The sequence below is a fragment of the Kitasatospora sp. NPDC056651 genome, assembly GCF_042792155.1.
Lineage (GTDB): Bacteria > Actinomycetota > Actinomycetes > Streptomycetales > Streptomycetaceae > Kitasatospora.
The window spans coordinates 12,926-69,822 of the sequence record NZ_JBHTWX010000009.1; the positions used below are offsets into that span (position 1 = coordinate 12,926).

General features: G+C 73.6%; 47 protein-coding genes, 1 tRNA gene, 1 other RNA gene, 1 pseudogene and 1 riboswitch (1 of these 51 cut by a window edge). Of the genes and pseudogenes, 37 read left to right on the forward strand and 13 right to left on the reverse strand.

Annotated elements, in window-relative coordinates:
• Positions 1-58 precede the first annotated feature (58 nt).
• Positions 59-256, forward strand: a pseudogene (locus ACFRAR_RS06125) (hypothetical protein); the annotation flags it as partial.
• Between the two features lie 51 nt (positions 257-307).
• Here the strand turns inward: ACFRAR_RS06125 and hemC are convergent.
• Together hemC and ACFRAR_RS06135 are read right to left on the reverse strand one after the other, a co-directional pair.
• A complete protein-coding gene (gene hemC, locus ACFRAR_RS06130; RefSeq protein WP_380695292.1) occupies positions 308-1,234 on the reverse strand; it encodes a hydroxymethylbilane synthase in 927 nt (308 codons plus the stop codon).
• 206 nt (positions 1,235-1,440) lie between these two features.
• Positions 1,441-4,296, reverse strand: a complete 2,856-nt coding sequence (locus ACFRAR_RS06135) for an FHA domain-containing protein (RefSeq protein WP_380695294.1) — start codon at positions 4,294-4,296, stop codon at positions 1,441-1,443.
• A gap of 427 nt (positions 4,297-4,723) precedes the next feature.
• On the opposite strand from ACFRAR_RS06135, the gene ACFRAR_RS06140 reads away from it, so the two are divergent.
• The 3 genes from ACFRAR_RS06140 (at position 4,724) to prfB (ending at position 9,303) form a co-directional block, all read left to right on the forward strand.
• A complete protein-coding gene (locus ACFRAR_RS06140) occupies positions 4,724-6,619 on the forward strand; it encodes a protein kinase (RefSeq protein ID WP_380695296.1) in 1,896 nt (631 codons plus the stop codon).
• A gap of 247 nt (positions 6,620-6,866) precedes the next feature.
• Entirely contained in the window at positions 6,867-8,120 is a 1,254-nt protein-coding gene (locus ACFRAR_RS06145; protein ID WP_380695298.1) for a serine/threonine-protein kinase, read from the forward strand.
• A gap of 70 nt (positions 8,121-8,190) precedes the next feature.
• Positions 8,191-9,303, forward strand: a complete 1,113-nt coding sequence (prfB, locus tag ACFRAR_RS06150; RefSeq protein ID WP_380695300.1) for a peptide chain release factor 2 — start codon at positions 8,191-8,193, stop codon at positions 9,301-9,303.
• Between the two features lie 134 nt (positions 9,304-9,437).
• Here the strand turns inward: prfB and ACFRAR_RS06155 are convergent, their stop codons facing one another.
• A complete protein-coding gene (locus ACFRAR_RS06155; RefSeq protein WP_380695302.1) occupies positions 9,438-9,632 on the reverse strand; it encodes a hypothetical protein in 195 nt (64 codons plus the stop codon).
• Between the two features lie 349 nt (positions 9,633-9,981).
• Between ACFRAR_RS06155 and ftsE the strand changes: the two genes are divergently transcribed.
• The 8 genes from ftsE to ACFRAR_RS06195 all read left to right on the forward strand — a co-directional run bounded on the left by ftsE (position 9,982) and on the right by ACFRAR_RS06195 (position 18,992).
• A complete protein-coding gene (gene ftsE, locus ACFRAR_RS06160; protein ID WP_030059730.1) occupies positions 9,982-10,671 on the forward strand; it encodes a cell division ATP-binding protein FtsE in 690 nt (229 codons plus the stop codon).
• A gap of 97 nt (positions 10,672-10,768) precedes the next feature.
• Positions 10,769-11,680 (forward strand): permease-like cell division protein FtsX, encoded by a 912-nt coding sequence (ftsX, locus tag ACFRAR_RS06165; RefSeq protein WP_380695304.1) that lies wholly within the window; start codon positions 10,769-10,771, stop codon positions 11,678-11,680.
• Positions 11,681-11,793: 113 nt separating this feature from the next.
• Positions 11,794-12,933 carry a S41 family peptidase gene (locus ACFRAR_RS06170; RefSeq protein ID WP_380695306.1) on the forward strand — a complete coding sequence of 380 codons (1,140 nt, stop codon included), beginning with the start codon at positions 11,794-11,796 and terminating at the stop codon, positions 12,931-12,933.
• 44 nt (positions 12,934-12,977) lie between these two features.
• Positions 12,978-13,454, forward strand: coding sequence for an SsrA-binding protein SmpB (smpB, locus tag ACFRAR_RS06175; RefSeq protein WP_045695776.1), 477 nt, complete (start codon positions 12,978-12,980; stop codon positions 13,452-13,454).
• A gap of 86 nt (positions 13,455-13,540) precedes the next feature.
• Positions 13,541-13,922: a transfer-messenger RNA gene (gene ssrA, locus ACFRAR_RS06180) on the forward strand.
• A 151-nt stretch (positions 13,923-14,073) separates the two neighbouring features.
• Entirely contained in the window at positions 14,074-16,377 is a 2,304-nt protein-coding gene (locus tag ACFRAR_RS06185) for a HelD family protein (RefSeq protein ID WP_380695308.1), read from the forward strand.
• A gap of 349 nt (positions 16,378-16,726) precedes the next feature.
• The gene (locus ACFRAR_RS06190) at positions 16,727-18,199 is read left to right on the forward strand and encodes an NAD-dependent malic enzyme (RefSeq protein WP_380695310.1); all 1,473 of its coding nucleotides are present in this window, start codon (positions 16,727-16,729) and stop codon (positions 18,197-18,199) included.
• Positions 18,200-18,707: 508 nt separating this feature from the next.
• On the forward strand, positions 18,708-18,992 hold the full coding sequence (locus tag ACFRAR_RS06195) for an HU family DNA-binding protein (RefSeq protein ID WP_030242980.1): 285 nt from the start codon (positions 18,708-18,710) through the stop codon (positions 18,990-18,992).
• Between the two features lie 73 nt (positions 18,993-19,065).
• Here ACFRAR_RS06195 and murA read toward each other — a convergent pair whose 3' ends face one another.
• Positions 19,066-20,406, reverse strand: a complete 1,341-nt coding sequence (gene murA / locus ACFRAR_RS06200) for a UDP-N-acetylglucosamine 1-carboxyvinyltransferase (RefSeq protein ID WP_380695312.1) — start codon at positions 20,404-20,406, stop codon at positions 19,066-19,068.
• A 303-nt stretch (positions 20,407-20,709) separates the two neighbouring features.
• Between murA and ACFRAR_RS06205 the strand changes: the two genes are divergently transcribed.
• From ACFRAR_RS06205 to ACFRAR_RS06230, 6 genes are all read left to right on the forward strand, one after another.
• The gene (locus ACFRAR_RS06205) at positions 20,710-21,294 is read left to right on the forward strand and encodes a YqgE/AlgH family protein (protein WP_380695314.1); all 585 of its coding nucleotides are present in this window, start codon (positions 20,710-20,712) and stop codon (positions 21,292-21,294) included.
• Between the two features lie 62 nt (positions 21,295-21,356).
• On the forward strand, positions 21,357-21,635 hold the full coding sequence (locus tag ACFRAR_RS06210) for a DUF3039 domain-containing protein (RefSeq protein ID WP_316528933.1): 279 nt from the start codon (positions 21,357-21,359) through the stop codon (positions 21,633-21,635).
• 85 nt (positions 21,636-21,720) lie between these two features.
• Positions 21,721-23,331: a beta-N-acetylhexosaminidase gene (locus ACFRAR_RS06215; protein WP_380695316.1), complete on the forward strand. Its 1,611-nt coding sequence runs from the start codon at positions 21,721-21,723 to the stop codon at positions 23,329-23,331.
• A 315-nt stretch (positions 23,332-23,646) separates the two neighbouring features.
• Entirely contained in the window at positions 23,647-24,513 is an 867-nt protein-coding gene (locus ACFRAR_RS06220) for an FAD binding domain-containing protein (protein WP_380695468.1), read from the forward strand.
• Complete coding sequence (locus ACFRAR_RS06225) at positions 24,510-25,790, forward strand: 2Fe-2S iron-sulfur cluster-binding protein (RefSeq protein ID WP_380695318.1); 1,281 nt, start codon at positions 24,510-24,512, stop codon at positions 25,788-25,790. Before ACFRAR_RS06220 ends, ACFRAR_RS06225 begins: the two co-directional genes overlap by 4 nt.
• Entirely contained in the window at positions 25,787-28,114 is a 2,328-nt protein-coding gene (locus ACFRAR_RS06230; protein ID WP_380695320.1) for a xanthine dehydrogenase family protein molybdopterin-binding subunit, read from the forward strand. Before ACFRAR_RS06225 ends, ACFRAR_RS06230 begins: the two co-directional genes overlap by 4 nt.
• A gap of 77 nt (positions 28,115-28,191) precedes the next feature.
• On the opposite strand, the gene ACFRAR_RS06235 is transcribed toward ACFRAR_RS06230, so the two are convergent.
• Positions 28,192-28,263 (reverse strand) — tRNA-Cys (locus ACFRAR_RS06235).
• An 84-nt stretch (positions 28,264-28,347) separates the two neighbouring features.
• A riboswitch (guanidine-III (ykkC-III) riboswitch) is annotated at positions 28,348-28,414 on the forward strand.
• A 44-nt stretch (positions 28,415-28,458) separates the two neighbouring features.
• Here ACFRAR_RS06235 and ACFRAR_RS06240 point away from each other — a divergent pair.
• Together ACFRAR_RS06240 and ACFRAR_RS06245 are read left to right on the forward strand one after the other, a co-directional pair.
• Positions 28,459-28,773 (forward strand): DMT family transporter, encoded by a 315-nt coding sequence (locus tag ACFRAR_RS06240; RefSeq protein WP_380695322.1) that lies wholly within the window; start codon positions 28,459-28,461, stop codon positions 28,771-28,773.
• Positions 28,774-28,900: 127 nt separating this feature from the next.
• The gene (locus tag ACFRAR_RS06245; RefSeq protein ID WP_380695324.1) at positions 28,901-30,340 is read left to right on the forward strand and encodes an MFS transporter; all 1,440 of its coding nucleotides are present in this window, start codon (positions 28,901-28,903) and stop codon (positions 30,338-30,340) included.
• A gap of 3 nt (positions 30,341-30,343) precedes the next feature.
• On the opposite strand, the gene ACFRAR_RS06250 is transcribed toward ACFRAR_RS06245, so the two are convergent.
• Complete coding sequence (locus tag ACFRAR_RS06250; protein WP_380695326.1) at positions 30,344-31,639, reverse strand: hypothetical protein; 1,296 nt, start codon at positions 31,637-31,639, stop codon at positions 30,344-30,346.
• Positions 31,640-32,150: 511 nt separating this feature from the next.
• On the opposite strand from ACFRAR_RS06250, the gene ACFRAR_RS06255 reads away from it, so the two are divergent.
• From ACFRAR_RS06255 to ACFRAR_RS06265, 3 genes are read left to right on the forward strand one after another with little or no spacing between them, the layout of a single operon-like run.
• Positions 32,151-32,792, forward strand: coding sequence for a class F sortase (locus ACFRAR_RS06255; RefSeq protein ID WP_380695328.1), 642 nt, complete (start codon positions 32,151-32,153; stop codon positions 32,790-32,792).
• Positions 32,789-34,114, forward strand: a complete 1,326-nt coding sequence (locus tag ACFRAR_RS06260) for an alpha/beta hydrolase (RefSeq protein WP_380695330.1) — start codon at positions 32,789-32,791, stop codon at positions 34,112-34,114. Before ACFRAR_RS06255 ends, ACFRAR_RS06260 begins: the two co-directional genes overlap by 4 nt.
• The gene (locus ACFRAR_RS06265; RefSeq protein WP_380695332.1) at positions 34,111-36,684 is read left to right on the forward strand and encodes a bifunctional lysylphosphatidylglycerol flippase/synthetase MprF; all 2,574 of its coding nucleotides are present in this window, start codon (positions 34,111-34,113) and stop codon (positions 36,682-36,684) included. The genes ACFRAR_RS06260 and ACFRAR_RS06265 overlap by 4 nt, the downstream gene beginning before the upstream one ends.
• Positions 36,685-36,801: 117 nt before the next feature.
• Here the strand turns inward: ACFRAR_RS06265 and ACFRAR_RS06270 are convergent, their stop codons facing one another.
• Positions 36,802-37,227: an SsgA family sporulation/cell division regulator gene (locus ACFRAR_RS06270; RefSeq protein ID WP_380695334.1), complete on the reverse strand. Its 426-nt coding sequence runs from the start codon at positions 37,225-37,227 to the stop codon at positions 36,802-36,804.
• A gap of 308 nt (positions 37,228-37,535) precedes the next feature.
• On the opposite strand from ACFRAR_RS06270, the gene ACFRAR_RS06275 reads away from it, so the two are divergent.
• The 3 genes from ACFRAR_RS06275 (at position 37,536) to ACFRAR_RS06285 (ending at position 41,244) form a co-directional block, all read left to right on the forward strand.
• Complete coding sequence (locus ACFRAR_RS06275) at positions 37,536-39,368, forward strand: DEAD/DEAH box helicase (RefSeq protein WP_380695470.1); 1,833 nt, start codon at positions 37,536-37,538, stop codon at positions 39,366-39,368.
• A gap of 380 nt (positions 39,369-39,748) precedes the next feature.
• Complete coding sequence (locus tag ACFRAR_RS06280) at positions 39,749-40,399, forward strand: IclR family transcriptional regulator (protein WP_380695336.1); 651 nt, start codon at positions 39,749-39,751, stop codon at positions 40,397-40,399.
• A gap of 38 nt (positions 40,400-40,437) precedes the next feature.
• On the forward strand, positions 40,438-41,244 hold the full coding sequence (locus ACFRAR_RS06285; protein WP_380695338.1) for a S16 family serine protease: 807 nt from the start codon (positions 40,438-40,440) through the stop codon (positions 41,242-41,244).
• Positions 41,245-41,341: 97 nt separating this feature from the next.
• Here ACFRAR_RS06285 and ACFRAR_RS06290 read toward each other — a convergent pair whose 3' ends face one another.
• Complete coding sequence (locus ACFRAR_RS06290; protein WP_380695340.1) at positions 41,342-42,112, reverse strand: IclR family transcriptional regulator; 771 nt, start codon at positions 42,110-42,112, stop codon at positions 41,342-41,344.
• A gap of 152 nt (positions 42,113-42,264) precedes the next feature.
• Entirely contained in the window at positions 42,265-42,822 is a 558-nt protein-coding gene (locus tag ACFRAR_RS06295) for an Lrp/AsnC family transcriptional regulator (protein ID WP_380695342.1), read from the reverse strand.
• 204 nt (positions 42,823-43,026) lie between these two features.
• Here ACFRAR_RS06295 and ACFRAR_RS06300 point away from each other — a divergent pair, with 204 nt between their 5' ends.
• Positions 43,027-43,569 carry a VOC family protein gene (locus ACFRAR_RS06300; protein ID WP_380695344.1) on the forward strand — a complete coding sequence of 181 codons (543 nt, stop codon included), beginning with the start codon at positions 43,027-43,029 and terminating at the stop codon, positions 43,567-43,569.
• An 18-nt stretch (positions 43,570-43,587) separates the two neighbouring features.
• Here ACFRAR_RS06300 and ACFRAR_RS06305 read toward each other — a convergent pair whose 3' ends face one another.
• Entirely contained in the window at positions 43,588-44,100 is a 513-nt protein-coding gene (locus tag ACFRAR_RS06305) for a hypothetical protein (RefSeq protein WP_380695346.1), read from the reverse strand.
• Positions 44,101-44,288: 188 nt separating this feature from the next.
• Here ACFRAR_RS06305 and ACFRAR_RS06310 point away from each other — a divergent pair, with 188 nt between their 5' ends.
• From ACFRAR_RS06310 to ACFRAR_RS06325, 4 genes are all read left to right on the forward strand, one after another.
• Positions 44,289-44,993: a response regulator transcription factor gene (locus ACFRAR_RS06310; protein ID WP_380695348.1), complete on the forward strand. Its 705-nt coding sequence runs from the start codon at positions 44,289-44,291 to the stop codon at positions 44,991-44,993.
• Complete coding sequence (locus ACFRAR_RS06315; RefSeq protein ID WP_380695350.1) at positions 44,990-46,483, forward strand: ATP-binding protein; 1,494 nt, start codon at positions 44,990-44,992, stop codon at positions 46,481-46,483. Before ACFRAR_RS06310 ends, ACFRAR_RS06315 begins: the two co-directional genes overlap by 4 nt.
• 252 nt (positions 46,484-46,735) lie before the next feature.
• Positions 46,736-47,188, forward strand: coding sequence for a hypothetical protein (locus ACFRAR_RS06320; protein ID WP_380695352.1), 453 nt, complete (start codon positions 46,736-46,738; stop codon positions 47,186-47,188).
• A 173-nt stretch (positions 47,189-47,361) separates the two neighbouring features.
• Complete coding sequence (locus ACFRAR_RS06325) at positions 47,362-48,753, forward strand: glycosyltransferase 87 family protein (protein ID WP_380695354.1); 1,392 nt, start codon at positions 47,362-47,364, stop codon at positions 48,751-48,753.
• A 158-nt stretch (positions 48,754-48,911) separates the two neighbouring features.
• Here ACFRAR_RS06325 and ACFRAR_RS06330 read toward each other — a convergent pair whose 3' ends face one another.
• On the reverse strand, positions 48,912-49,328 hold the full coding sequence (locus tag ACFRAR_RS06330; protein ID WP_380695356.1) for an SsgA family sporulation/cell division regulator: 417 nt from the start codon (positions 49,326-49,328) through the stop codon (positions 48,912-48,914).
• 415 nt (positions 49,329-49,743) lie between these two features.
• Here ACFRAR_RS06330 and ACFRAR_RS06335 point away from each other — a divergent pair, with 415 nt between their 5' ends.
• Both ACFRAR_RS06335 and ACFRAR_RS06340 read left to right on the forward strand, forming a co-directional pair.
• Positions 49,744-51,360, forward strand: coding sequence for an RDD family protein (locus ACFRAR_RS06335; RefSeq protein ID WP_380695358.1), 1,617 nt, complete (start codon positions 49,744-49,746; stop codon positions 51,358-51,360).
• Positions 51,361-51,446: 86 nt separating this feature from the next.
• Complete coding sequence (locus tag ACFRAR_RS06340) at positions 51,447-52,205, forward strand: RDD family protein (RefSeq protein ID WP_380695360.1); 759 nt, start codon at positions 51,447-51,449, stop codon at positions 52,203-52,205.
• Between the two features lie 36 nt (positions 52,206-52,241).
• On the opposite strand, the gene ACFRAR_RS06345 is transcribed toward ACFRAR_RS06340, so the two are convergent.
• Positions 52,242-52,517 carry a hypothetical protein gene (locus tag ACFRAR_RS06345; RefSeq protein WP_380695362.1) on the reverse strand — a complete coding sequence of 92 codons (276 nt, stop codon included), beginning with the start codon at positions 52,515-52,517 and terminating at the stop codon, positions 52,242-52,244.
• Between the two features lie 219 nt (positions 52,518-52,736).
• Between ACFRAR_RS06345 and ACFRAR_RS06350 the strand changes: the two genes are divergently transcribed.
• The 4 genes from ACFRAR_RS06350 (at position 52,737) to mycP (ending at position 56,840) form a co-directional block, all read left to right on the forward strand.
• Entirely contained in the window at positions 52,737-53,453 is a 717-nt protein-coding gene (locus ACFRAR_RS06350; protein WP_380695364.1) for an endonuclease V, read from the forward strand.
• A gap of 98 nt (positions 53,454-53,551) precedes the next feature.
• Complete coding sequence (locus tag ACFRAR_RS06355) at positions 53,552-54,001, forward strand: hypothetical protein (protein WP_380695366.1); 450 nt, start codon at positions 53,552-53,554, stop codon at positions 53,999-54,001.
• 38 nt (positions 54,002-54,039) lie between these two features.
• Positions 54,040-55,470, forward strand: a complete 1,431-nt coding sequence (locus tag ACFRAR_RS06360) for a hypothetical protein (RefSeq protein WP_380695368.1) — start codon at positions 54,040-54,042, stop codon at positions 55,468-55,470.
• Between the two features lie 161 nt (positions 55,471-55,631).
• The gene (mycP, locus tag ACFRAR_RS06365) at positions 55,632-56,840 is read left to right on the forward strand and encodes a type VII secretion-associated serine protease mycosin (protein ID WP_380695370.1); all 1,209 of its coding nucleotides are present in this window, start codon (positions 55,632-55,634) and stop codon (positions 56,838-56,840) included.
• Here mycP and ACFRAR_RS06370 read toward each other — a convergent pair.
• Positions 56,834-56,897, reverse strand: partial view of a GNAT family N-acetyltransferase gene (locus tag ACFRAR_RS06370; protein WP_380695372.1) — the 3' portion only. The gene runs 530 nt beyond the window's last position; the window shows 64 of its 594 coding nt (coding positions 531-594); its start codon lies off the right edge, out of view; the stop codon is at positions 56,834-56,836. The two genes, mycP and ACFRAR_RS06370, sit on opposite strands and share 7 nt — an antisense overlap.

Here is a 56,897-nt window from a genome sequence, read left to right on the forward strand (position 1 = left end):
TGGCCTGTGTGTGTTGGGCCGCCGCTTGGCAAGGCCCCACCGGGCGCCGAATGGTGCGGTGAAGCGCTGCTCGGCTGCCGGTGCCATCGCGTCGGACATCTTGATGGTGCGGGCTATCCATGCCGTCAAGGACACCGAGCCCGGCATGGCTGTGATGACCGAGAACTGCCCGTGCGGCCACGCCGACAACGGTGAGTGCCACCTGACCCTCGGCGCCCGGATCGACCTGGACGCGACGGCCTCGCTGATCGCCGCCCAGGCGCCATCCAGGCACCTGCGCGGCCCTGGACCTGGCCCGCCGGCAGGCCTAAGCGGCCAGCCGGACCTCCGCCAGGATGCCCTCCGCGCCCTGGTCCAGCAGGAGGCCCGCCACCAGCACTCCCAGCTTCTCCGGCTCGCACAGCGGGCCGGAGAGTCGGGCCTCCACCTGCCGCCTGCCGTCCACGGAGGTGACCTGCCCGTGCAGGGTCAGCACGTCGCCGTCGGCCTTGCCGAACGCGCCGACGGGCACCGAGCATCCGCCGTGGAGCTCCGCCAGCATCGTCCGCTCGGCCCGCACCTCCGCGTCGGTCACCGGGTCACCGGAACCGGCCAGGATCTCGTGGGCCCATTCGTTGTCCTCCCGGATCTGGATGCCCAGCGCGCCCTGCCCGGGCGACGGGGGAAACAGCCCGACCGGCAGGATCTCGCTGATCTCCCCGGTGCGACCGAGCCGTTTGATCCCGGCGGCCGCCAGGGCCACGGCGTCCAGTTGCTGCGTCCTGAGCTTGCCGAGCCTGGTCGGGACGTTCCCCCGGATCTCCACCGGTACCAGGTCCGGGCGGACGTGCAACAGTTGGGCGATCCGGCGCGACGCTGAGGTGCCGATTCTGCCGCCGTGCGGGAGGTCGGCCAGAGTGCTGCCGCACAGCGCGTCGTGAACGTCCGCGCGGGTGGGCGGGGGCAGGAGGATCAGGCCGGGCGGGTTCGCGGTCGGCAGGTCCTTGAGCGAGTGCACGATTACATCGACCTCACCGGACACCAGGGCGTTCACCTGGTTGACCGAGAACGCCGAGCCGCCGCCGCGCTCCGAGACGTCCCTCAGGGCCGACCTGCGGTCCTGATCGCCTGCCTCCGTGATGACCCGCTGGCGGAAGACCACCTCGGGAAAGCGCTCCCGCAGTGGAGCCAGGAACTCCCTGACCTGGGCCCGTGCCAGGTGACTGGCCCGCGACCCCACCACCAGTGTGCTCATAAGCCAACTCCCAGCATCAGATGAGGTGTTGGCCGCATGTTATTCGCATCGAAGGCGCCCGGTTTCCGACGTTATGTCGGAAACCGGGAAGTGCTCCATGGGGGTCCTCCTGAGTCTCCGTGAGAACTCCGGAGAAGGCTCTGGGCCGTGCTGCGCAGGAAGTCGGCTCGGCCGACTTCCTACGCAGCCAGTGGCGTCCGGAGGGGTCAGCGGGAGGCGGCGCGTTGGAGGGCGCTGGCGAGGAGGGCGAGGTCGGTGGGGCCGTTGCCGAGTTCGCGGACCGGGCGGCGGGCCGGCGGGGCGCCGAGCTGGAGGGGGTCTATGGCGACCACGGTGGGGCGCAGGGTGGCGGTGCGCGGGATGCGACCGCTGATCCGGGCGGTCTGGAAGGCGCTGACGCCGCCGTCGGGCAGCCGGAGGTAGCCGCGGCCGGGGGTGTCCTCGGGGAGGGCGGCCGCGTCGCCGAGGTGGATCAGCAGGTCGGAGTCGGCCGGGTCGTCGGTGCGCAGCGCGATGCGGAGCAGCGCGGCCTCGTCGACCTCGGTGCCGGCGCTCTCCTCCGGTCGGCCGGTGGCGACGGCGAGGTGGATGCCGAGCGGTCCGCCGCGGCGGGCGACGGCGGCCAGCGCGCGGACGAGCGGCCGGCCGGCCGGGGAGGTGGGGGAGAGCAGCGCGTCGTAGTCGTCGACGACGACGACCAGCCGGGCGGGGGGAGGGGTGGGCGCGCCGCCGGGCCGGGGGGCCCCGGCGCTGCGCGGCGGGATGACCCGGGGGGCCGGGATCGGCGGCGCGGCGCCCACGGTGGCGGGCACCGGCACGGCGCCCACGCCCCGGCTGTCCAGGGCCCGCTCGTCCAGGCGGTGTCCGTCGAAGCCCTGCTCGTCCAGGCCCTGCCCGTCCAGGATGCGCGCGGCGTGCCAGGAGGCGAAGTCCAGGCCGTCGAACAGCCGCTCCCGCAGGGCGAGTTCGTCCTCCAGGGCCTCGGCCGCGAGCAGCGCGGCGCGCGGTTCGGCGGCGGCGTTGACCCGGCCGGTGACGTGCGGCAGCTCGGTGCAGCCGTCCAGGCCGTCCTCGGTGGCCCGGCCCTCGACGATCGTGACGGCCAGCCGCTCGGGCCGCTCGGAGACGGCGAGCGAGGCGACCAGGGTGCGCAGCAGCTCGGTCTTGCCGGAGCCGCGGGCGCCGCCGATCAGCAGGTGCGGGCCGCCGGGGTCGGGGGAGGGGAGGGTGAGCTCGGGGTCGGCCAGGTCGAGCGTGCAGAGTTCGTCCCGGGTGGTGCCGAGCAGCGCGGTGGCGGCGCCGATGCCGCCGGCGTGGGCCTCCCAGCGGGCGGACAGCTTGGCCGGGGTGACGGTGTCGAGCTGGAGCAGGTCGAGCAGTCGCAGCGCGTCGGGCAGCGGGCCGCGGGCGGCCGGGGCGGCTTCGCGCAGCGGGGCGAGGACGCGGGCCAGCCGTTCGGCCCAGGCGTCCGAGACGGCGTCCAGCGAGACCTCGTGCAGGGTCTCGCGGCCGCGGGCGACCGGGCGGTTCAGCGAGAGCTGGGTGCCCACCTCGCCGGTGATCAGGGCGGTGGCGCCGAGGCCCCGGGGGAGCAGCTCGGGCTGTTCGGCGAGGCAGATCGGGAAGATGCCGACCGCCGGGCCCTGACGCAGCAGCAGGTCGAGCGCCTGCCGGGCGGCTTCGGTGGCCGGGCGGCCGTCCACCACGACCACGGTGGCGGGGTGGCCGGTGAGGCCGCTCGGGCCGCTGAGCCGGGCGGTGAGCTCGGTCAGCCGGGCGGTGGCCTGCTCGTCGTCGAGGCCGATCAGCAGCCGGCAGTCCTGGCCGTCGACCGGGCGCAGGTGGGGCAGCCACAGGGCCCAGGCCCAGGTGTCGACGCGGTCCTCGACGGCGCGGGCCGGGTCGGCGTCGACCACGACCAGGCTCAGCCCGGTCGGCGGGTGCAGCGCGGCGAGCTGGGCGACGACGGCGCGGGTGAGCGCGTCCAGGCGTTCGCGGGGGCCGCTGAGGCCGAGGCTGCCGGCGGTCTGGAGGTCGAGGGTGACCGGGACGGAGGGCAGCATGGTGCCGGGCGTGGTGCCGGGGCCGCCGGGGCGGTCGGCGGTGCCGAGCCGCAGGGTGAGCGCGTCGGGGTGGCCGGGGCCGCGCTCCCAGAGCCGGGGGCCGGGGCCGACGGCGTTGAGCAGCAGGGTGGCGAGGTCGGGCCAGCGTTCGCGCTGGTTGGAGGTCTGGCGCAGCCGTACGGCGGTGTGGTGGCGCTCGGCGCTCTCCTGGCCGACCGGTTCGGCGGCGCGGCCGGGCAGCAGGGAGAACAGGCCGCGGCCGCGGCCTGGCGCGGGTTCGGGGGCGGCGGGCGGCTCGACCACGGGCGGCGCGGGCCGGGCCGGGCCGGGGGCGGCGAGCTGGAGGTGGCCGTGGCCGTCGGGCAGGGCGGCGCGGGGCGGCTCCGCGACCGGTTCGAAGAGCTGCACGGCGGATTCGCCGATCCGCAGTACGGCGCCGGGCTCCAGCGGGACGGCGGCCTCCGGCGGGCAGGGCGGGACGAGCCGGCCGTCCAGGGTGGTGCCGTTGGTGGAGCCGAGGTCGCGGACGGTGACCCGGCCGTCCTCGGCGAGGTGCAGGGAGAGGTGCAGCCGGGAGACGTCCGGGTCGTCGAGCGGGACGTCGGCCTCGGCGGAGCGGCCGACCCGGATCTCCCGGCCGTGCAGCCGGTGCACGCCGCCGGCGTCGGGGCCGCCGACCACGCGCAGTTCGGCGGCGGCGGGGGCGTCGTCGGGGTCGTCGGCGGTCGGGTCGGGCTCGTTCAGGCTGAGGACGGCGCCGTCGAGCAGCGGGGGGTGGCCGATCAGGGTGTGCTCGTCGACCCGGTGCGCCCCGGCGTACAGGTGCACATGGGTGGCGGCCCGTGGGCCGCGCACGCCCACGGCGCCGGCGAGCGCGCCCGCGATGGCGCCGAGCGCGGTGCCGACGGGCGCGGTGACCAGCACGTCCACGTAGGGAATGGCGGAGCCGGCGGCGGACGGGCCGCTGCGCGGTCGGAGGACGGTCAGCCGGATCTGCATCTCGCCCGCGGGTCCCTTCTGCTGATGTGAAGCCTGGTGCCGCTGCCCGGTGCCGGGGCACCGTTGGGCCACACGAGTGGCGAGTGTCCATCCTGCCATCCGTCACGGACGGTCCGCGCACCGTACCGGATTTGACGATCTTGCGATCATCGCCATGTTGGAGGCGACGGGGGGTCAGGTCAACCGTCCCTCCACCGGCCCGTGAACCGGCCGGTGGACCGGCTCGTGAACCGGCCGGTCGACCGGCCCGGCGACCGGCTCCCGGCGCTCCCCTAGGGGATGTCCCCCAACCCTGCTCGGATGGCCCGCCAGTCCCCCGAAAACCCGAACGGACACCGTTAGAGTGGCCGCAGACACGGGCCCGGCAGGCTCACCGCACCGGCGGAGGAGCGCCCCGCGCGGGCGGCACGGCGAGGAGATGCGACAGGTGCGGCCAGTCGGCAGCAAGTATCTGCTGGATGAGACCCTCGGGCGGGGTGCGACCGGCACCGTCTGGCGCGGTGTGGTGCGCGAGGACGTCCGGGTGCCGGGCTTCGAGCCCGGGCAGCGGGTGGCGATCAAGGTGCTGCGCGAAGAACTGGCCGTCGACCCCGACGTGGTGATGCGCTTCCTGCGCGAGCGCTCGCTGCTGCTGCGGCTGTCCCACCCCAACATCGTCCGGGTCCGCGACCTGGTCGTCGAGGGCGAGCTGCTGGCCCTGGTGATGGACCTGGTGGACGGCCCCGACCTGGCCCGCTACCTGCGCGCCAACGGCCCGTTCAGCCCGATCGCGGGTTCCCTGCTGATGGCCCAGGTCGCGGACGCGCTGGCGGCCAGCCACGCGGACGGGATCGTCCACCGCGACCTCAAGCCGGCCAACGTGATGCTCGCCTCCACCGTGGTGGACGGCACCGAGCGGATGCACCCGCTGCTGACCGACTTCGGCATCGCCCGGCTCGCCGACTCCCCGGGCGTCACCCGCACCCACGAGTTCGTCGGCACCCCCGCCTACGTCGCGCCGGAGTCCGCCGAGGGCCGCCCGCAGACCTCCGCGGTGGACGTGTACGGCGCCGGGATCATGCTGTACGAGCTGGTCACCGGCCGCCAGCCGTTCGAGGGCGACAGCGCGATCGCCCTCCTCCACGCGCACCTGGCGCAGGAGCCGCAGCGGCCCAGCACCATGCCCGAGCCGCTCTGGACGGTGATCGAGCGCTGCCTGCGCAAGGACCCGTCGCAGCGGCCGAGCGCCACCTCGCTGGCCCGCGCCCTGCGGGTGGTCGCGGCCGGGGTCGGGGTGCACGCCTCCCCGGCGGCGGTGGACGAGGCGCTGGCGGTCGCCGCCCTGCTGCTGCCGGACCCGCAGCCGACCGCCGTCCCCGCCCCCGTCCCCGCCCCCGTGCCGCCGCCGCCCGCGGCGGCCCCGGGCACCGAGGACCGCACCCAGCTGCTGCCGCCGACCCCGGGCGGGCCGCAGTACGACCCGGCCGCGGCGACCCGGGTGATGGGCACCCAGCAGCCGCCCGCGTCCCCGCCGGGCGGTGCGGACCGCACCCGGGTGATGCCGCCCGCCGCCGTGCCGCCGCCCCCGCCCGCCGGACCGCCCGCGCCGCAGGAGGAGTCGCCGCACCCGTGGCAGACCCAGCTGCGCGCGTCGCGGGACCGCAACCAGCAGACCCAGGTCGGCTACTTCGGCCCGGAGGACTACGCGGACCACCCGGAGCCGAAGGTCGCCCCGCCGCCGTTCCAGGCCGGCCAGGGCCGCGGCCCCGGCGGCCAGCACGGCCAGCACGGCCAGGGCGCCCCGGCCGGTCGGCCCGGGCCGCAGCAGCCGCCCGGCGGCTACCGCCAGTCCCCGCCCCCGCCCGGCTACGCCCAGCGCCCGCCGGTGGCCCCGCCGCCGTACCAGGCCGGCCAGGGCCGTGGCCAGGGCGGGCAGCGGGGCCAGGGCGGCGCCCGCCCGCAGCCGCCCGGCGGCTACCGGCAGGCCCCGGCCGAGTACGGCCGGCCTCAGGGCGGCTACCCGCCGCCGCCCGCGCCCACCCCGGTGCCGCGCCGGTCCGAGCCGCCCGCGCCGCAGTACCGGGAGGCCCCGCCGCAGCGCCGCGAGGAGCCGCCGGCCCCGGCCCGCCGCGAGCCCGCCCCGGCCCGCGAGCCGCGCCCGCGCAGCCGCAACCGGATGTACATCCCGGGCCTGGGCTGCCTCAAGGGCTGCCTGATGGTGCTGCTGGTGCTGACCCTGGCCGGGGTGGCGCTGTGGAACTTCACGTCGCTGCCGCAGTACTGGGACGACGCCGTGGGCTGGTTCGACACGGCGCGCGACTGGGTGAACGGCCTCCTCGGCTAGGCCCTGTCCGACACGCCCCGACACGCCCCGGCGCGCCCGCCGGGGCCGTCGGGCCGGGGCCGCCCGCCAGGGACGGCCATATTGACGCTATGTCGACAATTCAGCGGATTTCTCGGCCGAGACTCCCGCTCCGGGCCCCTCAGGCGGCTCCCGGAGGGCCTCCGGACGCGTAGGTTGGTCGCTGTTGTCCCGCCCCACCGAGCGCGCCGGACCCCCGGAGCGCTCCCGCGCCGCCCACGGAGCAGCATTGGCACGCAAGATCGGCAGCCGGTACACCGTCCACCAGGTGATCGGCCGGGGTTCGGCCGGGACGGTCTGGCTGGGCGAGGGGCCCGACGGCCCGGTGGCGGTCAAGCTGCTGCGCGAGGACCTCGCCGCCGACCAGGTGCTGGTCGGCCGCTTCGTCCAGGAGCGCACCGCGCTGACCAGCCTCGACCACCCCCGGGTGGTCGGCGTGCGCGACATGGTGGTGGACGGCAGCGACCTCGCCCTGGTGATGGAGCTGGTCCAGGGCACCGACCTGCGCTCCCGGCTGGAGCGGGACGGCGCGCTGCCGCCGCAGACCGCCGCCTCGGTCATCGCCGACGTCGCCGACGGCCTGGCCGCCGCGCACGCGGCCGGGATCGTCCACCGCGACGTCAAGCCGGAGAACGTCCTGCTCGACCTCGCCGCCGCCCCCGGCCCCGGCGGCGCCCCGCGCGCCAAGCTCACCGACTTCGGCGTGGCCCGCCTGGTCGACGCCCCGCGCCGCACCCGGGCCACCCGGATCATCGGCACCCCCGACTACCTGGCCCCCGAGATCATCGAGGGCCTGGAGCCGCGCGCCGCCGTCGACATCTACGCCCTCGCCACCGTGCTGTACGAGCTGCTGGCCGGCTCCACCCCGTTCGGCGGCGGCCACACCGGCGCGGTGCTGCGCCGGCACGTCACCGAGCAGGTGCCGCCGATCCCCGGCCTGCCGGACGGGCTGTGGCGGGTCATCTCCGAGTGCCTGGCCAAGGCCCCGGCCTCCCGGCTGCGCGCCGCCGAGCTGGCCGCCCGGCTGCGCGAGCAGCTGCCCTCGCTGGCCGGGCTGCCGGTGCTGGCCGTGCCCGACCAGGGCCGCGCCCCGGCCGAGGAGCAGCTGACCCCCGGCGAGGCCGTCTACGCCGAGATCGACGCCGGACCGGGCGCCCACAAGCGCCGCCGCGGCCCGGCCGTCCCGCTGGTGCCCGGCGCCGCCCCGGACTCCACCCGGGACACCCACACCAGCCTGCGCCGCCCGTCCGCCGACGAGCTGGCCGCGTACGCGGTCGAGTCCCGGGCCCAGCGCGTCACCCCGGGCCACCGCCGGGACCGGCAGGCGCTGCTGCGCCGCCGCCGGCTGCTGGCCGTGCTGATCGCCACCGTCCTGCTGCTGGCGGGCGCCGCCGCGGCCTGGACGGCCTTCGCGGCCACCGCCCCGGACGGCGGCCACCCGAGCCGTCCGGCGGTGACGGGCACGGCCCCGCGGGCGCCCTGACCCCCGCCCGGGGGCCCGGGGAGTCGGGGGTGTCGTCATGACCATCCCCGGAACCATTACCCTGGGGGGCGTGGCAGCCGTCGATCCTTCCGAAGAGCTCAAGAACCTCGATACGACCATGGGGTCGATCGAGGCCGTCCTCGACCTGGACAAGATCCGGGCCGACATCGCGGTCCTGGAGGAGGAGGCAGCCGCCCCCACCCTGTGGGACGACGTCGCGAACGCGCAGAAGGTGACCAGCCGGCTCTCCTTCCTCCAGGGCGAACTGCGCCGGGTCGAGAACCTGCGCAGCCGCATCGACGACCTGGGCGTGCTGTTCGAGCTCGCCGAGGCCGAGGACGACGCGGACACCCGCACCGAGGCCGAGGCCGAACTCGTCTCCCTCCAGAAGGCGGTCGAGGAGCTGGAGGTCCGCACCCTCCTGTCCGGCGAGTACGACGCCCGCGAGGCGCTGATCAACATCCGTGCCGAGGCCGGTGGCGTGGACGCCGCCGACTTCGCCGAGCAGCTCATGCGCATGTACCTGCGCTGGGCCGAGCGGCACGGGTACCCCACCGAGGTGTACGACACCTCGTACGCCGAAGAGGCCGGCATCAAGTCCGCGACCTTCACCGTGAAGGCGCCGTACGCCTACGGCACCCTCTCCGTCGAGCAGGGCACCCACCGCCTGGTGCGCATCTCGCCGTTCGACAACCAGGGCCGCCGGCAGACCTCCTTCGCCGGCGTCGAGGTCCTCCCGGTCGTCGAGCAGTCCGACCACGTCGACATCGACGAGGGCGAGCTGCGGGTGGACGTCTACCGCGCCTCCGGCCCCGGCGGCCAGGGCGTCAACACCACCGACTCGGCGGTGCGCATCACGCACCTCCCGACCGGCATCGTGGTCTCCTGCCAGAACGAGCGCTCGCAGATCCAGAACAAGGCGTCCGCGATGAACGTCCTCCAGGCCAAGCTGCTGGAGCGGCGCCGCCAGGAGGAGAAGGCGGCGATGGACGCGCTCAAGGACAGCGGCAGCTCCTGGGGCAACCAGATGCGCTCCTACGTGCTGCACCCGTACCAGATGGTCAAGGACGTCCGCACCGCGTACGAGGCGGGCAACCCGCAGGCCGTGCTGGACGGCGACATCGACGGCTTCATCGAGGCCGGCATCCGCTGGCGCAAGCAGCGCGAGACCAGCGCCGAGTAAGCACCCGGACACCGCCGAGTAGGCACCCGGACACCGCCGAGTAGGCACCCGGACACCGCCGAGTAGGCACCCGGACACACAGAAGGCCCCCGACCGCAGCGGTCGGGGGCCTTCGTCGTACGTCTCGTGGGTCGTCAGGCCAGTGCCTGCCGGCAGATCAGCGCCACCGCGAGCAGCCCGGCCAGCACGGCGAGCAGCATCGCGGGGGAGAGCGTGGCCAACGGCCCCTGCTGCTCCTGAAGCCGGGCCCGGTTGGCCCGGCACACCGGGCAACGCCCGTCGCTGACGCGGCCGTTGCAGTTGGCGCACACCAGATGGTCGCAGGTCATGCGATCTCCTCCTTGCTGCTTAATGCAACGCACCGGACGGGGCTTTGGTTCCATGTACTGCCCTGTACGGGGGAGCGGCCGGACCCGGCCGCTCCCTCCACTCTGCCAGGTTCCGGCGGTTCCGGCTCCCGGGCTGTGAGATGCCTCGCAATATTCGGGGCATAAACGGACATTCTCCCCCAGCTCCCACCGGCCGTCGCGGGTGGTCCCTGCGGGCCGCTCGCCGATTCGCGTATGGTCCCAGTCCGGGAGCGGCCCTCTGCGCTCCTTTCGCCCGCCCACGGACCGGGCCTCCGGGGTGGAACGACCGAGGAATGGCGCCGCCTAGGATGGCCTCCGTGATGCAGCCGTGATCAGATTCGACAACGTCTCCAAGACCTATCCCAAGCAGAACCGTCCCGCCCTGGACAACGTCTCGCTGGAGATCGAGAAGGGTGAGTTCGTCTTCCTGGTCGGCTCGTCCGGCTCGGGGAAGTCCACCTTCCTGCGCCTGTGCCTGCGCGAGGAGCGCCCCAGCACGGGTGCGGTGCACGTGCTGGGCAAGGACCTCGGCAAGCTGTCCAACTGGAAGGTGCCGCACATGCGCCGCCAGCTGGGCACCGTCTTCCAGGACTTCCGCCTGCTGCCGAACAAGACGGTCGCGCAGAACGTCGCCTTCGCCCTGGAGGTGATCGGCAAGCCCAAGAGCGCCATCAACAAGGTGGTGCCCGAGGTGCTGGAGCTGGTCGGCCTCGGCGGCAAGGAGGACCGCATGCCGGGCGAGCTGTCCGGTGGTGAGCAGCAGCGCGTGGCGATCGCCCGAGCCTTCGTGAACCGCCCGATGCTGCTCATCGCGGACGAGCCCACCGGCAACCTCGACCCGCAGAACTCGGTCGGCATCATGAAGCTGCTCGACCGCATCAACCGCACCGGCACCACGGTGCTGATGGCCACCCACGACCAGGCCATCGTCGACCAGATGCGCAAGCGCGTCATCGAGCTCGACAAGGGGCTGCTCGTCCGCGACCAGGCCCGCGGCGTCTACGGGTACCAGCACTGACCGGCCGGCACTGACCGACCAGCGCTGACCCGTAGGGCCGTCGGCCCGGACCGCCAGACCAGAGCAGAGCAGTACCGACCCTGGAGTTGTTTCCCGCATGCGTGCCCAGTTCGTCCTGTCGGAGATCGGTGTGGGTCTCCGACGCAACCTGACCATGACCATCGCGGTCGTGGTCAGCGTCGCGCTCTCCCTCGCCCTCGCCGGTTCCTCGCTCCTGGTCCGCGACCAGGTGAACTCCATGAAGGGGTACTGGTACGACAAGGTCGAGGTGAGCATCTACTTCTGCACCAAGGCGGACGCCCGCAACTCGCCCCAGTGCGACAAGGGCGCGGCGACCGACCAGCAGGTCCAGGACATCAAGGACCAGCTGGACAAGATGACCTCGGTGGTCCAGTCCTCGACCTACGAGAGCTCCGCCGAGGCGTACAAGCACTGGAAGGAGATGAACCCGGACAACCCGCTCATCTCCGTCCTGGGCCCGGACGCCATGCCGCAGTCCTGGCGGGTCAAGCTCAACGACCCGACCAAGTACGACGTGATCCAGAGCGCCTTCGCCGGTAAGCCCGGCGTCAAGTCGGTCGAGGACCAGCGGAAGATCCTGGAGAACCTGTTCGGCCTGCTCAACGGCCTCCAGACGGCGGCCTTCGTGATCATGGTGCTGATGCTCTTCGTCGCCCTGCTGCTGATCGTCAACACCGTGCGGGTGTCGGCGTACAGCCGACGGCGCGAAACCGGCATCATGCGCCTGGTCGGCGCGTCGAACTTCTACGTCCAGATGCCCTTCATCGCCGAGGCGGCCTTCTCGGCGCTGCTCGGCGCGGTGATGGCCTCCGGGCTGCTGGTCGGCGGGCACTTCTTCGTCCAGAACTGGCTGGCCGACCGGGTTCAGTTCATCCACTTCATCGGGCTCGGCTCGGTGCTCGCGGTGATACCGCTGCTGATCGTGGTGGGCATGGGCATGGCCGGCGTCGCGGCGTTCTTCACCCTGCGCAAGTACCTCAAGGTCTGATCCCGCGAGGCCCCGGCGGCCCCGGACGGCACTGCGCCGTCCGGGGCCGCGGGCGTTTCCCGGCCGACCGTTCCGACCCGTCGTGTGCGACGCGGTGTCTACACTCCGGTTCCATGCTGGAAACTCCACGCAGGACACGTCAGGTGGCCGCCCTCAGCCTGGTGTTCGGCGTCGTGCTGCTGACCGGCGCGGCCACCGGCGCCTGGGGCGATCCGAACGACCCGCCGTCGCGCTCCTCCGCCGACACCGCCCCCGCCGCCACCGGCGGGCTCCCGGCGGACCCGGCCGGCGCGGCCCTGTCCGAGCAGCAGGCCGAGCACCTGCTCGCGGCCGGCGGCGACCGCTGGGGCGCGTACTACAGCGCCCAGGAGTACGCGGAGTTCAGCCAGGGCCTGGACGGCCGGTACCCCGGCGTCGGCCTCTCGGTCGGCCGGGGCCAGGACGGCGTCACCGAGGTCTCCCAGGTCGCCCCGGGGGGCCCGGCCGCCGCGGCCGGGATCTCCCCCGGGGACCGGCTGCTGCGGGTCGGCCAGGACCAGGCCGACCACCTGCCGGTGACCGAGGTGGTCGCCCGGCTGCGCGGCCAGGGCGAGGACCGCCGGGCCGGCTCCGAGGTCACCCTGGCCGTCCGGCGCGGCGAGGGCGGGGAGCGCGAACTGCGGCTGCGGCGCGTGCTGCTGGACAGCCGGCAGGTCGCCGCGGAACAGCTGGGCAAGGGCGTGCTGCGGGTGACCGTCCGTGCCTTCACCAGCGGCGTGGCCGACCAGGTGCGCGCGGCGCTGCGCGCCCCGCACACCGGCGTGGTGCTCGATCTGCGCGGCAACTCCGGGGGGCTGGTCGACGAGGCGGCCGGCACCGCCGGGATCTTCCTGGACGGCGGCCCGGTCGGCTCGTACCTGGAGCGCGGCGAGACCCGGGAGCTGACCGCCCCGCCCGGCGGCGACCAGCGCACCCCGCTGGTGGTGCTGGTGGACGGCGGCACGATGAGCGCCGCCGAGCTGCTCGCCGGCGCCCTCCAGGACCGCGGCCGCGCCGTGGTGGTGGGCTCGCGGACCTTCGGCAAGGGCACCGTCCAGCAGCCCAGCCGGCTCGCCGACGGCGCCGTGCTGGAACTGACCGTCGGCCGCTACTACACCCCGGCGGGCCGCTCCCTGGACGGCACCGGCCTCACCCCCGACGTCCCGGCCGGTTCGGGGGAGGAGGCCGACCAGCTCGCCCAGCGGGTCCTCCCGGGGCTCGGCACCCGCGCGTAAAGCAGCTGACCGACCCGGCCCCGAAGTGCGAGAATGGCCGCGCTATGGCAAAGGAAACCGGACAGAAGCTGATCGCGCAGAACAAGAAGGCGCGACACGAGTACACCATCCTCGACACCTACGAGTGCGGTCTCGTCCTCACCGGCACCGAGGTCAAGTCGCTGCGCGAGGGGAGGGCCAACCTGGTCGACGGCTACGCCTACATCCAGAACCACGAGGCGTGGATCGACAACGTCTTCATCCCCGAGTACACCCAGGGGACGTGGACCAACCACGCGGCCCGGCGCAAGCGCAAGCTGCTGCTGCACAAGCTGGAGATCCGCAAGATCGAGACCAAGGTCCGCGACGCGGGCCACACCCTGGTCCCGCTCTCGCTGTACTTCAAGGACGGCCGGGTCAAGCTCGAACTGGCGCTCGCGGTCGGCAAGAAGCTGTACGACAAGCGCCAGACGCTGCGCGAGAAGCAGGACACCCGCGAGACGGCCCGTGCGGTGGCGGCGGCCCGGCGGCGCCAGGGTTAATCCGCTGGACCCTCGCCCGTCGCCTCGCGTACGATGGCTCAAGCACCACGGACGATCACCGTCCGAGCTGTTTCTCAACAAAACATGGGGATGATCGGTTTCGACAGGGGATGTTGAAACAGGGGAAGCGAGCCGAGGAACGCGGCAATGATCTCGTTAACCACGTGTCGCAAAAAAATAATCGCCAACTCTAAGCGCGATTCCCAGCAGTTCGCTCTCGCTGCCTAATAAGCACCGATAGCGCTTGGGTGTCAGACCGGGGGGTTCCCGACCCGGACCCTGGCATAATCTAGGGAACTCAACCGTCCGCCCGGGCTGCGAGGGCGGATGGGAAATCAAACAGCAGCTGGGCCTGTTGGCGGCTTGTCCGTGTGACCGCCAGGGCCGAGAAAATCACAGCGGACTGCGCTCGGAGAAGCCCTGAATTAACTCCACTGGACCCGGGTTCGATTCCCGGCATCTCCACCACCCCATGTTCACATCGAAGGCCGTCCACCGCCCAGCGGAGGACGGCCTTCGATTTTTGTACGTTCCGGAGCAGCGCAGCCCGGGGCCCGCGGCGTAGGATCATCCGTCCGCTCGTTTTCCGGAGCCGGATTCCGTCGCAACCACCGAGGCCATGCAGAGCAACACGGACACCACCCCCGCCGCCGACCACGAGACCGTCCGGACCCGCGAGATCGCCGGTGAACAGCAGCACCTCGACACCGTCTACCACCGGTTGGAGGAGAAGCTCGCCGAGGCCGAGTACATCCTGGAGGACGCCGCCAAGCGGGTCCAGGTCGGCACCCCCGGCGCGCTCGCCGAGCGCGACGCCCAGGTCTACCGGGCCGGCGCGCACCTCCAGCGGCTGAACAACGAGTTCGAGGACTTCCTGTTCGGCCGGATCGACCTCCAGCGGGCGGACGCCCCGGAGGAGCACGGCATCCCCTCGAACACCCCGCTCGACCCGGCCGACCCGGCCGTCGCCGAGACCCTCCACATCGGCCGGCTGGGCGTGCTGGACGCCGAGTACGGCCCGCTGGTGATCGACTGGCGCGCGCCCGCGGCAGCCCCGTTCTACCGCGCCACCCCGGTCGAGCCGGGCCGGGTGATCCGCCGCCGGGTGATCCGCTCCAAGGGCCGCAAGGTGGTCGGCGTCGAGGACGACCTGCTGCGCCCCGACCTCACCCCGACCCTGGACGGCGAGGAGCTGGCCGTGGTCGGCGACGGCGCGCTGATGGCCTCGCTGGGCCGCGCCCGCAGCCACTCGATGCGCGACATCGTCTCCTCCATCCAGAAGGAGCAGGACGAGGTGATCCGCGCCGCCGCCGCGGGCGCCACCCTGGTCACCGGCGGCCCCGGCACCGGCAAGACCGCCGTCGCCCTGCACCGCGCCGCCTACCTCCTCTACCAGGACCGTCGGCGCTACGCCGGGGGCATCCTGGTGGTCTCGCCGACCCCGTTGCTCGTCTCCTACACCGAGGGCGTGCTGCCCGCGCTCGGCGAGGAGGGCCAGGTCGCCATCCGGGCCGTCGGCTCGCTGGTGGACGGCATCGAGGCGGGCACCTACGACACCCCCGAGACGGCCCGGGTCAAGGGCTCGGCCCGGATGGTGCAGCTGCTGCGCCGGGCCGCCCGCGCGGCGCTGGAGCTGGGCGCGCCGCAGGAGCTGAAGGTGGTCGCCCGCGGCGAGGTGCTGAAGCTGGACGCCGCCCGGCTGAAGGCCGTGCGCGGCAACGTGGTGGGCTCCGGCGGCACCCCGCTGAACCTGCTGCGCCCGCGCGCCCGCCGGCTGCTGCTGGACGCCCTGTGGCAGCTGGCCGTCCGCGACCTGCCCAAGCCCACCGACCACTACGGCCGCGAGCAGCGCCAGGAGGAGAAGGAGTCCTTCGACGAGTACGTCTCGGACGAGGCGTCCTTCCTGGACTTCCTGGACGCCTGGTGGCCGGCCGTGACCCCGCGCCGGGTGCTCGCCACGCTCCGGCAGCACCGGCACACCAACCGGATCGCCCGCCGCGCCGTCACCCCGGACGAGGCCCGGCTGCTGGCCGCCTCCTGGCGCCACCTGTCCGACCGGGGCGAGGGCGCGCTGTCCGCGCACGACGTCGCACTGGTGGACGAGCTCCAGGTGCTGCTCGGCGAGCCGGCCCGGCCGAAGTTCCGCGAGGTCGACGCGGTGGACCTGCTGACCGGCCTGGACGAGGTCACCACGTTCGCCGACCGCAGCTCCCGCCAGCGCGAGCGCCAGCCGGTCGAGCGCACCGAGTACGCCCACATCATCGTGGACGAGGCGCAGGACCTCACCCCGATGCAGTGGCGGATGATCGGCCGCCGGGCCCGGACGGCCACCTGGACGATCGTCGGCGACCCGGCGCAGTCCTCCTGGCCGTTCCCGCGGGAGGCCCAGGCCGCGCTGGACGAGGTGCTCTCCGGCAAGCAGCGCCGCCGCTTCACGCTGACCGTGAACTACCGCAACCCGGCCGAGATCGCCGAGGTCGCGGCGAAGGTGCTGGCGCTCGCGGCGCCGGGCACCCCCTCGCCGAGCGCGGTGCGCCACGTGGGTGTGGAGCCGCGTTTCGCGGCCGTCACCGACCCCTCGCCGGAGGCCTTCGGCAAGGCCGCCCGGGCCGAGCTGGAGCGGCTGCTGGGCGAGGTGGACGGCACCGTGGCGATCGTGGTGCCGATGGACCGCCGGGACGAGGCCGTGGGCTGGGCCGAGGGCCTGGGCGAGCGCGTGGTGGCGCTGGGCAGCCTGGAGGCGAAGGGCCTGGAGTACGACGCGACCGTGGTGGCCGACCCGACCGGCATCGCCGGCGAGTCGGAGGCCGGCCTGCGGGTGCTGTACGTGGCGCTGACCCGCGCGACCCAGCGGCTGACCGTGCTCTCCGGCCCGGACGACCTGCCGGACGCGGCCGGCGTGCCCGCGCTGCTGCACGGCTGACGGACCCTACGGAAGAAGGCCCCTCACCGGGTGGTGAGGGGCCTTCAGGCGTTTAGTACACCGACCCGCCATGCTCGCCTCGCGGCAAGTGGTCCCTCGAAGGGACGAAGGTTGGGCCCGGGGGCTTGGATCGAGCCGGTGCCTGTCCAATGTAACGCATCGGCCGGGAGAGGCAAGGAGCGAGCGGCGGGAGGCCGGCGGAGGTCGACCGGATTGTCGGGTCCGCACACTCAATGAACGTTATTTCTGGGTACCCCTTGGAAGGTGCGACGATCGAGGTCTAGCATGCGCGGGCGATGCCTTCAACAAAATGTTGAGCCTGCGGGACAGACGGAAGAAGGAAGCGTCGATGGCGACGGTGCCCAGTGTCTCCAACTCGATCACGGTACGGCTGGAGGTCCCGGCCCGGGGCAACGCCGTCAGTGCTATCACCACGGCCGTGGAGTCCTCCGGCGGGTCGGTGACCGGTCTCGACGTCACCGCCTCCGGCCTGGAGGCGCTGCGGATCGACGTCACGGTGGCGGCGTCCTCGGTCACGCACGGCGAGGAGATCGTCGAGAAGCTGCGCACGATCGACGGCGTGTCGATCGGCAAGGTCTCGGACCGCACCTTCCTGATGCACCTCGGCGGCAAGATCGAGATGTCGTCCAAGCTGCCGATCCGCAACCGTGACGACCTCAGCATGATCTACACCCCGGGTGTCGCCCGGGTCTGCATGGCGATCGCCGAGAACCCCGAGGACGCCCGCCGCCTGACCATCAAGCGCAACAGCGTCGCCGTGGTCACCGACGGCTCGGCGGTGCTGGGCCTGGGCAACATCGGCCCGGAGGCCGCGCTGCCGGTCATGGAGGGCAAGGCGGCCCTGTTCAAGCGCTTCGCCGGCATCGACGCCTGGCCGATCTGCCTGGACACCCAGGACACCGACGAGATCGTCGCCATCGTCAGGGCGATCGCCCCGGGCTTCGCCGGGATCAACCTGGAGGACATCTCCGCGCCGCGCTGCTTCGAGATCGAGGCCCGGCTGCGCGAGGCCCTGGACATCCCGGTCTTCCACGACGACCAGCACGGTACCGCGATCGTGGTGCTGGCCGCCCTCACCAACGCGCTGAAGGTGGTCGGCAAGGAGATCGGCGACATCCGCGTGGTGATGTCGGGCGCCGGCGCCGCCGGCACCGCGATCCTCAAGCTGCTGATGGCGGCCGGCGTCGAGCACGCCACCGTGGCCGACGTGCGCGGCGTGGTCCACCAGGGCCGCGAGGACCTCAACGACAGCCTGCGCTGGATCGCCGAGCACACCAACCGTTCGGGCCGCTCCGGCAGCCTCAAGGAGGCCGTGGCGGGCGCCGACGTCTTCATCGGCGTCTCGGCCCCGAACGTCCTGGACGGCGACGACCTGGCCACCATGGCGGAGGACGCGATCGTCTTCGCGCTGGCCAACCCGGACCCGGAGGTCGACCCGGCCGTCGCCCGGCAGACCGCCGCCGTGGTCGCCACCGGCCGCAGCGACTTCCCGAACCAGATCAACAACGTGCTGGTCTTCCCGGGTGTCTTCCGCGGCCTGCTGGACGCCCAGAGCCGGACCGTCAACACCGAGATGATGATCGCCGCCGCCCGGGCGCTGGCCACCACCGTGGCCGACGACGAGCTGAACGCGAACTACATCATCCCGAGCGTGTTCCACAAGGACGTCGCCAAGACGGTCGCCTCCGCGGTGCGCGAGGCGGCCCTGGCCGGCGCCCAGGAGGCCCCCGTGCCGGCCCGTCCGACCCCGGGCATCGTGGGCACCCTCGACACCTCCGCCTTCCCCACCGTCAAGCTCTGACGAGCGGATCGGGCGAGGTGTCATAGTTCGCTCAAATGTGCGAATAGCGGTCATACCCGCCCAGCTCGCCCCGAACCCTTGCGACACAAGGGCGAGGGGCGTGTTTGGGCTTGTCAGTCCTAGGGCGTACCGTAGCCCTGCACGGGGCAGGCGTGTCCGACAAGTACGGAACGTCCCCCTGGTCTTCCGGCGTGTCGTCCCGACCGCCGCCCGCGCCCGGTCCTCCGGAGCCGACGGAGCGTCACACCTCCAACGGGCGGGCGATGTTCGGGTGGCTCGGCCGGGGCCCGATTGGCTTTCTCGGGGCCGGTCGGGGCAGGATTCGTACCCAGGCGGGCGGGCGGGCCTTCGACGGCTCCGGCGCGCGGCATCGGGTAGGAATCCGGCCTGCGACCACGCATTGCCTGCATGAGCACAGTGTGCGGACCTGCGGCCCATCCGGGTGCCCCCCGGTGGGAGCACCGATGGGCCCCCGCACACCGCAAGCGAACAGACCACAGGAGTACACATGAACCGCAGTGAGCTGGTGGCCGCGCTGTCCGAGCGCGCCGAGGTGACCCGCAAGGACGCCGACGCCGTTCTGGCCGCCTTCGCCGAGATCGTCGGCGAGGTCGTCGCCAAGGGCGACGAGAAGGTCACCATCCCCGGTTTCCTGACCTTCGAGCGCACCCACCGCGCTGCCCGCACCGCCCGCAACCCGCAGACCGGCGAGCCGATCCAGATCGCCGCGGGCTACAGCGCCAAGGTGAGCGCCGGCTCGAAGCTGAAGGAAGCCGCCAAGGGCGCTGCCTGAGCCACCCCTTGAACGCCCGAGAGGCCGGGCTCCCCGTCGGGGAGCCCGGCCTCTCGCCGTCGTACCGGGGCCGTCAGGCGTCGACGAGCCGCTCGCTGGGCAGCTCGACGTGGGCGCCCAGGTCGCGCAGCTTGTCCATGAAGTTCTCGTAGCCGCGGTTGATCAGGTCGATGCCGTGCACGGTCGAGGTGCCCTCGGCCGCCAGCGCCGCGATCAGGTACGAGAAGCCGCCGCGCAGGTCCGGGATGACCAGCTCGGAGCCGATCAGCTTGGAGGGGCCGGAGACGACCGCGGAGTGCAGGAAGTTGCGGGCGCCGAAGCGGCACGGGGTGCCGCCCAGGCACTCGCGGTAGAGCTGGATGTGGGCGCCCATCTGGTTCAGCGCGCCGGTGAAGCCGAGCCGCGACTCGTACACCGTCTCGTGGATGATGGACAGCCCGGTGGCCTGGGTCAGCGCGACCACCAGCGGCTGCTGCCAGTCGGTCTGGAAGCCCGGGTGCACGTCGGTCTCCAGGGCGATCGCCTTGAGCTCGCCGCCCGGGTGCCAGAAGCGGATGCCCTCGTCGTCCACCTCGAAGGCGCCGCCGACCTTCCGGAAGGTGTTGAGGAAGGTCATCATCTCCAGCTGGCGGGCGCCGCGGACGTAGATGTCGCCCCTGGTGGCCAGCGCCGCGCAGGCCCAGGAGGCCGCCTCCAGGCGGTCCGGCAGCGCGCGGTGGGTGTAGCCGTTCAGCTCGTCCACACCGGTGATCAGGATGGTGCGGTCGGTGCCCAGGGTGATGATCGCGCCCATCTTCTGCAGCACGCAGATCAGGTCGACGATCTCCGGCTCGATGGCCGCGTTGCGCAGCTCGGTGACGCCCTCGGCGAGGACGGCGGTGAGCAGCACCTGCTCGGTCGCGCCGACCGACGGGTAGGGCAGCTCGATCTTGGTGCCGCGCAGCCGCTGCGCGGCGACCAGGTAGGTGCCCTGCGGGTGCTTCTCGATGGACGCGCCGAACTGGCGCAGCACCTCGAAGTGGAAGTCGACCGGACGGCCGCCGATGTCGCAGCCGCCCAGGCCCGGGATGAAGGCGTGGCCGAGGCGGTGCAGCAGCGGGCCGCAGAACAGGATCGGGATCCGCGAGGAGCCGGCGTGGGCGTCGATGTCGGCGACGTTGGCGCTCTCGACGTGCGAGGGGTCGAGGATCAGCTCTCCGTCCTCGTCGCCGGTGCGCACGGTCACGCCGTGCAGCTGGAGCAGGCCGCGGACCACCTTGACGTCGCGGATGTCCGGGACGTTGCGCAGTCTGCTGGGGCCCTGGCCGAGGAGGGCGGCGACCATGGCCTTGGGCACCAGGTTCTTCGCGCCGCGGACGCGGATCTCGCCTTCGAGCGGGTTTCCGCCGTGAACCAGCAGGACGTCGTCGGTCATCGTTCTCGCAATCCGGGGTGCCAGAGGAGTCGGGGGGAATGGCTCCGGGAGAGAGCCGGTGGTGGACCGGTCGTAAACGGGCGCGTTCGGGCCCCCGGCGAAACCGAGTCGGCACCGTAAAGGGCGTCCACCAGACGTAGATGGTAGTAGGCGCGCCGCCGGTTCCCGTGAGCCTCTCCCGTGATGGTGCTCTCTCCGGGCCCTCGGGCGCCCGTCGGTGCGGCCGTACGGGTGTTCGTGCGGCGTGGAGGTTTCCGGGTGTTGCGGTGTCCGGGCGGTGCCGTTCTGCGGGATCATGTGGGCATGACGGCGGCCCATTCGCACGGAGGCCGGTCCCACACCGGCCGTCTGATCGTCGCGACGCCCCTGCTCACCGACCCGAACTTCGCGCGGGCGGTGGTGCTGCTCCTCGACCACGACGTCGAGGGGGCGCTCGGCGTAGTCCTCAACCGGCCGACGCCGGTCGAGGTGGGCAGTGTGCTGGACGGCTGGAACAGACTCGTCGGACAGCCGGCGGTGGTGTTCCAGGGCGGCCCGGTGGCGCTGGACTCCGCCCTCGGCCTCGCCGTGGCGCCGGGGGAGCCGGGCACCGGCGAGCCGCTCGGCTGGCGCCGGGTGCACGGCGCGATCGGCCTGGTCGACCTGGAGGCGCCGCCCGAGGTGCTGGCCGGCGAGCTGGGCAGCCTGCGGATCTTCGCCGGGTACGCCGGCTGGTCGCCGGGGCAGCTGGAGACGGAGCTGGAGAGCGGCGCCTGGTACCTGGTGGACTGCGAGCCGGGGGACGTCTCCAGCCCCGAGCCGGAGCGGCTGTGGCGCTCGGTGCTGCGCCGCCAGCGCGGCCCGCTCGCCCTGCTGGCGACCTATCCGGACGACCCGACGATGAACTGAGCCACCGGCCCGGCGGCGCGACACTGGCCGGGTTTCCGGGGGCGCCCATAGACTTGGCACCCATGAGCACTCTTGAGCCCGAGCGCGGCCTCGGCACCGGCACCCTGGTCGAGCCCGTCCCGCAGGTGTCCCACGGGGACGGCGACCACGAGCGCTTCGCGCACTACGTCCAGAAGGACAAGATCATGGAGAGCGCGCTCTCCGGGTCTCCCGTGGTCGCGCTCTGCGGCAAGGTGTGGGTGCCCGGGCGCGACCCGAAGAAGTACCCGGTCTGCCCGATGTGCAAGGAGATCTACGACGGCATCGGCAAGCCGCAGGGCGGGGACGGCGAGAACAAGTAGTGCCGCCTTGCAACGCCGTTTTGCATAGCACCGCGTTTCGAGGGTGGTCTATGCCAATCGTTCAGGGCGTGGGCAGGATGTCGGAATGGACCTCATTCCCGCACCTTCGAGTGCCGTCCGCCGCCCGGACGAGGACTGCCCGCTCGACGCCGCCACCACGCTGACCGCATCCCCCGCGCTGGCCGACGCCGAGCGCTGGCTGCGGTCCACCCTGTCCTCGGCCACCGGGCTGCCGCTCGGCCCCGGCCGGCCGGGCGGCGGCATCGAGCTGGTCCAGGACGGGACGCTGGCCGCCGAGGCGTACCGGATCACGGTGCGCCCCGGCCACGCCCTGATCGCCGCGGGCGGCCCGGCCGGGGCGCTGTGGGGCGCGCAGACCCTGCGCCAGCTGCTCGGGCCGGACGCCTACCGGCGCTCGCCGCTGCGCCACGACGGCTGGGTGCTGCCCGGCGTCGACATCGAGGACGCCCCCCGGTTCGGCTGGCGCGGCGCGCTGCTCGACGTGGCCCGGCACTTCCTGCCCAAGTCGGACGTGCTGCGCTTCGTCGACCTGCTGGCCGCGCACAAGCTCAACGTGCTGCACCTGCACCTGACCGACGACCAGGGCTGGCGGGTGGAGATCAAGCGCTACCCGCGGCTGACCGAGCGCGGCTCCTGGCGGGACCGCTCGATGGTCGGCTACCGGGCCGGGCAGCGCCGCGACGACCGCCCGCACGGCGGGTACTACACCCAGGAGGACCTGCGCGAGATCGTCGCCTACGCGGCCGCGCGCGGGGTCACCGTCGTCCCGGAGATCGACCTGCCCGGCCACACCCAGGCCGCCGTCGCCGCCTACCCCGAGCTGGGCAACACCGACGTGGTGGACACCTCCGCGCTCGGGGTCTGGACCGACTGGGGGGTGAGCCACAACGTGCTCAACGCCTCCGAGGAGACCCTGCGCTTCTTCGAGGGCGTGCTGGAGGAGGTCCTGGAACTCTTCCCGTCCGAGTTCGTCCACCTCGGCGGAGACGAGTGCCCCAAGGAGCAGTGGAAGGACAGCGCCGCCGCCCAGGCCCGGATCCGCGAGCTGGGCCTGGCCAACGAGGACGAGCTGCAGAGCCACCTCATCCGGCACTTCGACCGCTGGCTGGCCGAGCGCGGCCGCCGGCTGATCGGCTGGGACGAGATCCTGGAGGGCGGCCTGGCGCCGGGTGCCGCGGTCTCCTCCTGGCGCGGCTTCGGCGGCGGGATCGCCGCCGCGAAGGCCGGGCACGACGTGGTGATGTGCCCCGAGCAGCACGTCTACTTCGACCACCGGCAGGCGGACGGCCCGGACGAGCCGATCCCGGTCGGCTTCGTGCGCACCCTGGAGGACGTCTACCGGTTCGAGCCGGTCCCGAAGCAGCTGGACGAGGCCGCCGCCCGGCACGTGATCGGCACCCAGGCGAACCTGTGGAGCGAGTTCATGGACAGCGCCCGGGACATCGACTACCGGGCCTTCCCCCGGCTGGTCGCCTTCGCCGAGGTCGCCTGGTCCGAGCTGCCCGCCGAGCCGGCCGAGCGGGACTTCGCCGGCTTCGAGCGGCGGCTGACGACGCACCTGAGGGCGCTGGACGCGCTCGGCGTCGAGTACCGCCCGGCCGACGGTCCGCACCCGTGGCAGCGCCGGCCCGGGGTGCTCGGCCGCCCGATCGAGGGGGCGCCGCCGGTCCGCTGACCGGTGTGTTGGTCGTACTCACCGGGAACTTCTGAGCGGTCATCCGACGTCAAGAACTGATGAACATCTGCCCTGGCCCGGAGCGGGCCGGGGCGGATACCGCCCGGTATCGGTCCCAATCGGGCAGTCCCGTTCACCGGTCCCGAAATGATCATCGAGCATTGTGTGCCAGAGTTGCCCAACCCGGCCCGATCGCCCGTACCCTACGGGCCAGGCCGGGCTGCTGACGCAGGACAGTACGGCCGAAGGCCGTGCGGGCGGCAGGCGATCGATGAGCAAGTGGAGCACGGTGGGACCCAGGTGAACCGGACGATCATGCTGCCGGCCTCCCTCGACGAGGCCGTCGACGCGCTGGCCGCCGCCCCGGCCGCGGTACCGGTGGCCGGAGCCACCGACCTGATGGAAGCCGTCAACGCCGGACGGCTGCGCCCCGCCGCCCTGGTCGGCCTCGGCCGGATCACCGAACTGCGCGGCTGGCGCTACGAGGACGGCGGCACCGCCGTGCTCGGCGCCGGACTCACCCACGCCCGGATGGACAGACCCGACTTCGCCGCGCTCATCCCCGCCCTCGCCGACGCCGCCCGGACCGCCGGCCCGCCGCAGGTCCGCAACGTCGGCACCCTCGGCGGAAACATCGTCACCGCCGCGCCGGCCGGCGACACCCTCCCGGTGCTCACCGCGCTGGAGGCCGCCGTCACCCTCACGAGGGCCGGGGGCAGCCGCGAGGTGCCGGTCGGTCACCTGCTCACCGGACTCGACCCGGTGCGCCCCGGCGAGCTGCTCACCTGGGTGCGCGTCCCGCTGCTGCACGCCCCGCAGGTCTTCCTCAAGGCCACCGGCCGCAGCGGCCCGGCCCGCGCCACCGCCTCCGTCGCCCTCGTCCTCGACCCGGCCCGGCGCTCGGTGCGCTGCGCCGTCGGTGCCGTCGCGCCGGTGCCGCTGCGCCCGCTGGAGGCCGAGGCCTGGGTGGCCGGCTGCATCGACTGGGACGGCAGCCGGGAGATCGACCCGGTCGCGGCCGCCGCCTTCGGCGAGTACGTGGCCACCGCCTGCGTCCCCGACAACTACGGCGCCGAGGGCGCCTGGGAAGCCGTGACCGAGGGGCCGACCGCGGCCGCCGTCCGGTTGCGGCGTACCGTATCGGTGCTGGCCCGACGGGCGCTGGGAAGGGTGCTGAAGTGACCACAGACCCCATCGAGACCCTCGACGCCGACCCGCTCGGCCTCTCCCCGCAGGTCAGCCGCGAGCTGCGCCCGTGCGCCTCGTACACGCTGCGGGTCAACGGTTTCGAACGGCCCGTCACCGACGCCTGGATCGGCGAGAGCCTGCTCTACGTGCTGCGCGAGCGGCTCGGCCTGGCCGGCGCCAAGGACGGCTGCGAGCAGGGCGAGTGCGGGGCCTGCTCGGTGCAGGTGGACGGCCAGCTGGTGGCCGGCTGCCTGGTGCCCGCCGCGCTGGCCGCCGACAGCGAGATCAACACCGTCGAGGGCCTGTCGGCCGCCGGCGGCGCGAGCGACGTCCAGCAGGCGCTGGCCGCCTCCGGTGCCGTCCAGTGCGGCTACTGCACCCCCGGCATGGCGATGGCGGTGCACGACCTGCTCCAGCGCAACCACCGGCCCACCGAGGTCGAGGCCCGCCAGGCGCTCTGCGGCAACCTCTGCCGGTGCACCGGCTACCGGGGCGTGCTGGCCGCCGTCCAGAGCGTCGCGGACGCCCGCGCGCTGGAGGCCGAGGAGGCGGAGGAGGCCGCTGCCGCGCAGGCTGCCGCCGAGGCCGCCGCCCCGGCGCAGGCCCAGCCGCTCGCGGAGCCGCCGGCGGTCGAGGTGCCGCTCGCCGAGGTGCCCGCCGAGCCCGGGCAGGCCGTCGAGCCGCCGGTCTACGCCGACACCGGGGACTGGATCGAGCACGTGCCGCAGCAGCACGCCGTCCAGCACGCCCTCCAGCAACCAGTCCAGCAGCCCGCCGCCGGGCCCCAGGGCGTCGGTCCCGCGGCGGCCGGGCCGCCCTACGGCGACCCCCACGGCGGCTACGACTCCGGCGTGTACGACACCACCGTGCTGGCCCCGATCCGGGACGCGATCCCCGCCCAGGCCGTCGACGACCAGGTGTACTACCCGCCGCAGGGCTACCCCGAGCAGCCGTACCAGGCCACCCCCGCGCACGGCACCTACCTGCCCTACCCGGACGGCCACCAGCAGCAGAACGGCTACGACACCGGGTACGACGCCCCGGTCTACCAGGCCACCCCCGCGCACGGCACCCCGGTCTACCAGGCCACCCCCGCGCACGGCACCCCGCTGCCCGAGGCGGCCTTCGACGGCACGCCCCCGCACGGCACCCCGTACGCCGCCCCGCACCCGCACGGTGCCCCGGCCGAGGGCGGCGCCCCGGCCGGCGTCCCGTACGGGGCCACCCCCGCCCACGGCATCCGGCTCCCCGAGGACGACCACGCATCATGACGTCGCCTACCGACATCGGCGCAGCACTCCAGCAGGACGGCGGCGAGGGCGACGCGCCGGAGCCGACCGGCCTGGGCAGCTCCCCGCTGCGCGGCGACGCGCTGCCCAAGGCGCTCGGCATCTACCCGTACGCGGCCGACCTCTGGGCCGAGGGGCTGCTGTGGGGCGCGGTGCTGCGCTCGCCGCACCCGCACGCCCGGATCCGCGGCATCGACACCTCGGCCGCGCTGGCGCTGCCCGGCGTGCACGCCGTGGTCACCGCCGCCGACCTGCCGCCCGGCCCGGACGGCGCCCCCGACGGCGCCCCGGCCGGACCGATCGTCGCCGACCGGCCGGTGCTGGCCGCCGGCGTGGTGCGCCACCACGGCGAGCCGATCGCGGCGGTGGCCGCCGACCACCCGGACACCGCCCGGCTGGCGGTCGGTCTGATCTCGGTCGACTACGAGCCGCTGGAGGCCGTCACCGACCCCGAGCAGGCCTTCACCGCGCCGCCGCTGCACCCGGACGGCAACCTGTTCCGCCACCTGCCGCTGCGCACCGGGGACCCGGACGCGGTCGGCGAGATCGTCGTCGAGGGCCTCTACCAGGTCGGCCGGCAGGACCCGGCCCCGCTGGGCGCCGAGGCCGGGCTGGCCGTGCCGCGCCCGGACGGCGGCGTCGAACTGCACCTGTCCTCCACCGACCCGCACGGCGACCGCGACCGCACCGCCGCCTGCCTCGGCCTGGAGCCGGACCGGGTCCGGCTGGTGGCCACCGGCGTGCCGGGCGCCACCACCGACCGCGAGGACATCTCCTTCCAGGTCACCCTGGCGCTGCTGGCACTGCGCACCGGCCGCCCGGTGAAGATGACCCTCACCCGCGAGGAGTCCTTCCACACCCACACCTCGCGCCACCCCGCGCTGCTGCGCTACCGCCACCACTCCGACGCCGAGGGCACCCTGGTGAAGGTCGAGGCGCAGATCCTGCTGGACGGCGGCGCCTACGCGGACGTCTCCGCCGAGGCGCTGGCCGCCGCGACGGCCTTCTCGGCCGGCCCGTACGTCTGCCCGAACGTCTTCGTGGACGCGTGGGCGGTGCGCACCAACAACCCGCCGGCCGGCCGGATGCGCGGCGAGGGCGCGCTGCAGGCCTGCTTCGCGTACGAGTCGCAGCTCGACCAGCTGGCCGCCCGGATCGGCGTGGACCCGGTGGAGATCCGCCGCCGCAACGCGATGTCGACCGGCGATCCGCTGCCCACCGGACAGGCCGTCACCTGCCCGGCGCCGGTGCGCGCCCTGCTGGACGCGGTCGCCGCCGAGCCGCTGCCGGCCCTGCCGGTGGACGACCCGGACGCCGAGTGGCTGCTGCCCGGCGGGCCCGGCGGCGCGGGCGACCCAGCGGCGGTGCGGCGCGGCATCGGCTACGCCGTCGGCATGGTGCACATGCTGGGCGCCGAGGGCGAGGACGAGGTCTCCACCGCGACGGTGCGGGTCAGCGGGGACCACGCCACGGTCATCTGCGCGGCGGTCGACGCCGGGCAGGGCTTCGCCACGCTGGCCCGGCAGATCGTGCAGACCGTGCTGGGCGTCAGCGAGGTCTACATCGCGCCGGCCGACAGCGACCAGTCGATCGCCGGGCCGTCCGCCCGGGGCCGGCACACCTGGGTCTCCGGCGGGGCCGTCGAGCGGGCCGCGCTGATGGTCCGCCACCAGCTGCTGCAGCCGATCGCGGCGAACTTCGGGATGTCGGTGGAGCTGCTCCAGATCTCCGACGGAAAGATCACCTCGTACGACGGGGTGCTCGGCATGCCGGTCGCCGAGGCGCTGGAGGGCAAGGAGCTGTGGGCCACCGCGCAGTGCCGCCCGCACCCCACCGAGCCGCTGGACGAGTCCGGCCAGGGCGACGCCTTCGTCTCCATCTCGTTCTGCGCGATGCGCGCGGTGGTGGACGTGGACATCGAGCTGGGCGCGGTGCGGGTGGTCGAGATGACGGTCGCCCAGGACGTCGGCCGGGCGCTGAACCCGCGGCAGATCGAGGACCGGATCGAGGCCGGGGTGGCCCAGGGCGTGGGCCTGGCGCTGCTGGAGGACCTGCGCACCGAGGGCGGGGTGCTGCGCAACCCCTCGCTCACCGGCTACCGGCTGCCGACCTCGCTGGACACCCCGGAGGTGCGGATCGCCGCGCTGCTGGAGGAGCGCGACGTGGTGGCCCCGTTCGGCGCGAAGGCGGTCGGCGCCGTGCCCGCGGTGGTCGCCCCGGCGGCCGTCGCCGCGGCCGTGCGCGCCGCCACCGGGCTGCCGGTGGGCCGGCTGCCGATCCGGGCGGAGGATGCCGTCACGGCCTGACCGGGCCTTCCGGAAAACGACGGAAAGGAATTGCCGGCCGACTTTTCCGGGTCGGCCGGCAATTCCTTTTCCCATCGAGGCCATGGCGGGAATCGAACCCGCGTGTACCGCTTTGCAGACGGTTCCCTCAACCACTCGGGCACACGGCCAGTGAATTCATGGTGGCCGATCCCCGGGGGCGGGGTCAATGCCGTTGTGTAAATTCTGTGTGGCAATGTGTGCTACCGTCGGCAGTAGGTGGCTCCATTTCCGCCACTCCGGACGAGCGCGTCGTACCCGGTGACGACAAGACGGCGCAGTTCAGCGGCAATCCGGCCGCTGTGGACTGCGGAGGTACCACCGTCATGGCCTGGCTCGTTCTGATCGTCTCGGGTCTTCTGGAGACCGTCTGGGCGGTCGCCCTGGAATCGTCCAAGGGCTTCACCCGTCTCGTTCCCAGCCTCGTCTTCGGCGTCGCACTGCTGTTCAGCATGGGCGGTCTGGCGTACGCGATGCGCACCATTCCGATCGGCACCGGCTATGCCGTCTGGGTCGGCATCGGCGCGGTCGGCACCGCGGTCTACGGCATGGTGGCCCTGGGGGACGCGGCGACCGCGGCCCGGATCGCCTGCCTGCTGCTGATCGTCTCCGGCGTGGTGGGCCTCAAGGTGCTGCACTGACACCAGGGGCGCCGCGGGACGGGTGCCGATCGTGTCGAGGGGCGCGCCCGTCCTAGGCCCTTCGACCGAGTCGTCCACCGACCGGGGTCAGGAGTCAACGGCGCGGACGGCTCTTACGATGTTCCGTATGACCACTGCCTCCCCCACCTCGGTCGACCCCGTGCCGATACCCCTCGACGACGACCCCGGCGGCGGGGTGCTCGGCGGCCGATTCCGCGCGCTGACCCTGGGGATCGTCTCGGTGGTCCTGGTGATCGCCTTCGAGGCGACGGCCGTCAACACCGCGATGCCCACGGCGGCCCGCGAACTGCACGGCGTCCCGCTGTACGCCTTCGCCTTCTCCGGCTACTTCACCAGCACGCTGTTCGCCCTGGTCGTCTCCGGCCAGTGGTGCGACCGGCGCGGCCCGATGCAGCCGCTGTTCACCGGCATCGCGGTGTTCGGCGTCGGCCTGGTGGTGGCCGGGACGGCTCCCGGGATGTGGGTGTTCGTGGGCGGCCGGTCGATCCAGGGCCTGGGCGGCGGACTGGTGATCGTCGCGCTGTACGTGGTGGTCGGCCGGGCCTATCCGGAGCGGCTGCGGCCGGCCGTGTTCGCCGCCTTCTCCTCGGCCTGGGTGCTGCCCTCGATCGTCGGCCCGCTGGTCGCCGGGGCCGTCACCCAGCACCTCGGCTGGCGCTGGGTGTTCCTGGCCGTGCCGGCGCTGATCCTGCTGCCGCTGGCCGTGATGGGCCCGGCGCTGGCCCGCTCGGAGCGCGAGCACCCGGTGGCCAAGGTCGGGCGGTTCGACGGCCGCCGCACCCGGCTGGCCGCGATGGCGGCGGCCGGCGCCGGACTGGTCCAGTACGCGGGCCAGCGCCTCGACCTGATCGGGCTGGTCCCCGGGGCGGCCGGGGTGGCGCTGCTGGTGCCGGCCGTCCTCGGGCTGCTGCCCGCCGGGACGCTGCGCGCGGCGCGCGGACTGCCGGCGGTGATCCTGCTGCGCGGCGTGGCGGCGGGGGCGTTCTTCTCCGCCGAGGTGTTCATCCCGCTGATGATGACCAGCCAGCGCGGCCTCTCGCCGACGCTGGCCGGGCTCACCCTGACCAGCGGCGGCCTCACCTGGGCGCTGGGCTCCTGGCTCCAGGGACGGCCGGGGGCCGAGCGCTACCGGGTGCCGATGATCCGTGGCGGCTTCGTGCTGACCGCGGTCGCGGTCGGCGGCGCCGCGCTGGTGCTCGTCCCGGCGGTGCCGGCCTGGGTGGCCGCGGTGGCCTGGGGCATCGGCGGCCTCGGGATGGGGCTGACCATCGCGAGCGTCAGCGTGCTGATGATGAAGCTCTCCGGGCCGGAGGACGCCGGCGCCAACTCGGCCGCGCTCCAGCTGAGCGACGCGCTGGGCAACGTGCTGCTCACCGGGCTGGCCGGGGTGCTGTTCGCGGCGCTCGGCGGCGGCTCGGTGGCGGCCCTCCACGACACGGCGGAAGGCGCCGGGTCGCCCGGCGCCTTCGCGGTGGTGTTCCTGACCAGCATCGGGGTGACCCTGGTCGGGGCGCTGTTCTCCGGCCGGGTCCGCGCCCGGGCCTGACGGTCAGCCGGCGGCGGGGGCTCCGGCCCCCGCCGGGACGCCGAGGAACGACTCCCAGCCGCCCTCCGGGGCCTGGCCCGGGCCGAGGCCCTGGAGCTTGCGCAGCACCGCCGGGTCCTGGGCGTCCAGCCAGTCGACCAGCTGCCGGAAGGAGACCAGCCGGACCTCCGGCTTGCCCGCGATGGTCCGCAGGACGTCCTCGACGGCGTTCATGTAGATGCCGCCGTTCCACTCCTCGAAGTGGTTGCCGATGACGTACGGCGCCCGGTTGCCGTTGTAGGTGCGGTCGAAGCCCATCAGGTAGGAGTCCCGCGCCTGGGTCTGGAAGCCCGGGTAGAGCGCCGGGTCGGCCTTGGTGTTGGGGCCGCACTGGTTGTACATGATGTTGTAGTCCATCGAGAGCACCTGGAAGGTGTGCCCGGGGAACGGGATGGACTGCAGCGGGAGGTCCCACAGCGCGCCGCCCTGGATCTTCTGCGGCCACACCTGGGTGCCGTTGCCGCTGCTGTCGTAGCGCCAGCCGCGCCTGACCGCGGTGGGCAGCAGGTTGCGCTGGCCCTCCAGGCAGGGGGTGCGGCTGCCGATCAGCTCCTTGCGGTAGTCGAAGGGCAGCGCCGGCAGGTCGGTGAAGCCGGTGTTGGTGCGCCAGTTCGTCACGAAGTCCATCGCCTGCTGGATCTCGCTGTCCCACTCCTCCGGGGACCACCTGGAGACGCCGGTGGAACCGCAGAAGTGGCCGTTGAAGTGGGTCCCGATCTCGTGGCCCTCCAGCCAGGCCGCGTGCACGTTCTCCAGGGTGTCGTGGATGTGCTGGTCGCTCAGGTACCCGATGTCGGAGGCGCCGGCCTTGTGCTGCGGCGGGCGGTAGAGGTCCTTCTTGGACTCGGGCAGCAGGTAGAGGCCGCTGAGGAAGAAGGTCATCTTCGCGTCGTGCTCCTGGGCCAGCCGGCGGAAGCGGGCGAACAGGCCGTTGTCGAGCTCGCCGGCGCCGTCCCAGGAGAAGACCACGAACTGCGGCGGGCGCTGGCCGGGCCGCAGCCGCTCGGGGACCGGCTGGTTCGGCTGGGAGCCGGTGTCCGAGGTGGAGCCGTCACCGATCAGGACGGCCTCCGGCTTGGGGACCGGGGGCGCCGGGGTGGGGGTGCCGTCCTGCCCGTCGGCCACGCCGGTGGGCGGCACGGCGGCGGCGCCGGTCGCCCGCTGCCCGTCGGTGGCGTGGTTGCTGCCGCAGCCGGCCGCCAGGGTGGCGGCGGTGGCGGCGCCGGCCGCCAGCAGGGTGCGGCGGGAGAGGGCGTCCATGGTCACTCCGTTCGTGGGGCGGCGTGCGGCGGGTGGTGTGCGGCGTGCGGCGTGCGGGACGGTGACGTCCGGTCGGGCGCGTGGGTGGCGGCGTCCGCGACCGGGTCAGCATGGCACGGGGGAGGGGACCGCAGGAGAGGCGCAGCGCGCGCCGGAGGCGATCCCCCCGAACGACGCAACCGACGGCCCGACCGGCGGCCCGACCGACGACGCGACCGACGACGTGGCCCGCGACTCGGGCGAACGACCTCGCCGCAGGACGCAACCGAACGGGCCCGCCGGACCGTCGAATAGCTCAGGTCGGGCATGGTCCCCCCGCGGTCCTCCGCAGGGACCGGCCGTCGCACTCCGCGACCGGACGCGCACGCGGTGGGGGGAAAACGCCGTCGACCCTGCCGATCGGGGGGTGCCGATACGACCGTCGTATGGACGTGCCTTACAGTCCGATCCGGTTGAATTGTTCCCAGGAAACTCCCAGAAAGCGGGATTCCATCGGCAGAGGGGAGCGCCCGTGGGCGTCCAGCAGAGCAGGAGCCCCTGGCCGGGCACCCTGGCGGCGGGGGCCGCGCTGGTGCTCGGCGCCTGGCTGTTGCGCGGCGGTCCGTCGGTGCTGCCGCCCGCCCCGGACGCCGGCCAGGCCCAGGCCGGAATCACCCCGGTCTCGGTCGTCCCGCCGCTGGGCCCGTCCGCGCCGACCCGGATCCGCATCCCGGCGGTCCGGCTGGACGCCCCGGTCACCGCGCTCGGACTGGACCCCGACGGCCGGCTCCAGACACCGCCCGAGGCGGACCGGAACCTGGCGGGCTGGTACCGCGGCGGGGCCAGCCCCGGCCAGCGCGGCACCGCGATCCTGGCCGGACACGTCGACAACAAGGCCGGCCCCGCGGTCTTCTACCACCTGGGCGCGCTCCACCGCGGGGACCGGATCGAGATCGCCCGGGCGGACGGCGCCACCGCCGTCTACCAGCTGTACGCCATCGAAGTGCACGACCGAAAGGACTTCCCGGACGACCGGGTCTACCGTCAGGCCGCCGACGCGCAGCTGCGGGTGATCACCTGTGGCGGCGCCTACAGCGAGGAACACGGTTACGAGGGCAACGTCGTCGCCTACGGATTCCTGGCCGACACCACCCCTCCGGGCACAGCCGCATGACCACGTTGACCCTTGCCTCCCGCTGGAACCCGATCGACTGGCCGCTCACCGAGGGCCTCATCCCGCACGCCGTGCTGGCGGCCGGCTGGGTGGCGCTGTTCGCGCTCGCCGTCGGCCGCGGCCGGAGCTGGTGGCGGCTGCGGCTGCCCGCCGCGCTGCTCACCGCGGCCGTGCTCAGCCTGCTCCTGGACGTCGCGGTCGACGGCTGGTGGCACCCCTTCCCGGAGGGCACGCCCGGGTACGTCACCCGGTGGATAGCCGTCGCCCTGCTCGGGTTCTGCCTGGCCGGCTACCGGATGCGCCGGCTCGCCTGGCGGCGGCGGGCGATCGCGCTCGGCCTGAGTTCCCTGGTGCTGCTGATGGCCGCCTCCGAGGTCAACATCGGCTTCGGTCAGTTCCCGAGCGGGCGCGTGATGCTGGCGCCGTGGCTGACCAGGACCGACGGGCTGGTCGCCACCAGGGTCGGCCAGACCGTGTCCGCCCCGCCCGGCAAGGTGCTGGAGGAGGTCTGGAAGCCCCCGGCGGACCTGCCCGAGAAGGGCACCGTCTCGGTGGTGCCGATCCCCGGCACCAAGTCGGGCTTCCGGGCCCGCGACGCGTACGTCTACCTCCCGCCCGCCTACCAGGCCACCCCGCGGCCGCTCCTCCCGGTGGTCGTGATGATCTCCGGTCAGCCCGGCATCCCGGGGGACTGGGTGCTCTCCGCGCAGATCAACGAGGCGCTGGACGACTACGCCGCGGACCACGGCGGCCTCGCGCCGATCGTGGTGATGCCCGATCAGCTCGGCTCCACCTGGGCCAACACGCTCTGCCTCGACTCGAAGATCGCCAAGACCCAGACCTACCTGGCGGTGGACGTCCCCAACTGGATCCACCAGAATCTCCAGACCGCGACCGGCCGGGGCGCCTGGGGCATCGGCGGCGCCTCGATGGGCGGCACCTGCGCGCTCCAGCTCGGCGTCAACGCGCCCGACGTGTACGGCACCGTGCTCGACATGTCCGGGCAGGACGAACCGACCCTGGGCAGCCGGGAACAGACCGTCAAGGCCGCGTTCGGTGGTGACGAGAAGAAGTTCGACGCGGTCGATCCGCTTCAGGTGATGGCCCGCAGGAAGTTCCCGGACACCAACGTCGCGTTGGTCGTCGGCGAGACCGACGAGGAGTTCAGACCGCAGATGGAGAAGGTCTACCAGGCCGTGCAGGCGGCCGGGATGAAGTCCAAGTTCGAGCTGATGCCGGGCGGCCACGGCTGGGTCGTCTTCCGCCCCGGCATCGCCCAGCAGATCCCGTGGCTCGCCCAGCAGACCGGGCTCGCCCGGTGACCGGGGCGGGGACCGCGATGGTCACCGTCGGCGAGCAGCGCGGGGCCGGGCCGGAGGCGGAGCGGGCGACCGAGCGCGGCACCGACCGCGCCCCGGTCACCCGGACGCCGGAGCCGCGCCCGCAGCGGGTGCGGCGGGCCGCCCGGGCGCTCGGCTCCCGGCTGCGCTCGGCACCGCTGACGCTCGCCCTGCTGGCCGGCCTCTGGCTGCTCGGCGCGGCCACCGGCAGCCTGCGCCACGGCCCGCCCGGGCGGCTGCTGGACCGGGCCGGGACCGGCCTGCCCACGCTGGCGGAGGGCCACTGGTGGACGCCGGTCAGCTCGCTGTTCTGGTGCTCGGGCACCGGCTCGTACGTGTTCACCAGCCTGCTGCTGCTCCTGGTCGGCCCGGCCGCCGAGCACCGGCTCGGGCGGCCGCGCACCCTCGCGGTGCTGGTCGGCGGGCAGGTCGTCGGCACCCTGCTGGGCACCGCGCTGGTCGCGGCCGGCTCCTCGGCGGGGGAGCAGTGGACCGCCTCGGTGGCCGACCAGGTCTCGGTCGGCCCCGCCGTCGGCGCCTTCGCGCTGGCCGGGGTGCTCGGGTACCGGCTGACCGTGCTCTGGCGGCGCCGGCTGCACCTGCTGGTGCTGCTCGTCCCGCTGGTGATGACGCTGTACGTGGGCCACCTGCAGAGCGTCCAGCGGTGCGCCGGCGCGCTGGCCGGGCTCGCCCTGGGCGCGCTGGTCAGCCGGGGCCGTCCGCACCTGCGCAGCCACCGCTCCTCGCACTCCGAGACCCGGGTGCTGGTGGCGCTCTGCCTGGTCGCCGCCGCCTTCGGGCCGCTGATCGCCTCGCTGTACGACAACGCCAGCGGGCCGTTCAACACCTTCTCCGAGCTGTACCTCTCGCACCGGCTCAGCCCGGAGGAGGTGGCCGACTTCTGCGCGGTGTCGGCGCACGACTGCGCCCGCGCGCACGCCGTCGTCCGGATCTTCGACACCCCCGGCCGGATGATGGCCGCGCTGTTCCCGGCGCTGCTGCTGGTGCTCGCCGAGGGGCTGCGTCGGGGGCTGCGGTTCGCCTGGCTGGTCACGATGGCCACCGAACTGCTCTGGGCGGCGCTGCTGTGCTGGCTGTACCTGGACGCCGGGCCGGTCAGCCGGGACGTGGTGCAGTACTTCGTCGAGGCGCTGCTGCTGCCGCTGCTGACCACCGGTCTGCTGGTGGCCACCCGCAACCGGTTCCGGCTGCGGCTGTCCGGCCGCTCGGTGCGCCGGCTGGCCCTGGTGCCGGGCGGCGCGGCGCTCGCCTCGGCGGCCGCGTACGTGGGGCTCGGGCGGCTGGTGGCCGGGGAGTTCGAGCCGGGGGCGACCGCCCGCGGGCTGGTCGCCGGGCTGCCGGCCCAGTTCCTGCCGCCCGCCTACAACGATCTGCTGCCGGACTACCCGATCGCGGTCGGGCCGGTGGCGCGCCTCCTGGAGACGTACTGCGGGCTGGCGTTCTGGGTGACCGCGCTGGCCGTGCTGCTGTCGGTCTTCCGCCGTCCGGTGCTGCAGACCGACGCGGCCGCGGCCCGGCGGGCGCGGGCGCTGCTGACCGAGCACGGCGGCGGGACGCTGTCGTTCATCGCCACCTGGGACGGCAACCACTACTGGTTCGACGAGCGGGGCCGGGCGGCCGTCGCCTACCGGGTGGTCGGCACCGTCGCGCTGACCACCGGCGACCCGTTCGGCGCGCCGGAGGACCGGGCCCGGGCGGTGGCCGGCTTCGCCCGGTACTGCGACGCGCGCGGCTGGACGCCGTGCTTCTACAGCGTCTGCGGCGAGACCAGGGAGGCCGCCGCGCAGCTGGGCTGGCGCTCGGTGCAGGTCGCCGAGGACACCGTGGTGCCGCTGCCCGAGCTGGCCTTCACCGGCCGCAAGTGGCAGGACATCCGCACCGCGCTCAACAAGGCCGGCAAGCAGGGCATCTCCGCCGAGTGGTGGGCGTACCAGGAGGCGCCGCTCGCGCTGCGGGAGCAGATCCGGGCGATCTCCGAGGAGTGGGTCTCCGAGAAGGGCCTGCCGGAGATGGGCTTCACGCTCGGCGGGCTGGAGGAGCTGGACGACCCGGACGTGCGGGTGCTGGTCGCGGTCGACGAGCAGCGGGTGGTGCACGGGCTGACCAGCTGGATGCCGGTGTACGAGGACGGCGTGCCGGTCGGCTGGACGCTGGACTTCATGCGCCGGCGCTCGGACGGCTTCCGCGGTGTCAGCGAGTTCCTGATCGCCTCGGCCGCGCTCGGCTTCAAGGAGGAGGGCGCGCGGTTCCTGTCCCTGTCGGGCGCGCCGCTGGCCCGCACCGGGCAGGACGAGGAGCCCACCGGGCTGCAGCGGATGCTGGACTGGATGGGCAGGGTGCTGGAGCCGGTGTACGGCTTCCGCTCGCTGCTGGCGTTCAAGGCGAAGTTCCAGCCGGAGTACCGGCCGATGTACATGGCGTACCCCGACCCGGCCGCGCTGCCCGGCATCACCAGGGCGATCGGCAAGGCGTACCTGCCACACCTGACGGCGGCGCAGGGCGTCCGGCTGATGCGCAGGCTCTCCGGCTGAGCGGCGGGCATCGGTCCCCCCGGGCCCCGGTCCCGGGTGGCCGTGCGCCTCGGTGCCGCCGCGCCACGGTGTCGTCGTGCCCCGTGCCGCCGCGGTCCTGTGCCGCCGCGCCGCGCGTCAGCCGAGCAGCTCGGCGAGCGCGCGGTCGGCGTCCAGGTGCTGGTACTCCTCGCCCTCGGGGACGACCAGCCGGCTGCGCCACAGGAAGCGGCGCAGGTCGGCGGTGTCGAACTGGAGCAGCGCGGTGCCCTCCGGGGCGCGCAGCTCGATCATGGTGCGGCGGCCGAGCGCGGGCCGGACGTGGACGTCGCCGACGCCCGACGGCACCTCGATGCCGCAGGTGAGCAGCTGGCGCGCGAATATCCAGACGATGTCCTCGGCGCCGCGGCCCTCGGCGGTGTCGTCCAGCGAGAACTCGGCGGGGAAGCTCATCCGGACGGCCAGCGGGTCCTCCGCGAGGTAGGACATGACCACCCGCAGCCGGACGGAGCGGTGGGGGGAGAGGATCAGGCGGGCCTGAACGGTCTCTTCGACGGTGCGCATGGCAGGTCCCTTCGGTTCGGTGCGGGGCCGCGCTTCGGCATGGGGGGTGGTGCGGCCTCACTCTGGTGAGAGTCCTGTGGCGGGTGGTGCTTACACGGTTCCACGAGGAATTTCCTGTGAGCCGGGTCACATCGATTTCCGGCCGCGCGGGCCAGGCGCGGAGCCTCGCCTGGAGGCCCGATCGGCGCCGGACCGGTACGCTGGGCGGGTTGTCCGATTGCCGCCCGACCGCGGGGCGAGGCCGCCAAACTGCCTCTGACCTGCGATGATCCCCCTCGGAGACCGTGAGTACTGCCGCCGCCTCCTCGATGCCGCTGTTCTCCGACGTGTCGGAGCCGCAGGCGCCCGCCCGATCCGCCGGCCACGCCGCACCCGCCGGTTCGCACCACCTCTCGCCGGCCTTCCCCGGCCGCGCCCCCTGGGGCACCGCGGGCAAGCTGCGGGCCTGGCAGCAGGGTGCGCTGGACAAGTACATCGAGACCCAGCCGCGCGACTTCCTCGCGGTCGCCACCCCGGGCGCCGGCAAGACCACCTTCGCGCTCACCCTGGCCTCGTACCTGCTGCACAACCACCTGGTGCAGCAGGTGACCGTGGTCGCGCCGACCGAGCACCTGAAGAAGCAGTGGGCCGAGGCCGCCGCGCGGATCGGCATCAAGCTGGACCCGGCGTACTCCTCCGGGCCGCTGTCCCGGGAGTACCACGGCATCGTGGTCACCTACGCGGGCGTCGGGGTGAACCCGATGCTGCACCGCAACCGGACCGAGGCCCGCAAGACCCTCGTGATCATGGACGAGATCCACCACGCCGGTGACTCGAAGTCGTGGGGCGAGGCCTGCTTCGAGGCCTTCGAGCCGGCCACCCGCCGGCTGGCGCTGACCGGTACGCCGTTCCGCTCGGACACCAACCCGATCCCCTTCGTGGCATACGAGGCGGGCGGCGACGGCATCCGCAAGTCGGTGGCCGACTACACCTACGGCTACGGGCACGCCCTCTCCGACCACGTCGTCCGCCCGGTGATCTTCCTCAGCTACAGCGGCAACATGCGCTGGCGCACCAAGTCCGGCGACGAGCTGGAGGCCCGGCTCGGCGAGCCGATGACCAAGGACCTGATCGCCCAGGCCTGGCGCACCGCCCTCTCCCCGCAGGGCGAGTGGATCCCGGCCGTGCTCCAGGCCGCCGACCGGCGCCTCACCGAGGTCCGCAAGGCGATCCCGGACGCCGGCGGGCTGGTCATCGCCACCGACCAGAACGTGGCCCGCGCCTACGCCAAGATGCTGCGCGAGATCAGCGGCGAGAAGGTCACCCTGGTGCTCTCGGACGAGACCGAGGCGTCCAAGCGGATCTCCGACTTCGCGGAGGGGACCTCGCGCTGGATGGTCGCCGTCCGCATGGTGTCCGAGGGCGTCGACGTCCCCCGGCTCTGCGTCGGCGTCTACGCGACCTCGATCTCCACCCCGCTGTTCTTCGCCCAGGCCGTCGGCCGCTTCGTGCGCGCCCGCAAGCGCGGCGAGACCGCCTCGGTGTTCCTGCCGACCATCCCGCTGCTGCTGGGCTTCGCCAACGAGATGGAGCTCCAGCGCGACCACGTGCTGGACCGGCCCAAGAAGGAGGGCGACGGCCTCTTCGACGAGGAGGACCGGCTGCTCGCCGAGGCCGAGCGGGCCAACGACGGGCCGGACGGCGCGGGCGGCGAGGAGTTCTCGTACGAGGCGCTGGGCTCCGACGCGGTCTTCGACCGGGTGCTGTACAACGCCATGGAATTCGGCATGCAGGCCCACCCGGGGAGCGAGGAGGAGGACGACTACCTCGGCATCCCGGGCCTGCTGGAGCCGGACCAGGTGCAGATGCTGCTCCAGAAGCGCCAGCACCGGCAGATCCAGCGCAGCAAGACCAAGCCCGCCGAGGAGGCCGACCTGCTGGAGCTGCCGGCCGAGCAGCGCCCGGTCGTCACCCACCAGGAGCTGCGGGAGCTGCGCAAGGAGCTGAACGCGCTGGTGGCCGCCTGGCACCACCGCACCAGCCAGCCGCACGGCACCATCCACAACGAGCTGCGCCGCCAGTGCGGCGGGCCGCTCACCGCGCAGGCCACCGCGAACCAGCTCAAGGCGCGGATCGCGAAGATCCGGGAGTGGGCGAAGTAGCGGACCGGGGAGCGGGCGGGGCGGTGCTCCGGCCGACGGTGCCGCCCCGCCCGCTCCGGTGCGTCCGGACTGCGGACCGGGGGCGCGCCCACCCCCTGACACACCCGGCGAATCGCGGGGGTTTGTCCCGAATCCGGGACGGTGTTGAAGTTGATCACGCCCGAATTTTGGACAACCACTTCCGCCGCGTCATTTCCTTCACTACTTTTCCCCCACGCTCTTCCGCCGGGCAACCCCCGCGGGACGGCGCCGCAGGACCGTGCGTGCGGGTCAAGGAAGACACCGCGCGGCCCGAAGCGCGGCCACCTTTGCCTGCGCGCGACACCGACCTTGGAACGGCGCCGCCCGCCCCGCGAGCGCCGCGGAAAGGATTGCCCGTCGTGACTGCCGAGACCTCCCAGACCCTGGACCGTGGCGTCCGGGTCCTCAAGCTCCTCGCCGACTCCGAGCGGGGGCTCACCGTCACCGAGCTGGCCGCCCGGCTGGCCGTCAACCGGACCGTGGTCTACCGGCTGCTGGCCACCCTGGAGCAGCACGGGCTGGTCCGCCGCGACATCGGCGGGCGCGCCCGGGTGGGCCTGGGCGTGCTGCGGCTGGCGCACCGGGTGCACCCGCTGCTGCGCGAGGCCGCGCTGCCCGCCCTGCGCAGCCTGGCCGAGGACCTCGGGGCCACCGCCCACCTGACCCTGGTGGACGGCAACGAGGCGCTGGCCGTCGCCGTGGTCGAACCGAGCTGGACCGACTTCCACGTCGCGTACCGGACCGGTCTGCGCCACCCGCTCGGCGAGAGCGCCGCCGGCCGGGCGATCCTGGAGGCGCGCACCTTCCCCAGCCAGCGCAGGCCCGAACAGGGGTTCGTCATCACCCGCGCGGAGGAGCAGTCCGGGGCGAGCGGGGCCGCCGCCGCGCTGCTCGGGCTGAGCGGCATCGAGGGCAGCGTCGGCGTGGTGATGCTGAACGGCATGGTGCCCGAGCGGGTCGGCCCCCGGGTGGTGGAGGCGGCCACCGAGGTGGCCGACGCCCTGAGGTAACGCCCGCGCACGGCGTCGGGTGTGTTTGGATTCCCCTTGTGTCCGACACCAAGCTGCCCAAGGCCCTGACCTCCCCGCGGACCCGCGCGCTCACGCTGTGCGGCGTGCTGGTCGCCGCGCTGTTCGGCGTGGCCGCCTTCGTCCCGCTGCCGTACACCATCACCTGGCCGGGCCTGACCGCGGACACCCTGGGCTCGTACGAGGAGAGGCCGGTGCTCACCATCACCGGGGCGCCGCTGCGCACCACCGAGGGCGAGCTGCGGATGGTCACCATCACGGCGACCAACGCGGGGCAGAAGAACACCTTCTGGCGTTCGCTGCGGGCGTGGTTCGACCCGAAGGAGGCGGTGCGCCCGACCGAGACGGTCTACCCGGAGACCAACCCGGTGAAGGCCGACGAGGCGACCGCGCAGCAGATGGCCGAGTCCCAGGACTCCGCCACCGCGGCCGCGCTGAACTTCCTCCGCCTGTCGCCGGACCAGGTGAAGGTCAAGGTCGACCTGGGCGCGGTCGGCGGCCCGAGCGCGGGCCAGATGCTGGCCCTGGGCATCGTCGACAAGCTGGCCGGTGACGGCAAGGGCGGCGACCTCACCGGCGGGCTCACCGTCGCCGGCACCGGCACCATCGACAAGGACGGCACCGTGGGCCCGGTCGGCGGCGTCCCGCTGAAGACGCAGGCGGCCGCCCGGGACGGCGCGACGGTGTTCCTGCTGCCCAAGGACGAGTGCGCGGACGCCAAGGTGAACACGCCGAAGTCGCTGCGGCTGGTGCCGGTCGGCACCCTCGGCGAGGCGGTCTCCGCGCTGGAGGCGATCCGGAACGGCGGCGACGTCCCCTCCTGCTGACCTCCTGCCGACCTCCTGCCGACCCTGCCGTCCGCCGCGGGCGGGTGGGCCGGGACCCCGGGGGCCGTGGCGGCCCCCGGTGGGTCGGATCGGTGGGTCAGATCCCGAAGGCCATCGTGGCGAAGTCGTCGCCCAGCCGGGTGCGCAGCTGGGCGGCGATCCCGGCCAGCCGGTGCGCCTGGGCCATCGGCAGCGACACCGAGATCGCACCGATGCCGTTGCCCGCGACGATCGGCACCGCCGCGCCCGCAGTGCCGAGCTGGTACTCCTGGAACTGGGTGATCGGGACGGCCCGCCGCGGGCCCTGGCGCGGCAGCAGCGGCAGGTGCGCAGGGTCCAGCAGGGTGTACGGGGTGAGCGGCACCATCGGGTGGCGGGCCAGGTGGTCGCGGCGCTCCTCGGCGGTCATCAGGGCCAGCAGGGTCTTGCCGGCCGCGGTGGCGTGCGCGCCGGACCGGAAGCGGTGGCGGTCGATCAGCGGCGCGCCGGGGGCCGCGGCGGCTTCGACCAGCTCCACCTCGCCGTGCCGGTACCAGGTGAAGTAGACGGCGGCGGAGAGCTCGTCGGCGAGCGCGCCCAGCAGCATCCGGAGCCGGGTCCGGCCGCTCGCCGGGCCGTCGTGCCGGATCAGCCCGGCGACCGCGGGGCCGGTCAGGTAGACGCCGTCGCGGCGTTCCAGGTAGTGGTCGTGCACCAGGGTGCGCAGCAGGTGGTAGGCGGTGCCCAGGGCGAGGTCGGTGTCCCGGGCGAGCTGCTTGGCGGTGGCGCCCCTGGGGTGGTGGGCGGCCGCCTCCAGCAGGCGCAGGGCGCGCTGGGCGGAGGCGATGAGGGTGGGGGCGGTACCGTCGGCCGCGACGGTGCCGGTCATACGGGAGCCGACCCGGGGGAGGTCACGGCTGCCACGGGTTTGAGTCGACGGGTGGGCGGCGCGAGGAATTGTAGAACGTTCATACATAAATCTTGCGTCCCACGGTGCCTCATGGCTGTGCCAAATCGGCGCGTGGCGTCGCACGGACCCTCCTACTCGGCGGCGGCTTGGTCGATCAGCGGCAGGATCCGGTACGGAACCGGGTTCTCCAGGACGATCGCGGTGGACGAGCGGACGATCCCGTCGAAGCCCAGCACCCGGTCGATCACCCGTTGCAGATCGGCGTTGGAACGGGCCACGATCCGCACCAGCATGTCCCCGATCCCGGTGATGGTGTGCAGTTCCAGCACCTCCGGCACGCTCGCCAGGTGCGCCCGCACGTCCGAGCCCTGGCCCTGGGAGATCTCCAGGGTGGCGAAGGCCGTCACCGGGTAGCCGATCGCCGCCGGGTCCACCTCCGGGCCGAAACCGCCGATCACGCCCTTGGCCTGGAGCCGGTCCAGCCGGGCCTGCACGGTGCCCCGGGCGACCTGGAGCCGGCGCGAGCACTCCAGCACGCCGATCCGGGGCTCCTCGGCGAGCAGCCGGATCAGCCGGCCGTCGAGGGTGTCGATGGCGTCGTTGGTGCTTCCCGCCGGGGTGGCGGGAGCGCCCTGTGGGGTGGCGGAGCCGGGCGACTCGGGGGAGCTCGGGGAGTGACCGGGGGGCATCGGAGAACCGTCCTGTGGTGGGCATTCTGTACAGCTGCGGGCCAGATTCTTCCGTTCCGGGGCGCAGTTTGACCAGGAGGAAACGGAACAGTTGCGCGTAAGTCGGTCCGGCGCCACCCTCCAGCCACACCCCCGTGTGCAGGACCCCACCCCCGGTGCCGGGGGCGGCCAAGGACGGTTCGTACGCCGACCGGGAGGGCAGTCATGACCGAAACCGCCGCCGAACCCGCGCTGTTCGGGACCGGCTCCTTACCGGACCCGGCGCAGGCCGGGCCGCTGCCGACGGGCCGCGCGGACGCGGTGGTCTTCGCGGTCGCCGACGCCGCGAAGGCGGCCCGCCGCTACTGCGCCGCCCTCGGGCTGCGCTGCACCGCGTACGCCGGGCCGGAGACGGGCGACCCGGAGGCGCTCTCGTACGTGCTCGTCGCGCCGGGCACCCGGATCGTGCTCACCTCCCCGGTGCGGGCCACCGGCCCGCGCGGCCGGGAGCTGACCGCGTATCTGGACCGCCACGGCGACGGGGTGCTGGACCTCGCGGTGAGCGTGCCGGACGCCTACTACGCCTACGACTACGCGGTGGACCGCGGCGCGCTGTCGCTGGCCGAGCCGCACGAGGTGCGGGACGACTACGGCTCGGTGGTGCTGGCCACCATCGGGGTGCCGGGCGGGACCAGGCACACGCTGGTGGACCGGGCGGGGTACGCGGGGCCGTACCTGCCGGGGTACGTGCCCTGCCGGGGGGTCTGACGGGGCGCCGGACGCGCCTCAGCGGACCACCGTCTCCACGATCGGCGGGTGGCCGTTCCAGGAGGCGATGACCGAGTTGGCCTCGTCGCCCCGGACGAAGTCGACCCGCAGCCACCCTTCGAGGTTCCACACCTTCATCTGCCAGCCCGGGTCCGGGGTGGCGGAGACCAGGGCGGCCCGGTCGTCCCTGAGGTCCAGTGCGACCTTGCCTCCCGGGACCGGATAGCTCTTCACCGCGCTCGTCGCGGTGGCGGCGGCGGGCGGGGTGGTGGGCGCGGGCCGGCGGCCGGGCGGCGTGGCGGTGCTCGCCGGAGCCGGGCCGTGCGGGGCGCCGGTGGTCGTGGTGGTCGTGGTGGTCGGGGTGGTGGTCGGGGAAGGGGACGTGGACTGTGCGGCGGAGTGCTGTTCCGGGGTGGGCGTCGCCGAATGCGGCGGGTCGTCAGCCTTCGCGGAGGGCAGGGGAATCGCCGTGGGCTGCTCGAACGCGGCGCCGGTCAGCACCGCGTGCACACCGAGCCATGACAGTGCCACCGCCGCCCCCGTGGCAGCCGCCCAAGCGCCGAGCTGTACCAGTCCGTTCCGCATCGTTCGCACATCTTGCCGTATTTCCAAACGGATGGAGACCGGCACCCCCGGTATTCGGCAGGGCAGTTGCACAATGTCCGGACCGGCCCCCGAGGTACAGACCACTGCCCGCCGATGGCGTACCGTGCAGGGCCATGGCAACAGTGCTCGTGGTCGAGGACGACCCCTTCGTACGCTCCGCCCTCATCCGCCACCTGACCGATACCGGTCACGCGGTCCGCAGTGTGGGCACGGCCCTGGAGGCACTGCGGGAGGTCGCCCAGGTGGGCTGTGACCTGGTGATCCTCGACCTGGGCCTGCCGGATCTGGACGGCAGCGAGGCGCTCAAGATGATCCGGGGCCTGACCAACGTGCCGGTGATCGTCTCCACCGCCAGGGACGACGAGGCCGAGATCATCCGGCTGCTCAACGACGGTGCCGACGACTACTTGGTGAAACCTTTCTCCGGGGAGCACCTCAGCGCCCGGATGACCGCCGTGCTGCGCCGGTTCGGCGGCGGCGCGGCACCCGTCGCCCAAGTACTGCGGGTCGGCGGGCTGGCCATCGACCTCCAGCGGCGCGAGGCCGCGCTGGACGGACGGCCGCTCGACCTGACCCGCCGTGAGTTCGACCTGCTGGCCTTCCTGGCCGCCCGGCCCGGCGTGGTGGTGCCCCGCAAGGAGATCCTCGCGGAGGTCTGGCAGCAGACCTACGGCGGCGACCAGACCATCGACGTCCACCTCTCCTGGCTGCGCCGCAAGCTCGGCGAGACCGCCTCCAACCCGCGCTACCTGCACACCGTCCGGGGCGTCGGAGTCCGCCTGGAGGTCGCCGGAGGCCTGGCGGAGCACCGGACATGAGGAGGTTCGGGCGCTCGCTGCGCTGGGCCCTGATCAAGGCCGCCGTCGCCGGGACCACCATGGTCGCGCTGGCCTTCCTCATCCCGCTCGGGATGATGGTCCAACAGACCGCCCGCGACCGGGCCTTCACCGCCGCCGAACGGCAGGCCGCGGCGCTCGGGCCGGCCCTGGCGATCACCACCGACCAGGACGCGATCAACCGGGCCCTGGCGAGCACGGACGCCGGCGCGCAGGGCCGGATGGCGGTCCACCTGCCGGCGGTCGGGCAGCCCGCCGGGACGGGTGGCTCCGGCACCGCCGCCGCGGCCGGGGCGGGTGGCTCCGGCACCGCGGCCGCCGCCGGGACCGGCGAGCCCGGGGGCCCGACACTGGGGGAGGGCCGCGCCACCGCCTCCGACCTGGCCGCGGCCGGCGGAGGGGGCCGCTCCTTCACCGTGAAGGTGGGCGGCGGGTACGCCCTGCTCCAGCCGGTCGCGGTGGACACCGGACGCGCCGTGGTCGAGGTGTTCGTGGCCGAGAGCGACCTCACCCGGGGCGTCTCCACCGCCTGGCAGGTGCTCTCCGCCGTCGCGCTCGGCCTGGTCGCCATCTCGGTGCTGGTCGCCGACCGGATGGGCAGCCGCATCGTCGCCTCCGCGCAGAAGCTCGCCGCCGCAGCCCGCTCGCTCGGCGCCGGGAACCTCTCGGTACGGGTCCCGGTCGAGGGCAAGCGGGTCGAGGGCAGCCCCGAGGAACTGCGCGAGGCCGGCCAGGCGTTCAACACCATGGCCGACCGGGTGGTCCAACTCCTCGCCGCCGAAAGGGAACTGGCCGCCGACCTGTCGCACCGGCTGCGCACCCCGCTGACCGTGCTGCGGCTCAACGCCGCCTCGCTCGGCGAGGGCGACGCGGCCGTCGCCACCCGGCACGCGGTCGCCCAACTGGAGCGCGAGGTCGACCAGATCATCCGCTCGGCCCGCCGTGCCCCCGAGGACGCGCCCGCCGTCGCGGTCGGCTGCGACGCCGTCGAGGTGATCCGGGAGCGGACCGCCTTCTGGTCGGCGCTGGCCGAGGACGAGGGGCGCCGCTGGCAACTGGCCGGCGCCGAGCGGTCGGCGCCGGTGCCCGTCCAGCGCGGGGACCTGGCGGCGGCCGTCGACGCGCTGCTCGGCAACGTCTTCCGGCACACCGCCGTCGGCACCGCCTTCTCGGTGGACGTGCTGGCCACCGAGGGTTCGGTGATCGTCCTGGTCGGCGACGCCGGACCGGGGTACAGCGACCCGGCCGCCGCCCTCAAACGCGGCGAGGGGGACGGCGGGGAGGGCTCCACCGGACTCGGCCTGGACATCGTCCGCAAGCTCGCCGAGTCCACCGGCGGGGACGTCGTGCTCGGCCGCTCCGCGGTGCTCGGCGGCGCCGAGACCCGGCTGCGGCTGCGCACCCGGCCGGAGCCCGAGGAGCCCGCGCGCGGCGGGCGGCGGCGGAGCCGGGGCGCGCTGTTCCAGAAGTGACGGAGCGTCGGTACGGCGCCCGGTGACGGGCCTGCCCCGACCGGGAGGCGTTCCTGGCGGCGGATCGGGGAGTTCCTTAACAGTGGCCTAAGGGAGTTCTACCCCTCGCTCAGCCCGGCGGTCGCACCCCCGGAACGCCGCTAGCGTCGGTCGCGCCGGTCACCCGACCGAGCCGGGCCGGCTGCCCGGAGGTCCGTGCGCACCCGTGCCCGGACGGCGGCCGACCGTAGGCATCCGCGGAGGGAGCGCGCCGTGACCACCCAGCCCACCCGGTCCACCCGGTCCACCCGGTCCACCCGTCGCCCCGGCCACCGCGGGCCCGGTCGCAAGGGCGTGCTCGTCGGGGCCGCCGCAGTCGCGGGCGGGACGGTCGTCCTCGCCTCCTCGGCCTCGGCCTCGGCCTCGGCCACGGCCTCGGCCCCGGCCCCGGCCACGCCGGGCACCAGCGCGGTTCCGACCGCCACCCAGACCGTCACTCCGACGGCGAAGCCGACCACCCCGGCGCCGACCCCCACCCCGACCGTCACCCCCACGGCGACCGGTGTGCCCGTTCCCCCGGTCGGCGCCGGGGCCGGCTTCGCGCCCTTCCCGGACACCTCGCTCCACCCGCCGCACGACCGGCCCGCCACCGCCGACGCGACGTGCGGTGTCGTCGTCCAGCGGTCGCTGGACTTCGGCCGCGCCCTCGGGGCGTACGCGGGCTGACGTCCGGCTCCACCCCGCGGTCCTCTGGCCGGCCGTGCTCCGTCCACCGCGGAGACCGGCCGGTCAGAGCCACTTTTGTCACGGTGCGTAGTCGAATCGCTCCGGGCCGGCCGGGTGGCATCCGGTATCGTCGCTGGTTGGCCGAGCGGTGGACGGAGTGGACAGTGACAGCGGTGCAAGACGAGCGAAGCCCGGTGCGGACCGCCCCCGCCCCCTCGCCCGCCCCCCTGCCGGACCGGCTCCGCCACGGGCTCGGCGCTCCCGTCCGGGCGCTGCGCGAGGCTCCCCGCCGCCCGCTGCTGGCCGCCTCCGCCGTGGCGCTGCTGTCCCTGCTGGTGTACGCGGTGGTCCGCCACTTCGTCCACACCTCGATGGTGGACATGATCGTCTACCGGGCCGAGGGCGCCGCCGTGGCCGACGGCAAGGACCTGTACGCGCTGCGCGTCACCGAGTGGAGCCTGCCCGCGACCTACCCGCCGTTCGCAGCGATGCTGTTCGTCCCGACCACCTGGTTCCCGGTCCCCTTCCTCCGGGTGGCGATCACTCTCGGCAACGTCGGGCTGCTCGCCCTGCTGACCCACCTGTCCTTCAAGCTGGCCGGCTGGCCGCGCCGCGAGCTGCGGGCGGTCGGCGTGATCCTGGTGACCGGCCTCGGAGTCTGGCTGGAACCGGTCTTCACCACGCTCCGCTACGGCCAGATCAACCTCGCGCTGGCCTGCCTGATCCTCTGGGACCTCACCCGCCCGGACGGGAAGCGGAGCAAGGGCGTGGCGATCGGCATCGCCGCCGGCATCAAGCTCACCCCCGGCCTGTTCGCGGTCTACCTGCTGATCACCGGCCGGATCCGGGCCGCCTTCGTGGCCGGCTTCACCTTCCTCGGCACCTTCCTGCTCGGCGCGCTGGTCCTGCCCGACGCCACCCGGGGCTTCTGGACCGAGTACCTCTACGACTCCTCCCGGGTCGGCAAGACCTGGATCGTCGACAACCAGTCGCTGCGCGGCGCCTTCGCCCGGCTGCTGCACACCGCCGAGCCCGGCACCCTCGCCACCCTCGGGGCGGGCCTGGTCGCGCTGGCCGGCCTCGCCGTCTCCGCCTGGGCCGTGCGCAGCGGCCGCTGGCTGCCCCGGGCGGAGGCCTGGGGCGTCTGCTGCGCGGCCGTCACCGCCGTGCTGATCTCGCCGATCAGCTGGACCCACCACTGGGTCTGGTGCGTGCCGATGCTCGTCCTGCTCGCCGCCGAGGCCTCGGTCGAGCACGCCCGCCCGGCCGGTGTGCGCCGGCTGCGCTGGCGGGCCGCCTTCTGGGCCACGCTGGTCGCCTTCCTGTCCTTCGCGATGTGGGCCGCGAAGCCGGTCGGCCTGGCCGTCCTCCACCTGTCACCGTGGCGGCAGCTGCCCACCTCGGTCTACCCGTGGGTCGGACTCTGCTTCCTGCTCGCCGCCGCGATCCGGATAAGGGCTCGACGGCGTTCGGCCGGCGCGCCGCTGGTACGGCTGCCCGGACAGCGCGACGCCGGTGGCCCGGACGCCGCCCGCGGTCGTCAGCAGGCCCCCGCGGCCCGCTGAGCCGGCGGGGGCGCCGCTGCCGCTCCTGCTCTCCTCGCCGCTCCGTTCCTCGCGGCGGTGCCGTTCGGGGGCGTGCGGGTGTTCCCGCCCGCGCCCGCGCCAGTGTTCCCGCTCGGGCCCGTGGTGCCGTACGCGCCGGTGCACGCTGTGGCGCACGCCTAGGCGAGCAGCTCGGCGAGCGAGCCGTCCATGTCCAGCACGCCCAGCTCGCTGCCCGGCGGGACCAGCCGGTGCGCCCGCTCCAGCCAGGCCGCGACGACCGGCAGCGGGGCCTCCAGCAGCGCGTCCCCGGCGGGTGAGCTCAGGGCCAGACAGAGCACGCTGCGCCGGCCCGAACGGGTCGGCCAGATCCGCACGTCGCCCTGGCCGCACGGGCGGAAGGTGCCCTCGACCAGCAGCTCCCGGGCGAACACCCAGGTCACCGGGGAGCCGGTGTCCAGGTGGAAGGTGATGTACACCGCGTACGGGTCGTGGCTGCCGTAGGACAGCCGGGCCGGGACGGGGATGCTGTGCTCGGGCGAGAGCACCAGGTTGAGCTCCAGCTCGTGCTCGACGACGCTGACGGGACGCTCCATGATCGTCTTCCTCTCTTCCCTCGGGCGGTGCCCGGTTCCGGGCCCCTGTGACCTTTGAGAGGGCGATCCGCACCGGCTCTTACACACGTTTCCGGGATTTCTCCGGGAAATTTGGTGAACGGTGGTGAGCAGTGGTGAGCGGCGGACGGCAGGGCGCGCGAGCATACGCCGCGCGCCGGGTTCCCTACCGTGAGCGACCCTCCGCTGTCCGGGGAATCGCGAACTCTCCGTCCGGGCTCCGGTGAGGTACTACCCTTTGTGACTGCCCGGCGACTGTCCGCCCATCGGTGGTGCCCCGACACGCGCCGAGTTCCGGGCGCGCGCCGGGCCGTGCGCGCTGGGTGGATGCGTCCGCGGTGGTCGGGCCGACCGGCCGCGCCGCCCTCGTCAGGACCTGCCAGGAAAGAAGACCCCCATGACGGACCGTCCCTTCGCCGCCGCCGGCGACCCGGCCGTCGCGCCCGAACCGGGCTACTACCCCGACCCCTCGATCCCCGGCTTCGTCCGGTACTGGGGCGGCTCGGCCTGGGTGCCCGGCACCAGCCGGCCCGCGCCGGTCGCGGGCGAGGCGCTGGAGCCGCCCCGGTACGCGACCCGGCGGCCCGCCCCGGACGGGCCGCCGGCGCGACCGGTGCCGCCGCCGGTGGCGGACCTGGCGCGGGTGGCGGACGTGGTGCCGGTGATGGACTCCGTGCCGGTGGCGGACGCGGTGCCGGAGGTGGTGGAGGGCGGGTCGCCGGCGGGTGGCGGTGACACCGGGCCGGTGTACTTCGACCAGACCACGGGCGGAGCTTCCTTCGTCCTCGGGCCGCGGGTGGCGGAGGTGATCGGCGGGCCGGTGTTCCGGACGGTGGAGGCGGCGGGACCACTGCCGGGCTTCGCGGGGGTCCGGGGGCCCGGGGTCGAGGCGGGACCGGCCCCGGTCGTGGCACCGGTTCCGGCCCGGGTCGTGGCACCGGTTCCGGCCCGGGTCGTGGTTCCGGTTCCGCCGTCGGAGCCGGAGCCGGAACCGATGTCGGGGGAGTCCGGATGGCAGGCCGATCCGCGGGCCCAGCGGGGCCTGATGGAGACGGGCGATGCGCAGCGGTGGGTCTCCTGGGGGGTGCTTCCGGAGGCGGCTGATGCACGGGAGGGGCGTGCGGAGCCCGAGCACGCTCCGGCTGTCGTGGAACCGGCCGGGGGTGCCGCTGTCGGCGCGCCCGCCGTGGCGATGGCGGCGCGGGACACCCGGGTGCGGGAGGCCCCGGCGAGGGAGGTCCTGGCGCAGGAAGCCCCGGTGCCGGCCGTCCTGGCCTCGGGTCCGGTACCGGTGACGGGCGGGGAAATCGCTTCGAGCCGGCCTCCGGCGCCCGTGCCGGTGCCGGTGCCGGTGTCGGCCCCGGCGCGGGCCGGTCTGAGGCCCACGGCTGCGGCCGTCGCCGTGCCCGCCGCCCCGCTGCCCGCCGTACGGACCGTCCGGGAGACCGCCGTCCAGCCCCGGCCGTCCGTCGCCGCCCCCACCCGCGCGGCCTCCCGGGCCCTCCGGGCGACCAGGGCCGTCGCGCCGGCCGGGCTGGGCCGCCGGCTGGCGGCACGGGCGGTGGACACCGCCGTGCTGCTGGTGGTCGCGGTCGCGGCCGGGATCCCGCTCGGCCGCTCGGTGACCGACCACCTCCAGCAGAAGCTCGACCAGGCCCGGATGACCAGCGCGCTCACCCGGCGCCAGATCCAGGTCTGGCTGGTGGACGACGTGGTGCTGGGCAAGACCGCCGTGCTGATCGGCATCCTGCTGTTCGTCAGTCTGCTCTACGAGGTGCTGCCGGTAGCCCGCACCGGCCAGACCTTCGGCAAGCGGCTGGCCCGGATCCGGGTGGTGGACGCCGTCGTGCCCGCCACCCGGACCAGGCCGAGCCTCGGCCGCTCGCTGCTCCGCTGGGCCGTCCGGCAACTGGGCGCGGCGCTGCTGCTCGGACTGGTCTGGCCGGTCTTCGACCGCAGGGCCCGGCGGGGCTGGCAGGACCACGCGGCCCGGACCCGGGTGGTGCGGGACTGAGGACCCGTCGGACCCCGGCGTCGGGCAGGAGCAAAACGGGCAAAATGTCCCAAGCGTAGAGAATGTGTGATGTTCTACTCGGGAGCATGAGCACCCACGACCCCTCAGGCCCCCAGCCGGAGGGGGGCGGCAAGCCCTCCTTCGACAAGCAGCCCCCGCAACCGGGCGGCGGCACGCCGGAAGGCGAGCCGTCGGGCCCGACCCCGTCAGGCGGGCCGTCCGAGGGCCCCGGCGCCTACCCGGGCAGCTACGGCGGGACCCCGTACGGCGGGCCGACCCCCGGCGGGACCCCGTACGGCCAGGAACCCTACGGCCAGTACCCCTCCGGCCAGCCCCCGTACGACAAGCCCCCACCCGGCCACGGCACCGGCTACGGCCCCGGTGCGTACGGCACCCCCGGCGCCGGCCCCGTCCCCGGCATGCCGCCGATCGGCACCTGGCCCAGACGGATCCTCGCCCGGCTGATCGACTACGTTCTGGTACAGATCGTCGGCGTGGTCATCGTGGGGCCCTTCAGCGACCTCAGCACCCGCAACGGCTCGACCGAGGCGTTCTGGCTCGGCTGCCTCATCTACCTCCTCTACGAGGCCCTGATGCTCAGCCGGGACGGCCAGACCCTCGGCAAGAAGGCGATGAAGATCCGCGTCGCCATGCTCGCCGACGGGAACAAGCCCACCCAGTCCGCCGCCTGGACCCGCGCCGCGGTCTTCATCCTCCCGGCCGTGCTCTGCTGCGCCGCGCTCTGGTGGATCATCGACGGGTTCTTCGGCGTCTTCGACCGGCCCTACCGGCAGTGCCTGCACGACAAGGCCGCGAAGACCGTGGTGGTCACCACGGAGGTCTGAGCGGCGGCGCGGGACGCTCCTTCGCCCGGCGGCGGATCAGCGCTGCCGGGCGTACGCCTGTCCGGGAGCGGCAGTGGGGGTGGTGGCGGTGGCGGGAGCGGCGGCCGGGGCGGTGGTGGTGACAGCGGCGGCCCTCGCTGAGGCGGCGGACATCGAGCGCACCGTCACCACGGTGCCGAGCACCAGCGCGAACACCACCAGCACCGCGACCACCGGTACGGCCGAGGCGCCCGAGACGGCCAGCAGTGCCACCGTGGTGGCGACGACGATGCCCGAGCCGAGGCAGACGTGGACGGCGGATGGGCGCGGCATGGCGGGGAGTCCTTCGCGCGTCGGGGGATAACGGGCAGGAGTGGTGCCGGTTCCAGCAGCCCTGCCCCGCAAGGGAGTCGGGCACGTCCAGGCTAGACCCCGGAACCGGGCGCACAGGGGGCGCACGGGCTCACCCCGAGGTCGTCCGCCCCGGTCGGTACGGTGAACCGGAACCTGACGGCACCACGCACCAGCACACACCCCGGGGGAACCACCACCATGCCCATCCCCGCCGACTGGCCCACCACCGAGGCCGAGGCACTCGCCGAACAGCGGCGGCTGCGCCCGCTGGTCCAGGCCCACGACGGCGAACCGGCCCCCGACAGCCCTGCCGTCGGCCGGCTGATCGCCGGCGTGGACGTCGCGTACGACGACGACCGCGACCTCGTCGCCGCCGCGGCCGTCCTGCTCGACCGGGACACCCTGGAGGTGGTCGAACAGGCCACCGCCGTCGGCCGGATCGCCTTCCCGTACGTCCCCGGACTGCTCGCCTTCCGCGAACTCCCCGCCGTCCTCGACGCGTTGGCCGCGCTCACCCGCACCCCCGACACCGTCGTCTGCGACGGCTACGGCCTCGCCCACCCCCGCCGCCTCGGCCTCGCCAGCCACCTCGGCGTCCTCACCGGACTGCGCACCCTCGGCGTCGCCAAGACCCCCTTCACCTTCGACCACCACGAACCCGCCGCGCCGCGCGGCTCCTGGACCCCGCTCACCGACCCCGCCACCGGCGAGGAAGTCGGCCGCGCCCTACGGACCAGGGCCGGCGTCAAACCCGTCTTCGTCTCCGTCGGCCACCGGACCGGCCTCGACACCGCCGTCCGCACCACCCTCGACCTCGCCCGCCACTACCGCCTCCCCGAGACCACCCGGCACGCCGACTCGCTCTGCCGCCGCGCCCTCGCCGACGCCCAGCGCACCGGGACGACCGCGAACTGACCCTGCCCCGGGCGGGATTCGGGCCCCGTGTGTTAGACATGAGACACCGGGGCCCAGCCCCGGCCGCCAGGGACGGACGCACGGGGGAGGCGCCGACAATGGGAGCAGGGAGCACGGGTACCGGTTCCACCGGTGGGACCGGGCAGGGCTACCGCATCGAGATCGAACAGCTCCGCACCTTCGCCGGCCAGGTACGGGTGCTGCTCGCCGACTTCCAGAAGCACGCCGACGGCACCGACGCCCACGGCCGCAGCGGCATCGGCAAGTCCGCCTTCGGAACCTTCGCCGAGGCCACCGAGATCCACGGCCGCTACGGCACCATGCGGGACGCCCTGCGCGACGTCCTCAACCAGCTCCAGGAAGCCGTGAACGACGCCCAGCTGAAGGCCGACCTCACCGCCACCAACTACGAGGAACAGGACCAGCACACCGCCTCGAAGCTCAAGCTCGGCGACGACGGCTGGTCCGTCGCGGACCCCTCCGCCGGCAGCCAGGCCGCGGCCCGGCAGAACCTCACCCCGTCCAGCCGCGGCAACGCCACCCTCTAGCCGCCACCGTCCCGGAACCGAACGGAGGTCGACCAGCCGTGGTCTACACCGACTTCACCAAGTACAGCCACGCCCAGCTCCGCAAGATGGCGCAGGCCCTCGACCCCGGCGCGGTGATGGCCGCCGGAGACCCCTGGCGCAAGGCCGCCGACACCCTCAAGCAGATCCGCCAGACCCTCACCAACGCCAGCACCGAAACCGCCACCACCTGGGAAGGCACCACCAGCGACGCCTTCCACACCCGCATGCTCGCCCTCGCCGCCAGCATCAACAACGCCGCCGCCTACGCCAACGACGCGGCCAACATCCTCCACAACACCTCCGAAGCCATGGCCAAGGCCAAGCGCGAGATGCCCGAGGAACCCGGCAACTGGGACCAGATCAAGGACACCGTCGGCGACGCCCTCTTCGGCGACGACGACGAACACATCCCCGTCGCCGACCGCAAGAAGGCCGAAGCGGCCGCCGTCATGCAGACCCTCGCCATGCACTACCGCGTCGCCACCCCGGCCCTGAAGCCCCCGCCGGCCTACGACCCGAAGGGCCCGGGGAAGACGCGGGACGATCCATCAGACGGGGCGCAGGGCGATCCGATCGGAGCGGCGACGGCAGCCGCGATGGTGTCGGGTACCTCGATGGGGGCAGCAGGAGCATCGACACGGGCGACGACCGTTCCCCCTCCTCAACGCACGAAGTCCGCCCAACCGTCGGTGACGGGCCGTTCCGTGGGGAGAAGCACGCCTGTCCCGACCGATTCGGGGATCAAGGGCGGTACGGCGCAAGCCCCGTCGAATCCGTCGGCCTCCCCGAACCGCAGTTCGGGTGAGGGCGTCTCTGGCAAGCCTGTTCCCCCTTCGACGGGAAGTGTGCCGAGTCCGGTACTTGCCGGGAGCCAGGCCTCCGGGTCGGATCCAGTGCGGACCGCAGGCCCCACCACCGGGATGCCCGGGGGAAGCGCCGGGTCGGAGACCGTTCGCTCCACAGGCGCGACGACGGTATCTCCGGGTGGGTCGATCCTCGGTCAGAGCAAGATGAGTCCTGGCGGCAAGGAGATTTCGGCTGGCGCGGCGTCGGGCACGGGCTCCGGACCGCGCGCGGGCCGGACTCTCGGCGGTTCAAGTGAGGTTTACCCCGGCCTCGGTGCCGGGGGCCGTCCAGGGGCGGGCGGCCAACAGACCGGGGGATTTCTGGCACGACCGGGTGGGGTCGCGGGAGAAATGGCCAAGCCGGGTGGAGCGCCAGGCAATCAGGCGTTCACAGAGGGCGGGTCCGGGCTGGGTGCGCGAAACCGGTTCAGGGGCGAGCCCGGCGTCACCACCGCGAACGGCATGTCTTCCGGCATCCCGTTGAGCGGAGCACAAGGACGAAAGAAGGACCGGGGGAAGGACGGTAAGCGAGCGGACTACCTGGTCGAGGATGAGGAGACCTGGGCGTCGGACAAGCCCGCGAATCCGAACGTGGTGGAATGAAGCCGGTTCCTTGACGGACAACGGTTCTGATCGCATCCCGCAAGCCGACGATCTTGCGGGATGCCGCACTGAGTGGGGTGACAGGCTTGGCGAGCCGCCGGTTGGCACGTGGTTCGGCGGTGTTGGCTGCCACGGCACTGGTTTGGGGTGTAACCGCACCGGTGGCATCGGCGGACCAGATCAGGGACCAGCAGTGGGCTCTGAAAGCGCTCGAGGCTGAGACGAAAGTCTGGCCGACGAGCCAAGGCGATGGTGTGGTTGTCGCTGTGATTGACACCGGGGTGAGCCAGGACCAGCCGGATCTGACTGGACAGGTGCTTCCCGGGGCTGATTTCTCCGGCGGAAACACCGACGGTCGATCGGACAGTGACGGTCACGGCACCGGGATGGCGAGCCTGATCGCAGGGCACGGACATGGGGCCCGGGACGGGATCATGGGGCTTGCCCCGAGGGCGAAGATCCTTCCGGTGAAGATCAAGTCTGCCGAGGGTAACCCGGACTCTCAGTCCACCCTCGACCCTCAACCGTCCCTCGATCCTCAGCAGAACGACCTTGCGGAGGCGATTCGCTTTGCGGCAGACCATGGTGCGAAGGTCGTCAACATTTCTCTGGGGGGCTATTCCCGCTTCGACTCGAAGCTGCGGAAGGCGGTCAACTACGCGGTGTCCAAGGACGCCGTGTTGGTCGCCAGTTCGGGAAACAGCGGGTCCATCCTGGGCGCTGAATATCCGGCCGCCCTCCCCGGAGTCGTAGCTGTGGGAGCCGTGGACTCCAACGGGACCGTGTGGGAACGTTCCACGGCAGGTGTCGAGATCACGCTCACCGCACCCGGTGTGGGGATCTACCGTTCCGCACTGAAGTCCTCGACGGGTTATGAGCGCAGGAATGGCACTTCGGATTCCACTGCCTACGTCTCCGCCACTGCGGCGCTCATCCGCGCCAAGTATCCGAACCTGTCGGCCGGGCAGGTCATCAACCGGATGATCAAATCGGCCACCCCGCCGACCGGCGGGACAGCGGTGCCCGACGAGCACTACGGCTACGGCCTGGTCTCGCCGGCCAAGGCCCTGGAGGCGAACCCGGCCGTGGACAACGGGCCGCGGGAGAACCCGTTGGTGAACCGGCCGGAGGCAAAGGGCACGCCGCCCCCCGTCGATGAGGGTACGGGCGAGCCCTCCGTGGAACCCATGGTCCCCGAAGGGGGCGGCGGGAGCAGCGGCACGACCGGGATCTGGGTCGGTCTGGGGGTCGGGGCGGCCGTGGTGGTCGGTGTCGTGGTGCTCGCCGTGGTGCTGGTCGCCCGGGCGCGGCGGCGGGGGGTGACCGGGCGGGGGGACGGGCGGCCGCCGTACGGGGGGCCGTATCAGTGAGTGGCGAGCCATTCGTCGCGTAGGGCGGCCATGGTGAGGACGTCCCAGTAGCGGTCG

Bases quoted from the DNA above. Each gene is read 5' to 3' on its own strand.
- hemC (WP_380695292.1), bottom strand. From the start codon at position 1,234: ATGAGCACACTGGTGGTGGGGTCGCGGGCCAGTCACCTGGCACGGGCC.
- ACFRAR_RS06135 (WP_380695294.1), bottom strand. From the start codon at position 4,296: ATGCAGATCCGGCTGACCGTCCTCCGACCGCGCAGCGGCCCGTCCGCC.
- ACFRAR_RS06155 (WP_380695302.1), bottom strand. From the start codon at position 9,632: ATGACCTGCGACCATCTGGTGTGCGCCAACTGCAACGGCCGCGTCAGC.
- ftsX (WP_380695304.1), top strand. From the start codon at position 10,769: ATGCGTGCCCAGTTCGTCCTGTCGGAGATCGGTGTGGGTCTCCGACGC.
- ACFRAR_RS06170 (WP_380695306.1), top strand. From the start codon at position 11,794: ATGCTGGAAACTCCACGCAGGACACGTCAGGTGGCCGCCCTCAGCCTG.
- smpB (WP_045695776.1), top strand. From the start codon at position 12,978: ATGGCAAAGGAAACCGGACAGAAGCTGATCGCGCAGAACAAGAAGGCG.
- ACFRAR_RS06185 (WP_380695308.1), top strand. From the start codon at position 14,074: ATGCAGAGCAACACGGACACCACCCCCGCCGCCGACCACGAGACCGTC.
- ACFRAR_RS06190 (WP_380695310.1), top strand. From the start codon at position 16,727: ATGGCGACGGTGCCCAGTGTCTCCAACTCGATCACGGTACGGCTGGAG.
- ACFRAR_RS06195 (WP_030242980.1), top strand. From the start codon at position 18,708: ATGAACCGCAGTGAGCTGGTGGCCGCGCTGTCCGAGCGCGCCGAGGTG.
- murA (WP_380695312.1), bottom strand. From the start codon at position 20,406: ATGACCGACGACGTCCTGCTGGTTCACGGCGGAAACCCGCTCGAAGGC.
- ACFRAR_RS06205 (WP_380695314.1), top strand. From the start codon at position 20,710: ATGACGGCGGCCCATTCGCACGGAGGCCGGTCCCACACCGGCCGTCTG.
- ACFRAR_RS06210 (WP_316528933.1), top strand. From the start codon at position 21,357: ATGAGCACTCTTGAGCCCGAGCGCGGCCTCGGCACCGGCACCCTGGTC.
- ACFRAR_RS06215 (WP_380695316.1), top strand. From the start codon at position 21,721: ATGGACCTCATTCCCGCACCTTCGAGTGCCGTCCGCCGCCCGGACGAG.
- ACFRAR_RS06220 (WP_380695468.1), top strand. From the start codon at position 23,647: ATGCTGCCGGCCTCCCTCGACGAGGCCGTCGACGCGCTGGCCGCCGCC.
- ACFRAR_RS06230 (WP_380695320.1), top strand. From the start codon at position 25,787: ATGACGTCGCCTACCGACATCGGCGCAGCACTCCAGCAGGACGGCGGC.
- ACFRAR_RS06240 (WP_380695322.1), top strand. From the start codon at position 28,459: ATGGCCTGGCTCGTTCTGATCGTCTCGGGTCTTCTGGAGACCGTCTGG.
- ACFRAR_RS06245 (WP_380695324.1), top strand. From the start codon at position 28,901: ATGACCACTGCCTCCCCCACCTCGGTCGACCCCGTGCCGATACCCCTC.
- ACFRAR_RS06250 (WP_380695326.1), bottom strand. From the start codon at position 31,639: ATGGACGCCCTCTCCCGCCGCACCCTGCTGGCGGCCGGCGCCGCCACC.
- ACFRAR_RS06260 (WP_380695330.1), top strand. From the start codon at position 32,789: ATGACCACGTTGACCCTTGCCTCCCGCTGGAACCCGATCGACTGGCCG.
- ACFRAR_RS06270 (WP_380695334.1), bottom strand. From the start codon at position 37,227: ATGCGCACCGTCGAAGAGACCGTTCAGGCCCGCCTGATCCTCTCCCCC.
- ACFRAR_RS06275 (WP_380695470.1), top strand. From the start codon at position 37,536: ATGCCGCTGTTCTCCGACGTGTCGGAGCCGCAGGCGCCCGCCCGATCC.
- ACFRAR_RS06290 (WP_380695340.1), bottom strand. From the start codon at position 42,112: ATGACCGGCACCGTCGCGGCCGACGGTACCGCCCCCACCCTCATCGCC.
- ACFRAR_RS06295 (WP_380695342.1), bottom strand. From the start codon at position 42,822: ATGCCCCCCGGTCACTCCCCGAGCTCCCCCGAGTCGCCCGGCTCCGCC.
- ACFRAR_RS06300 (WP_380695344.1), top strand. From the start codon at position 43,027: ATGACCGAAACCGCCGCCGAACCCGCGCTGTTCGGGACCGGCTCCTTA.
- ACFRAR_RS06310 (WP_380695348.1), top strand. From the start codon at position 44,289: ATGGCAACAGTGCTCGTGGTCGAGGACGACCCCTTCGTACGCTCCGCC.
- ACFRAR_RS06315 (WP_380695350.1), top strand. From the start codon at position 44,990: ATGAGGAGGTTCGGGCGCTCGCTGCGCTGGGCCCTGATCAAGGCCGCC.
- ACFRAR_RS06330 (WP_380695356.1), bottom strand. From the start codon at position 49,328: ATGGAGCGTCCCGTCAGCGTCGTCGAGCACGAGCTGGAGCTCAACCTG.
- ACFRAR_RS06335 (WP_380695358.1), top strand. From the start codon at position 49,744: ATGACGGACCGTCCCTTCGCCGCCGCCGGCGACCCGGCCGTCGCGCCC.
- ACFRAR_RS06340 (WP_380695360.1), top strand. From the start codon at position 51,447: ATGAGCACCCACGACCCCTCAGGCCCCCAGCCGGAGGGGGGCGGCAAG.
- ACFRAR_RS06345 (WP_380695362.1), bottom strand. From the start codon at position 52,517: ATGCCGCGCCCATCCGCCGTCCACGTCTGCCTCGGCTCGGGCATCGTC.
- ACFRAR_RS06350 (WP_380695364.1), top strand. From the start codon at position 52,737: ATGCCCATCCCCGCCGACTGGCCCACCACCGAGGCCGAGGCACTCGCC.
- ACFRAR_RS06355 (WP_380695366.1), top strand. From the start codon at position 53,552: ATGGGAGCAGGGAGCACGGGTACCGGTTCCACCGGTGGGACCGGGCAG.